Origin of the sequence: Dactylosporangium sp. NPDC000244 (genome assembly GCF_040300725.1) — a bacterium.
Taxonomy (GTDB): Bacteria; Actinomycetota; Actinomycetes; order Mycobacteriales; family Micromonosporaceae; genus Dactylosporangium.
The window spans coordinates 1-55,646 of sequence record NZ_JBEPEH010000061.1 but is presented as its reverse complement, the minus strand read 5'-3'; the positions used below and the strand labels follow the sequence as shown (position 1 = coordinate 55,646).

Annotated in this window: 57 protein-coding genes (1 of these 57 running past the window's edge); 32 read left to right on the top strand and 25 right to left on the bottom strand. The window is 73.7% G+C overall.

All coding sequences use genetic code 11. The annotated features are described in order from the left end of the window. The 3 genes in view from ABT369_RS52875 to ABT369_RS52865 are tightly spaced (at most 1 nt apart) and all read left to right on the top strand, a layout consistent with a single transcriptional unit that may run on beyond the window. Positions 1–2,059: the 3' portion of a xanthine dehydrogenase family protein molybdopterin-binding subunit gene (locus ABT369_RS52875; protein ID WP_350625427.1), read on the top strand. 116 nt of this gene lie to the left of the window's left edge; only the last 2,059 of its 2,175 coding nucleotides appear in the window; the start codon falls outside the window, past its left edge; the stop codon is at positions 2,057–2,059. After that, entirely contained in the window at positions 2,056–2,859 is an 804-nt protein-coding gene (locus ABT369_RS52870) for an FAD binding domain-containing protein (RefSeq protein WP_350625425.1), read from the top strand. The genes ABT369_RS52875 and ABT369_RS52870 overlap by 4 nt, the downstream gene beginning before the upstream one ends. A gap of 1 nt (position 2,860) precedes the next feature. Further along, positions 2,861–3,340 (top strand): (2Fe-2S)-binding protein, encoded by a 480-nt coding sequence (locus ABT369_RS52865; RefSeq protein ID WP_350625423.1) that lies wholly within the window; start codon positions 2,861–2,863, stop codon positions 3,338–3,340. Between the two features lie 42 nt (positions 3,341–3,382). Here the strand turns inward: ABT369_RS52865 and ABT369_RS52860 are convergent, their stop codons facing one another. The 8 genes from ABT369_RS52860 to ABT369_RS52825 form a co-directional block, all read right to left on the bottom strand. Then, positions 3,383–3,781 carry a ChaB family protein gene (locus tag ABT369_RS52860; RefSeq protein WP_350625421.1) on the bottom strand — a complete coding sequence of 133 codons (399 nt, stop codon included), beginning with the start codon at positions 3,779–3,781 and terminating at the stop codon, positions 3,383–3,385. 84 nt (positions 3,782–3,865) lie between these two features. After that, on the bottom strand, positions 3,866–4,615 hold the full coding sequence (locus ABT369_RS52855) for an AraC family transcriptional regulator (protein WP_350625419.1): 750 nt from the start codon (positions 4,613–4,615) through the stop codon (positions 3,866–3,868). A gap of 1 nt (position 4,616) precedes the next feature. Beyond that, the gene (locus ABT369_RS52850; RefSeq protein WP_350625417.1) at positions 4,617–4,919 is read right to left on the bottom strand and encodes a putative quinol monooxygenase; all 303 of its coding nucleotides are present in this window, start codon (positions 4,917–4,919) and stop codon (positions 4,617–4,619) included. 112 nt (positions 4,920–5,031) lie between these two features. After that, on the bottom strand, positions 5,032–5,439 hold the full coding sequence (locus ABT369_RS52845; protein ID WP_350625415.1) for a four-helix bundle copper-binding protein: 408 nt from the start codon (positions 5,437–5,439) through the stop codon (positions 5,032–5,034). An 85-nt stretch (positions 5,440–5,524) separates the two neighbouring features. Further along, positions 5,525–6,115, bottom strand: coding sequence for an Hsp20/alpha crystallin family protein (locus ABT369_RS52840; protein WP_350625413.1), 591 nt, complete (start codon positions 6,113–6,115; stop codon positions 5,525–5,527). Between the two features lie 87 nt (positions 6,116–6,202). Further along, the gene (locus ABT369_RS52835) at positions 6,203–6,616 is read right to left on the bottom strand and encodes a rhodanese-like domain-containing protein (RefSeq protein WP_350625411.1); all 414 of its coding nucleotides are present in this window, start codon (positions 6,614–6,616) and stop codon (positions 6,203–6,205) included. Between the two features lie 29 nt (positions 6,617–6,645). Next, positions 6,646–6,873, bottom strand: coding sequence for a hypothetical protein (locus ABT369_RS52830; RefSeq protein ID WP_350625409.1), 228 nt, complete (start codon positions 6,871–6,873; stop codon positions 6,646–6,648). Between the two features lie 110 nt (positions 6,874–6,983). After that, positions 6,984–8,507, bottom strand: coding sequence for a cellulose binding domain-containing protein (locus tag ABT369_RS52825; RefSeq protein ID WP_350625407.1), 1,524 nt, complete (start codon positions 8,505–8,507; stop codon positions 6,984–6,986). Between the two features lie 245 nt (positions 8,508–8,752). Here ABT369_RS52825 and ABT369_RS52820 point away from each other — a divergent pair, with 245 nt between their 5' ends. The 6 genes from ABT369_RS52820 to ABT369_RS52795 all read left to right on the top strand — a co-directional run bounded on the left by ABT369_RS52820 (position 8,753) and on the right by ABT369_RS52795 (position 16,343). Next, entirely contained in the window at positions 8,753–9,208 is a 456-nt protein-coding gene (locus tag ABT369_RS52820; RefSeq protein ID WP_350625405.1) for a hypothetical protein, read from the top strand. Between the two features lie 72 nt (positions 9,209–9,280). Further along, complete coding sequence (gene kdpF / locus ABT369_RS52815) at positions 9,281–9,370, top strand: K(+)-transporting ATPase subunit F (RefSeq protein WP_344617409.1); 90 nt, start codon at positions 9,281–9,283, stop codon at positions 9,368–9,370. Next, the gene (kdpA, locus tag ABT369_RS52810; protein ID WP_350625402.1) at positions 9,370–11,037 is read left to right on the top strand and encodes a potassium-transporting ATPase subunit KdpA; all 1,668 of its coding nucleotides are present in this window, start codon (positions 9,370–9,372) and stop codon (positions 11,035–11,037) included. The genes kdpF and kdpA overlap by 1 nt, the downstream gene beginning before the upstream one ends. After that, positions 11,034–13,046 carry a potassium-transporting ATPase subunit KdpB gene (gene kdpB / locus ABT369_RS52805; protein ID WP_350625401.1) on the top strand — a complete coding sequence of 671 codons (2,013 nt, stop codon included), beginning with the start codon at positions 11,034–11,036 and terminating at the stop codon, positions 13,044–13,046. Before kdpA ends, kdpB begins: the two co-directional genes overlap by 4 nt. Continuing rightward, positions 13,046–13,846 carry a potassium-transporting ATPase subunit C gene (locus tag ABT369_RS52800; protein WP_350625399.1) on the top strand — a complete coding sequence of 267 codons (801 nt, stop codon included), beginning with the start codon at positions 13,046–13,048 and terminating at the stop codon, positions 13,844–13,846. Before kdpB ends, ABT369_RS52800 begins: the two co-directional genes overlap by 1 nt. Before the next feature lies 1 nt (position 13,847). After that, positions 13,848–16,343 carry a sensor histidine kinase gene (locus ABT369_RS52795; protein WP_350625397.1) on the top strand — a complete coding sequence of 832 codons (2,496 nt, stop codon included), beginning with the start codon at positions 13,848–13,850 and terminating at the stop codon, positions 16,341–16,343. Between the two features lie 18 nt (positions 16,344–16,361). Here ABT369_RS52795 and ABT369_RS52790 read toward each other — a convergent pair whose 3' ends face one another. Then, positions 16,362–16,790 (bottom strand): DUF6069 family protein, encoded by a 429-nt coding sequence (locus tag ABT369_RS52790; protein WP_350625395.1) that lies wholly within the window; start codon positions 16,788–16,790, stop codon positions 16,362–16,364. 86 nt (positions 16,791–16,876) lie between these two features. Beyond that, the gene (locus tag ABT369_RS52785) at positions 16,877–17,485 is read right to left on the bottom strand and encodes a TetR/AcrR family transcriptional regulator (protein WP_350625393.1); all 609 of its coding nucleotides are present in this window, start codon (positions 17,483–17,485) and stop codon (positions 16,877–16,879) included. Positions 17,486–17,534: 49 nt separating this feature from the next. Between ABT369_RS52785 and ABT369_RS52780 the strand changes: the two genes are divergently transcribed. From ABT369_RS52780 to ABT369_RS52755, 6 genes are all read left to right on the top strand, one after another. Then, the gene (locus tag ABT369_RS52780) at positions 17,535–18,443 is read left to right on the top strand and encodes an NADP-dependent oxidoreductase (protein WP_350625391.1); all 909 of its coding nucleotides are present in this window, start codon (positions 17,535–17,537) and stop codon (positions 18,441–18,443) included. A gap of 66 nt (positions 18,444–18,509) precedes the next feature. Beyond that, on the top strand, positions 18,510–19,244 hold the full coding sequence (locus ABT369_RS52775) for a class I SAM-dependent methyltransferase (protein WP_350625389.1): 735 nt from the start codon (positions 18,510–18,512) through the stop codon (positions 19,242–19,244). 167 nt (positions 19,245–19,411) lie between these two features. Then, positions 19,412–23,518, top strand: a complete 4,107-nt coding sequence (locus ABT369_RS52770) for a SpoIIE family protein phosphatase (protein ID WP_350625387.1) — start codon at positions 19,412–19,414, stop codon at positions 23,516–23,518. Further along, positions 23,515–23,832: an STAS domain-containing protein gene (locus ABT369_RS52765; RefSeq protein ID WP_350625385.1), complete on the top strand. Its 318-nt coding sequence runs from the start codon at positions 23,515–23,517 to the stop codon at positions 23,830–23,832. Before ABT369_RS52770 ends, ABT369_RS52765 begins: the two co-directional genes overlap by 4 nt. After that, positions 23,829–25,031 carry a PP2C family protein-serine/threonine phosphatase gene (locus tag ABT369_RS52760; protein WP_350625383.1) on the top strand — a complete coding sequence of 401 codons (1,203 nt, stop codon included), beginning with the start codon at positions 23,829–23,831 and terminating at the stop codon, positions 25,029–25,031. The genes ABT369_RS52765 and ABT369_RS52760 overlap by 4 nt, the downstream gene beginning before the upstream one ends. Before the next feature lie 152 nt (positions 25,032–25,183). Next, positions 25,184–26,425, top strand: coding sequence for an SGNH/GDSL hydrolase family protein (locus ABT369_RS52755; RefSeq protein WP_350625381.1), 1,242 nt, complete (start codon positions 25,184–25,186; stop codon positions 26,423–26,425). Between the two features lie 36 nt (positions 26,426–26,461). Here the strand turns inward: ABT369_RS52755 and ABT369_RS52750 are convergent, their stop codons facing one another. The 3 genes from ABT369_RS52750 to ABT369_RS52740 are packed head-to-tail and all read right to left on the bottom strand — an operon-like array spanning position 26,462 to position 27,996. Continuing rightward, a complete protein-coding gene (locus ABT369_RS52750; protein WP_350625379.1) occupies positions 26,462–27,364 on the bottom strand; it encodes a PfkB family carbohydrate kinase in 903 nt (300 codons plus the stop codon). Continuing rightward, positions 27,361–27,564 carry a hypothetical protein gene (locus ABT369_RS52745; protein ID WP_350625377.1) on the bottom strand — a complete coding sequence of 68 codons (204 nt, stop codon included), beginning with the start codon at positions 27,562–27,564 and terminating at the stop codon, positions 27,361–27,363. The genes ABT369_RS52750 and ABT369_RS52745 overlap by 4 nt, the downstream gene beginning before the upstream one ends. Positions 27,565–27,621: 57 nt before the next feature. Continuing rightward, on the bottom strand, positions 27,622–27,996 hold the full coding sequence (locus ABT369_RS52740) for an STAS domain-containing protein (RefSeq protein ID WP_350625375.1): 375 nt from the start codon (positions 27,994–27,996) through the stop codon (positions 27,622–27,624). A 96-nt stretch (positions 27,997–28,092) separates the two neighbouring features. Between ABT369_RS52740 and ABT369_RS52735 the strand changes: the two genes are divergently transcribed. From ABT369_RS52735 to ABT369_RS52715, 5 genes are all read left to right on the top strand, one after another. Then, a complete protein-coding gene (locus tag ABT369_RS52735; RefSeq protein ID WP_350625373.1) occupies positions 28,093–29,337 on the top strand; it encodes a PP2C family protein-serine/threonine phosphatase in 1,245 nt (414 codons plus the stop codon). Between the two features lie 95 nt (positions 29,338–29,432). After that, positions 29,433–29,861 carry an ATP-binding protein gene (locus tag ABT369_RS52730; RefSeq protein ID WP_350625371.1) on the top strand — a complete coding sequence of 143 codons (429 nt, stop codon included), beginning with the start codon at positions 29,433–29,435 and terminating at the stop codon, positions 29,859–29,861. Between the two features lie 163 nt (positions 29,862–30,024). Then, on the top strand, positions 30,025–30,411 hold the full coding sequence (locus ABT369_RS52725) for a DUF3618 domain-containing protein (RefSeq protein ID WP_350625369.1): 387 nt from the start codon (positions 30,025–30,027) through the stop codon (positions 30,409–30,411). A gap of 10 nt (positions 30,412–30,421) precedes the next feature. Continuing rightward, entirely contained in the window at positions 30,422–30,775 is a 354-nt protein-coding gene (locus tag ABT369_RS52720; protein ID WP_350625367.1) for a hypothetical protein, read from the top strand. A 62-nt stretch (positions 30,776–30,837) separates the two neighbouring features. Beyond that, positions 30,838–31,143 carry an STAS domain-containing protein gene (locus ABT369_RS52715; protein ID WP_350625365.1) on the top strand — a complete coding sequence of 102 codons (306 nt, stop codon included), beginning with the start codon at positions 30,838–30,840 and terminating at the stop codon, positions 31,141–31,143. Positions 31,144–31,207: 64 nt separating this feature from the next. On the opposite strand, the gene ABT369_RS52710 is transcribed toward ABT369_RS52715, so the two are convergent. Beyond that, positions 31,208–32,524, bottom strand: a complete 1,317-nt coding sequence (locus ABT369_RS52710; RefSeq protein ID WP_350625363.1) for a radical SAM protein — start codon at positions 32,522–32,524, stop codon at positions 31,208–31,210. 68 nt (positions 32,525–32,592) lie between these two features. Further along, the gene (locus tag ABT369_RS52705; protein ID WP_350625361.1) at positions 32,593–33,609 is read right to left on the bottom strand and encodes a LacI family DNA-binding transcriptional regulator; all 1,017 of its coding nucleotides are present in this window, start codon (positions 33,607–33,609) and stop codon (positions 32,593–32,595) included. A 57-nt stretch (positions 33,610–33,666) separates the two neighbouring features. Between ABT369_RS52705 and ABT369_RS52700 the strand changes: the two genes are divergently transcribed. Further along, a complete protein-coding gene (locus ABT369_RS52700; RefSeq protein ID WP_350625359.1) occupies positions 33,667–34,116 on the top strand; it encodes a phytanoyl-CoA dioxygenase family protein in 450 nt (149 codons plus the stop codon). 15 nt (positions 34,117–34,131) lie between these two features. Here ABT369_RS52700 and ABT369_RS52695 read toward each other — a convergent pair whose 3' ends face one another. Next, positions 34,132–34,443: an STAS domain-containing protein gene (locus tag ABT369_RS52695; RefSeq protein ID WP_350625357.1), complete on the bottom strand. Its 312-nt coding sequence runs from the start codon at positions 34,441–34,443 to the stop codon at positions 34,132–34,134. Positions 34,444–34,791: 348 nt separating this feature from the next. On the opposite strand from ABT369_RS52695, the gene ABT369_RS52690 reads away from it, so the two are divergent. The 4 genes from ABT369_RS52690 to ctaD all read left to right on the top strand — a co-directional run bounded on the left by ABT369_RS52690 (position 34,792) and on the right by ctaD (position 39,035). Next, positions 34,792–35,346 carry a vitamin K epoxide reductase family protein gene (locus ABT369_RS52690; RefSeq protein WP_350625355.1) on the top strand — a complete coding sequence of 185 codons (555 nt, stop codon included), beginning with the start codon at positions 34,792–34,794 and terminating at the stop codon, positions 35,344–35,346. 64 nt (positions 35,347–35,410) lie between these two features. Next, positions 35,411–35,833, top strand: coding sequence for a cytochrome c oxidase subunit 4 (locus ABT369_RS52685; protein WP_350625353.1), 423 nt, complete (start codon positions 35,411–35,413; stop codon positions 35,831–35,833). Further along, entirely contained in the window at positions 35,830–37,374 is a 1,545-nt protein-coding gene (qcrB, locus tag ABT369_RS52680) for a cytochrome bc1 complex cytochrome b subunit (protein ID WP_502891940.1), read from the top strand. Before ABT369_RS52685 ends, qcrB begins: the two co-directional genes overlap by 4 nt. After that, entirely contained in the window at positions 37,371–39,035 is a 1,665-nt protein-coding gene (gene ctaD, locus ABT369_RS52675; RefSeq protein ID WP_350625351.1) for an aa3-type cytochrome oxidase subunit I, read from the top strand. Before qcrB ends, ctaD begins: the two co-directional genes overlap by 4 nt. 10 nt (positions 39,036–39,045) lie before the next feature. Here ctaD and ABT369_RS52670 read toward each other — a convergent pair whose 3' ends face one another. The 4 genes from ABT369_RS52670 to ABT369_RS52655 all read right to left on the bottom strand — a co-directional run bounded on the left by ABT369_RS52670 (position 39,046) and on the right by ABT369_RS52655 (position 42,314). After that, positions 39,046–40,494, bottom strand: a complete 1,449-nt coding sequence (locus ABT369_RS52670) for a GGDEF domain-containing protein (RefSeq protein WP_350625349.1) — start codon at positions 40,492–40,494, stop codon at positions 39,046–39,048. A 126-nt stretch (positions 40,495–40,620) separates the two neighbouring features. Beyond that, complete coding sequence (locus tag ABT369_RS52665) at positions 40,621–41,055, bottom strand: GNAT family N-acetyltransferase (protein WP_350625347.1); 435 nt, start codon at positions 41,053–41,055, stop codon at positions 40,621–40,623. Positions 41,056–41,059: 4 nt separating this feature from the next. Continuing rightward, positions 41,060–41,464 carry a VOC family protein gene (locus tag ABT369_RS52660; protein WP_350625345.1) on the bottom strand — a complete coding sequence of 135 codons (405 nt, stop codon included), beginning with the start codon at positions 41,462–41,464 and terminating at the stop codon, positions 41,060–41,062. A 10-nt stretch (positions 41,465–41,474) separates the two neighbouring features. Next, positions 41,475–42,314 (bottom strand): hypothetical protein, encoded by an 840-nt coding sequence (locus ABT369_RS52655; protein WP_350625343.1) that lies wholly within the window; start codon positions 42,312–42,314, stop codon positions 41,475–41,477. Between the two features lie 263 nt (positions 42,315–42,577). On the opposite strand from ABT369_RS52655, the gene ABT369_RS52650 reads away from it, so the two are divergent. After that, positions 42,578–42,718, top strand: coding sequence for a hypothetical protein (locus ABT369_RS52650; RefSeq protein WP_350625341.1), 141 nt, complete (start codon positions 42,578–42,580; stop codon positions 42,716–42,718). Further along, a complete protein-coding gene (locus ABT369_RS52645) occupies positions 42,715–43,854 on the top strand; it encodes a carboxylate-amine ligase (protein ID WP_350625339.1) in 1,140 nt (379 codons plus the stop codon). Before ABT369_RS52650 ends, ABT369_RS52645 begins: the two co-directional genes overlap by 4 nt. On the opposite strand, the gene ABT369_RS52640 is transcribed toward ABT369_RS52645, so the two are convergent. Continuing rightward, on the bottom strand, positions 43,844–45,439 hold the full coding sequence (locus tag ABT369_RS52640) for an MFS transporter (RefSeq protein WP_350625337.1): 1,596 nt from the start codon (positions 45,437–45,439) through the stop codon (positions 43,844–43,846). The two genes, ABT369_RS52645 and ABT369_RS52640, sit on opposite strands and share 11 nt — an antisense overlap. A gap of 45 nt (positions 45,440–45,484) precedes the next feature. Further along, positions 45,485–46,171: an MgtC/SapB family protein gene (locus ABT369_RS52635; protein ID WP_350625335.1), complete on the bottom strand. Its 687-nt coding sequence runs from the start codon at positions 46,169–46,171 to the stop codon at positions 45,485–45,487. Between the two features lie 116 nt (positions 46,172–46,287). On the opposite strand from ABT369_RS52635, the gene ABT369_RS52630 reads away from it, so the two are divergent. Together ABT369_RS52630 and ABT369_RS52625 are read left to right on the top strand one after the other, a co-directional pair. Next, positions 46,288–46,851 carry a dihydrofolate reductase family protein gene (locus ABT369_RS52630; RefSeq protein WP_350625333.1) on the top strand — a complete coding sequence of 188 codons (564 nt, stop codon included), beginning with the start codon at positions 46,288–46,290 and terminating at the stop codon, positions 46,849–46,851. Between the two features lie 134 nt (positions 46,852–46,985). Next, positions 46,986–48,014 (top strand): hypothetical protein, encoded by a 1,029-nt coding sequence (locus ABT369_RS52625; protein WP_350625331.1) that lies wholly within the window; start codon positions 46,986–46,988, stop codon positions 48,012–48,014. Here the strand turns inward: ABT369_RS52625 and ABT369_RS52620 are convergent. Further along, positions 48,008–50,065 carry a WD40 domain-containing protein gene (locus tag ABT369_RS52620; RefSeq protein ID WP_350625329.1) on the bottom strand — a complete coding sequence of 686 codons (2,058 nt, stop codon included), beginning with the start codon at positions 50,063–50,065 and terminating at the stop codon, positions 48,008–48,010. The genes ABT369_RS52625 and ABT369_RS52620 overlap by 7 nt on opposite strands. Before the next feature lie 91 nt (positions 50,066–50,156). Here ABT369_RS52620 and ABT369_RS52615 point away from each other — a divergent pair, with 91 nt between their 5' ends. Next, the gene (locus ABT369_RS52615; protein ID WP_350625327.1) at positions 50,157–50,642 is read left to right on the top strand and encodes a DUF3500 domain-containing protein; all 486 of its coding nucleotides are present in this window, start codon (positions 50,157–50,159) and stop codon (positions 50,640–50,642) included. On the opposite strand, the gene ABT369_RS52610 is transcribed toward ABT369_RS52615, so the two are convergent. After that, positions 50,615–51,895 (bottom strand): MFS transporter, encoded by a 1,281-nt coding sequence (locus tag ABT369_RS52610; RefSeq protein ID WP_350625325.1) that lies wholly within the window; start codon positions 51,893–51,895, stop codon positions 50,615–50,617. The two genes, ABT369_RS52615 and ABT369_RS52610, sit on opposite strands and share 28 nt — an antisense overlap. Positions 51,896–52,201: 306 nt before the next feature. Here ABT369_RS52610 and ABT369_RS52605 point away from each other — a divergent pair, with 306 nt between their 5' ends. Beyond that, complete coding sequence (locus ABT369_RS52605; protein WP_350625323.1) at positions 52,202–52,987, top strand: methyltransferase domain-containing protein; 786 nt, start codon at positions 52,202–52,204, stop codon at positions 52,985–52,987. 370 nt (positions 52,988–53,357) lie between these two features. Beyond that, positions 53,358–54,056, top strand: coding sequence for a DUF6193 family natural product biosynthesis protein (locus tag ABT369_RS52600; RefSeq protein ID WP_350625321.1), 699 nt, complete (start codon positions 53,358–53,360; stop codon positions 54,054–54,056). Positions 54,057–54,444: 388 nt separating this feature from the next. Here the strand turns inward: ABT369_RS52600 and ABT369_RS52595 are convergent, their stop codons facing one another. Continuing rightward, positions 54,445–55,194 carry an alpha/beta fold hydrolase gene (locus ABT369_RS52595; RefSeq protein WP_350625319.1) on the bottom strand — a complete coding sequence of 250 codons (750 nt, stop codon included), beginning with the start codon at positions 55,192–55,194 and terminating at the stop codon, positions 54,445–54,447. Positions 55,195–55,646 lie beyond the last annotated feature (452 nt).

Here is a 55,646-nt window from a genome sequence, read left to right as displayed (position 1 = left end):
CGTCGCGCACGGCGAGCTGCGCGGCGTCGACCTGAGCCGGGTGCGGGCCGTGCCCGGCGTCGTGGCCGCCTTCGCGCACGCCGACCTGCCCTACCTGCCGCCGACCCCGCCGATGCTGGACCCCGGCTCGATCGAGGGCCGCCCGTGGCCGCCGCTGGCCACCGGCCGGGTGCGGTTCTACGGGGAGCCGGTCGCCGTCGTGGTGGCCGGGGACCGGTACCTGGCCGAGGACGGGTGCGACGCCGCGGTCGTGCGCGTCGACCCGCTGCCGGTGCTGCTCGACCCCACCGAGGCGGCCGCCGGCGGTGTGGAGCTGTTCCCGGGGCTGAGCAACGTGGCCGCCGAGCGCGAGTTCGGCGCGCCCGCCGGTGACGACGTGTGGCGCGACGCCGCGATCGTGGTCGAGGCGCGGTACCGCCAGCAACGCCTCGCCCACACCTCCATCGAGCCCCGGGCGATCCTGGTCCGGCCCGAGGCGGACGACGGGCTGACGGTCTGGGTGTCGCACCAGGCCCCGCACCGGCTGCGCCGCGACCTCGCCGCGGCGTTCGGCCTCGAACCGGACCGGGTGCGGGTGATCGTGCCCGACGTCGGCGGCGCGTTCGGGGGCAAGAGCGAGACCTGGCCCGAGTACCTCGCGATCGTCGCCGCCGCGCGCCGCCTGCACCGGCCGGTGCGCTGGCTCGAGGACCGCCGCGAGGCGCTGGGCGGGCCGCCGCACGGGCGCGGGCAGCACCAGCGCGTCCGGCTCGCCGCCGACGCCGACGGGCGCATCCTCGCCTACGAGCTGCACATCGACGCCGACGTCGGCGGCTACCCGCACACCGGCGCGTTCGTGCCGCTGGCGACGTCGATGATGGCCACCGGCGCCTACCGCATCCCGAGCGTCCACGTGCGCACCCGGGCCGTGGTCACGAACGCCGCGCCGACCGCCCCGTACCGCGGCGCCGGCCGGCCCGAGGCCGCCTTCGCGATCGAGCGCACCGTCGAGCTGCTCGCGCGCCGGCTCGGCCTCGACGCGGCCGAGGTGCGGCGGCGCAACTTCATCCGCGACTTTCCGTACGAGACCCTGACCGGGTTCACGTACGACAGCGGCGACTACGCGGCCGCCCTCGAGGTGGCGCTGCGCGAGCTGGGGATCGAGCACTGGCGCGCCGAGCAGGCCCGCCGCCGCGCCGCCGGTGCGTGGCCGATCGGCATCGGGCTGTGCACCTACGTCGAGCGCTCGGGCGTGGGGGAGGAGTTCGGGGCCGTCGAGGCGCGCCCGGACGGGACGTTCGTCGCGCTCAGCGGCTGCTGCAGCACCGGCCAGGGCCACGAGACGTCGTTCCCGCAGGTGGTCGCGGACGTGCTGGGCGTCGACCCGGCGCTGGTCCGGCTCGTGGAGAAGGACACGGCGGTCGTACCGTCCGGCGTCGGCTCGTTCGCCAGCCGCTCGATGCAGACGGGCGGGGCCGCCCTGCACCGGGCCGCGACGAAGCTCGTGGCCACCGCCCGGCAGCGGGCCGCCGAGGTCCTGCACGTGCCGGTCGCCGGGGTCGCGTACCGGGCCGGCGCGTTCGTCGCGGACGGGCGCTCGGTGCCGCTGGCCGAGCTGGCCCCGCTGCGGGCCGAGGACACGTTCGACCCGCCGGAGGCGTTCCCGTTCGGCGCGTACGCGGCCGTGGTCGAGGTCGATCCCGAGCTAGGCGCCGTGCGGGTGCTCGACCTCGTCGCGGTCGACGACTACGGCGTCGTGGTGAACCCGCTCATCGTGGAGGGCCAGGCCCTCGGCTCGATCGTCCAGGGCCTCGGCCAGGCGCTCTACGAGGGCGTGCGCCACGACGCCGACGGCCGCCCGCTCACCCTGAGCCTGCTGGACTACCTCCTGCCGACCGCCTCCGAGCTGCCGCCGGTGCGCCTCGCCGAGACCCGCACCCCGAACCCGAACACCCCGCTGGGCGCCAAGGGCGCGGGGGAGGCCGGCTGCATCGGCGTGCCCCCGGCGGTCCTCAACGCCGTCGCCGACGCGCTCGGGCTCGACGACCCGCAGGACCCGCGGATGCCGGTGGCCCGGTGAAGCCGGCGCCGTTCGAGTACGTGGCCGCGCGCAGTGCCGCCGAGGTCCTCGACGCGCTGGCCGGCGGCGGGACCCGGGTGCTCGCCGGCGGACAGAGCCTGGTGCTGGAGATGAACGCCCGCGCCGCCCGGCCCGCCCGCCTCGTGGACATCAACCGGGTGCCCGGCTTCGACCGGCTCGAGGTCGTCGGCGAGGAACTGCGGATCGGGCCCCTCGTGCGGCACCGGGCGTTCGAGTCCGGCCGCGTCGGGGGTCCGCTCGGCTCGCTGCTGCACCGGGTGGCGCGGCACATCGCGCACCCGCCGATCCGGGCGCGCGGCACGATGCTCGGCAGCCTCGCGTACGCCCACCCGGCCGCCGAGTGGCCCGCGGTCGCCGTCGCGCTCGACGCCCGGATGGAGCTCGCGAGCGCCGAGGGAAACCGGATCGTCCCGGCCGCCGACTTCTGCACCGGGCCGTTCACGACCGTGCGGGCGGCCGGGGAGCTGCTGCTGGCGGTACACCTGCCGCTGCTGCCGCCCGCAACGGCCGTCGGATTCGTGGAGCACCGGCGCACCCAGGCGAGCTTCGCCACCCTCGCGGCCCTGGCGGCGGTGACGGTCGTCGGCGGCCGGGTCACCGCCGCCCGCATCGGCCTGGTGAACGCCGCCGACCGCCCGGTGCGCGCCGCGGCCGCCGAGCGGGCGCTGACCGGTGGGCCGTTCGACGACGCGGCGATCGCCGGCGCCGCCGCCACGCTGGAGCACCCCGCCGGCGTGCTGGTGCGGCGCGCGCTGGGCCAGGCCCGGGACGGAGACTGAGGTGCGCGTCGTCCTGACCGTCAACGGCTCGGCCTTCGAGCTGGACGTGCCGCCGCGGCGCACGCTCGCCGATGCGCTGCGCGAGGAGTGCGGGCTGACCGGCACCCACCTCGGCTGCGAGCACGGCGTCTGCGGGGCGTGCACCGTGCTCGTCGACGGCGAGGCGGTGCGCTCGTGCCTGATGTTCGCGGTGCAGTGCGACGGCCGTGCCGTGCGGACCGTCGAGGGCCTCGAGCGCGACGGCCTCGAGCACCCGCTCCAGGCCGCGTTCTCGGCCGAGCACGCGCTGCAGTGCGGGTTCTGCACGCCCGGGTTCCTGATGCTCGTGGCCGGTGCGCTGGAGTCGGACCCGGCGGTCCTCGACGATCCCCAGCGGCTGCGGGAGCTACTGACGTCGAACCTGTGCCGGTGCACCGGCTACGAGGGGATCAGGCGCGCGTGCGAGCGCGTGCGCGGGCTTCGGCCGCCGCTTCCCGGCTGAGCCGCGTCACTTGGCTGAGCCGCGTCACTTGGCTGAGCCGCGTCACTTGCTGCGCGCGGCACGGGTGGCGCGGTTGTTGGCCTTCTGGATGGCATCGACGAGCTCGGCCTTCGTCATCCGGCTGCGGCCGGTGATGTCGAGCCGGCGCGCCTGGTCCATCAGGTGCTGCTTGCTCGCGTTGGCGTCCACCCCGCCCGCGGTCTGCGCGCGGGTGTTGCGCCCGCCGGCGGCCTTGGCGTCGCTCGGGCCCCTGCGGCCCTTCGCCTCCCAGTGGTCGCCGGTCTTCTCGAACGAGTGCTTCACCGCGGCGAACGCGGTCCGGTGGGCGCGCTCGCCCTCGCCGTACTCCTCGACGGCGGCGTCGTGCGCCTTGACGTAGGTGTCCTGGGCCTTCTTCGGCGACCGCTTGAGCGTGCTCGGCATGTCCTTCCTGGCGGGCATCGCATCCTCCTTCGAACGTGGGTCTGCACGTCGCATGCCCGGCGGCGTGCCGATCAAACCCGCCGCACCGGGCACCGGCCCCGCTCAGCGGAAGCTCTCCCGGTACTGCGTGGGCGACTTGCCCGTCAGCTCCCGGAACGCCGCGTTGAACGCCGACAGGGAGGTGTACCCCACCGCGAACGCGATCTTCGTGACCGGGGTGTCGCCCGCGGCCAGCTCCTCGATCGCGCGCATGATCCGCATCCGGCGCAGCACCGCGCGCCAGGTGAGCCCGGTCTCGTCCTCGAAGCGGCGGGCGAGGGAGCGCGGGGCGAGCCCGATCTCGGCGGCGATGTCCTCGAAGCGGACCTGCTCGCCGAGCCGGTCCTCGGTCAGCCGCAGGGCCCGGCGCAGCTCCGGCGACCGCCCGGCCGGCACGACGACCGGGCTCGGGGTCTCCGCCAGACGCCAGGCGACGGCGGCCAGGGCGGCGAAGAGCTTCTCGCCGTACCGGGGCAGCGGTTCCGTGCTGTCGCCGAAGGAGCCGCACTCGGCGAGCAGGGCCCGGGCGAGCGGGCTGAGGTCGAAGACGGTCAGCGGCGCCGGCGCCGGCTCGGTGAACCCGGGCTCGAACAGCACCGACGCCGTGGTCACCGGCTGCGGGAGGCTGACCTGGATCGGCTCGCCGGCCGAGATGAGCGCGGCCCGGGCCGGCGGCAGCAGCCAGGCGCGGCCCCGCGCTTCCAGCCGGAGGGCACCGGCGGAGGCGCAGAGCAGGTAGTGCCGGTCGACGCACAGCTCGCGCGCGGGTTCGGGCGCGAAGGTGCGCACGAAGCTGTACGCCTGCCGGGTCATCTCAGGCCACCGTCTCCAGCAGTTCGGCATGGAAGCGCCGGCTCACCGGGGAGCCGGTCATCATGGGCCGCAGCACCTGGCCGGAGCGGATGAAGGCCTCGGAGGCGAGGTACGGCTTGAACGCCTCCTCATCTTGCCACTCGTGCACGACGGTGACGGTCGAGTCGTCCTCCCGGGAGGCATACACCCGGAACGCGAGGTTGCCCGGCATGGCGCGGATCTGGTCCCGCTCGGTCTCGAGCTGGGCGAGGGCCGCGGGCCGATCGGCGGCGGCGGTCTGGAAATCGAGAATCGCGATGAACATGCACCGATCCTCGCGTCTCCGGACCTGTCGCTGCCGCCGCCGGTCGGACACGTTCACGCTTCCATCGGACATCCGGGCGCGGTCCCCGGCGCCGGCCGGTGACCGCCCGGGGTCAGGCCATCGCCGTCAGCAGGCGGCGGCATGCCTCCTCGCACGCGCGGCAGGCCTCGGCGCAGATGCGGCAGTGCTCGTACTTCTTCGCGTGGGCCGAGCACTCGTCCCCGCAGCTGCGGCACGCCGTCACGCAGGCCTCCAGCAGCGCGCGATTGAGCTTCGCGTCGTAGTCGCCTTGCCGCAGCAGCACCCGGATGGTCGCGGCGCAGACGTCGGCGCAGTCGAGGTTGATGCGGACGCACTTGGAAAGCTCGGCGACCGTCCGCTCGCTCATGCAGGCGTCGGCGCAGGCGATGCAGGCCTGGGTGCACACGGCGATCGCGTCGATCGCCGCCGCGAGCTGGGCCCGGTCGACCTTGATGCGCTGCGGGTGGGTCTCCATCATCGGCATGGTGGTAGCGGTCATGGTTCCCTCCTTCGGAGTGGGTCGCGCCTTCGGTATTCACTCGGGCCGCCCGAGCGGCGGCCCGGACCTGGGGTCACCGCCGGGTTCAGCGGCGCGGGCGGGGCGAGCCGCTCTGGCCGGGCATGCCGGGGCCGGCCTGCTGGGTCTGGGACGACGACCGGCCGACCTGGCGGTCGCGGGAGCCGGTGCCGCGGTCGATCGCGATGCGCCGCGGGTGCGTGTCGCGCGTCTTGCCGACGGTGATCGTGAGCACGCCGTTGTCGCAGGTGGCCTCGACCCGATCGGCGTCGATGCCGCTCGGCAGCTCCACGACGTATTCGAACTCGCCGCTCTGGCGGCCCTGGCGGCGCATGACGCCGCCGCGGTCGTGCTGCTCGAAGCTGCCCGAGACGCGCAGCTCCTCGCCGCGAATCTCCAGGTCGATGTCCGAGGGGTCGACGTTGGGCAGGTCGACGTCGATGACGTAGGCGTCGTCGGTCTCCTCGATGTCGACCGGTGGCTGCCACGCCGTCGCCATGGCGAGCGGCGAGGTCAGGCCCGACTCGCCGAAGTACGACCGGATCAGCTGCCCGAAGCGGGCGTTGAGCTCGTCGACCTCGCGGGCGGGGTCCCAGCCCTGCCGCCGGGCGAGGCCGCCGCCGTGACGGTGGCGGGCGGAGAACGGTGCGAGTGACATGGCGGGTCGTTCCCTCCTGAGCGCCGGTTGTCGGGTCCATGCTCGACCGGCCCCGGGTGAGGATGTCTCGCCTGGGCGGGATGGGGGTCAGCGGCGCACGTCGGCCTCGCCGCGGTGCAGCGGCCGGCCCGCCGCCAGCCACGCCTCGACCCCGCCGGCCAGGTCCGTCGCCCGGTGCAGGCCCACCCGGCGCAGGCTCTGCGCGGCGAGGCTGGAGCTGTAGCCCTGCCGGCACACCACGACGATCTCGACGTCGTACCCGGTCGCCTCGGGAATCCGGGCGTCGGACGCGGGGTCGAGCCGCCATTCGAGCACGGTCCGGTCGATGACGATCGCGCCCGGCAGCTCGCCGGTCTCGGCCCGCTGCGTCTCGGTGCGGGTGTCGACGACCAGGGCACCGCGAAGGCGCGCGGCCTCCGTCTCCTCCGGGCTGTACCGCCGGATGCCGCGGCGGGCCTCGTCGAGCACCCGATCGACACCGGCGGCGCTGAGTAGCTGCATGCCCCGATTCTGCCCGACGGGCGCGGGCGCTAGAGCTCGATCCCCGCTCCGGTCAGGCGCCGCCCGCGGACCACCACGACCCGCGCGCCGACCTCGCGGCCCTCGCGGGCGAGCTGGACGCCGTGGACGTAGTACCAGGGTTCGTCGTCGTAGGTGATCGGGTCCTCGACCTCGACGATCTGGACGCGCAGGGTGAGGTCTCCGACGCCGTACAGGTAGTCGCGCTCGGCAAGGACCAGCACGAGCCGTTCTGACACGGCGATGATCATATGCTTGCCGCCGTGCAAGTAAATGCCACGAGCCACCCGAACGGGTCGCTCGTGGCAATTCCCACAGGTCCCACCGGCCCCGCAGCCCGAGGCGGGGGCTACCAGGTCAGCGGCAGGCCGTTGATGAAGGTGGTCAGCGTGTCGGCGATGATCCGGTCGTCGTGCAGCGAGGGGTGCCAGTCGCAGCCGAGATGGTCCAGGCCGAGCGCGTTGTCGTCGTAGTACAGGCTCTTCACGCGCTGGTCGCCCTGGCTGTTGCGGGTCTGGACGATCTGCTGGACCGAGGTGGCGAACGCGGTGGTCTGGTAGGACAGGTCGGGGTAGGTGAGCACGATGTACGTGTTCGGGCCGTACCGGTCGCGCAGCCGGCCGATGAACGCGAGGTAGGCGGTGCGGTAGTCGGCGGCCAGCGCGTCGATCGTGGTCCACCGCTCGCCGGCCGTCAGCGCGGTCGAGAAGTCGTTGATGCCGAGGCCGACGACGACCACCTGCGGCTTCCAGGTGCCCGGGTTCGGCCACGGGGCACTGTTGTAGAGCGCCTGCAGGTCGGTGTCGTAGTAGTCGCGGAAGCTCGTCGCGGTGTTCTGGCCGCCGTAGTTGCGGACCATGCCGAGGCCGGACCAGGCGATGGTCTGGTAGTCGGCGCCGAGGCCGCGGGCGCTCAGCGCGCCGAAGGCGGAGTCGGCGTTGGAGTTGCGGGTGACGCCGCCGTTGCTGTTGCAGTCGCGGGTCGTGGACATGTTGCCGTAGCCGGCGGTCCACGAGTCGCCGATGAACTCGATCTGGCGGCCGCGGGGCGCGGGCCGGCTCAGGATCGCCCCGCCGGGCGCGGCGACGAAGCCGGAGAACTCGCCGGCCGCCCACGGGCTCTCGGTGCGCTTCGCCAGGCGCACGGTGTGCTCGGCGTTGGGGAGGTTGGCGACCCAGTACGTGGTGCGGCCCGGGGTCACCAGTGTCGCGACGGTGGCGCCGTCGACCTGCACCACGTAGTCGTTGTTGGCGTCGTTGAGGCCGACGCCCACGCCGGTGCCGCGGAACCGGCCCTCGAAGTAGACGCCCGGCCAGGTGTACTGCATCACGGTGTCCACCGTCCGCACGCGGCCCGGGGTGGACACCTGCGCGAGGCCGCCGGGCGGGACGGAGGCCGAGGGCGACGCGGAGGCCGAGGGCGACGCCGGGGGTGACGACGACGGTGAGCCCGACGGCACGGGGCCGTTGCACGCCGTACCGTTGAACGTGAAGGCGGCCGGCACCGGGTTCGACCCGGTCCACGACCCGTTGAACCCGAACGAGGTGCTCGCGCCGCTGCCGAGGCTGCCGTTCCAGCCGGCGCTCGCCACGGTGACCTGCGCCCCGGACTGCGTGACCGTGCCGTTCCACAGCTGCTGGACGACCTGCCCGGCGGTGAACGCCCATCCGACCTTCCAGCTCGACACCGCGCTGCCCAGGTTGGTGACGCTCACGGTGGCGCCGAAGCCGCCGCTCCACTGGCTGGTCACGGCGTAGGTGACACGACATCCGGCGGCCGCCTCGGCGGGTGCGACCACGGTGAGCGTCGCGCCCACGGCGACGGCCCCGGCGGCGAGGGCCGCCATCCAATGCCGGTTTCTCGAGAACCGCATCAATCCACCTCCTGGTGTCACGCATCGACATACAGGGATGTCTGAGGTCCGTGCAACCGCTTCGACGCTCGCGTGCGGCCGAGCGCGCGGCCCCGGTGAAACATGCACGCGTCAAGAACGCGTTAAGAAACGCACCGGGCGCGTAGGGAAAGCATCAAGACATCTGGGCGGGGTACTCGCGCGGGTCTTCACTTGCAGCGAGCCGGACGGACAGCGCCGGACGCAGGTGCCGAAGCGGGTGCGAGATGAACGGGACATGGTGGCTGGTGCGGCCGCACGCCGCACCGACCGGCATCACCCTCGCCGCGGGCGCGGGCGCGGTCGTCGCCACGGCGCTGGTCGCCGCCGCGGCGACCGCGCCGGACGGGCCGGTGCCGCGGCTCGTCGCGATGGCCGCGGTCGTCGCCGCGGCCGGCGGGCTCGGCGGCAACCTGATCGCCGCGCCGGGGACGGCCGCGATCGCCTGGACGGTGCTCAACGGGTTCCTGGTGAACCGGCTGGGCGTGCTGACCTGGCACGGCTCCGCGGACGCGATCCGCCTGGCCGTGCTGGCCGGCGCGGCCCTGGCCGGCTGGCTGACGGCCCGCTCGCACCTCGCCGGGCAGCACCGCCGGGACGTCCTGCGGATGCGCACCTGGCTCAACGGCGGCGGATTCGCGTCGTCGATCCATGCCCACAAGGAGGCGAGCCCCAGTGGCTGATGTCTGGTTCGTGCTGCTGACGATCGCGGCGTTCGCGGTCCTCGGCCTGGCGGTGCGGGCGGTGGGGCGGCTGTGAACGCCGAGAACCTCGTCGGCCTCGTTCTCGCGGTCGCCCTGACCGCGTTCCTGATCGCCGCCCTGCTCTTCCCGGAGCGGTTCTGATGAGCCCAACCCTGGCGGGCGTGCTGTTCATCGCCTCGCTGATCGCCGTCCTGGCGCTGCTGTACCGCCCCTTCGGCGACTACATGTACCGCGCGATCACCTCGGCCCGGCACCTGCGCGCGGAGCGGGTGATGTACCGCGTCACCGGCGTCAACCCCGACGGCGAGCAGTCGTGGGGCGTGTACGCGCGCAGCGTGCTGGCCTTCTCCGCGGTGTCGATCCTCTTCCTGTACCTGTTCCAGCGCGTGCAGAACCATTTGTGGCTCAGCCTCGGCTTCGATCCCGTCAAGCCGGACCAGGCCTGGAACACCGCCGTGAGCTTCGTGACGAACACGAACTGGCAGTCGTACTCCGGCGAGTCCACGATGGGCCACCTCGTGCAGATGTCCGGGCTGGCGGTGCAGAACTTCGTCTCGGCGGCGGTGGGCGTGTCGGTCGCCGTGGCCCTGGTGCGCGGGTTCGCCCGCTCGAAGACGGATCAGCTCGGCAACTTCTGGGTCGACCTCGTCCGCGTCAGCGTGCGCATCCTGCTGCCGATCGCCGTCATCGGTGCCACGGTGTTCATCGCGGCGGGCATGGTGCAGAACCTGTCCGGCGGCACCGACGTGACCACCCTCGCCGGCGCGACACAGCACGTCACCGGGGGCCCGGTCGCCTCGCAGGAGGTCATCAAGGAGCTCGGCACCAACGGCGGCGGCTTCTACAACGCCAACAGCTCCCACCCGTTCGAGAACCCGACCGGCTGGACCAACTGGCTCCAGGTGCTGCTGATCCTGCTCATCCCGTTCAGCCTCCCGCGCGTCTTCGGCCGGATGGTCGGCGACCGGCGCCAGGGCCTGGCCATCGCGGGCATCATGGGCATCCTCGCGCTGGGCAGCGTCATCGCGCTCAACGCGCTGCAGATCCACCACGGCGGCACCGTGCCGACGGCGGTCGGGTCGGCGACGGAGGGCACCGAGACCCGCTTCGGCGTGCCGCAGTCGGCCACCTTCGCCGCGGCCACCACGCTCACCTCGACGGGCGCGGTGAACTCGTTCCACGACTCCTACACCGCGCTCGGCGGCATGATCACGATGCTGAACATGATGCTCGGCGAGGTCGCGCCCGGCGGGGTCGGGTCCGGGCTCTACGGCATGCTCATCCTGGCGGTCATCACGGTGTTCGTGGCCGGGCTCATGGTCGGGCGGACACCGGAGTACCTCGGCAAGAAGATCGGCGCGCGGGAGATCAAGTTCGCGTCGCTGTACCTGCTGACGACCCCGGCCCTGGTGCTCGTCGGCACCGCGATCGCCATGGGGTCGGCGTCGGCGCGAAGCTCCATGGCCAACCCGGGCCCGCACGGCCTCTCCGAGGTGCTGTACGCCTTCACGTCCGCGTCCAACAACAACGGCTCCGCGTTCGCCGGCATCAGCGCCAACACGACCTTCTACAACACCGCGCTCGGCCTGTGCATGCTGCTGGGCCGGTTCCTGCCCATCGTCCTCGTGCTCGGCCTGGCCGGCTCGCTCGCCCGCCAGCAGCCCGTGCCGGCGTCCGCGGGCACGCTGCGGACGTACCAACCCCTCTTCATCGGCATGGTCGTGGCCGTCACGGTCATCGTCGTGCTGCTCACCTACCTGCCGGCCGTCGCGCTCGGCCCCCTCGCGGAAGGACTCGGCGCATCATGATCGCCGCGGGTCTGCTGGATCCCAAGCAGCTGTGGAAGTCGGTCCCCGACGCGCTGCGCAAGATGAACCCGGGCACGCTGTGGCGCAACCCGGTGATGTTCATCGTGGAGGTCGGCTCGGTCTTCACCACCGTCCTCGCCGTCGCGCACCCCTCCGTCTTCGCGTGGGCGATCACGGTGTGGCTGTGGCTGACCGTGCTCTTCGCCAACCTGGCCGAGGCGGTCGCCGAGGGCCGCGGCAAGGCCCAGGCCGACACCCTGCGCCGGGCCAAGCAGGACACCATGGCGAACCTGGCCGACGGCACCACGGTCAAGGCGGGCGACCTCAAGCAGGGCGACGTCGTCGTGGTCGAGGCCGGGCAGATCATCCCCGGGGACGGCGACGTCATCGAGGGCATCGCCTCCGTCGACGAGTCCGCGATCACCGGCGAGTCCGCGCCCGTCATCCGCGAGTCCGGCGGCGACCGGTCCGCGGTCACCGGCGGCACCAAGGTGCTCTCCGACCGGATCGTCGTGAAGATCACCCAGAAGCCGGGGCAGTCGTTCATCGACCGCATGATCGGGCTCGTCGAGGGCGCGAACCGGCAGAAGACGCCGAACGAGATCGCCCTGAACATCCTGCTCGCCTCGCTGACCATCATCTTCCTGCTCGCGGTCGCCACCCTCCAGCCGCTCGCCATCTACTCGGGCGCGCCCGTGTCCGGCATCGTCCTCGTGGCCCTGCTGGTCTGCCTCATCCCGACCACGATCGGCGCGCTGCTGTCCGCGATCGGCATCGCCGGCATGGACCGGCTCGTGCAGCGCAACGTCCTGGCCATGTCGGGCCGCGCGGTGGAGGCGGCCGGGGACGTCAACACGCTGCTGCTGGACAAGACGGGCACGATCACGCTGGGCAACCGGCAGGCGGGCGGCCTGCTGCCCGTCGACGGCGTGACGGTGGACGAGCTGGCCGAGGCCGCGCAGCTGTCCTCCCTCGCCGACGAGACCCCCGAGGGGCGCAGCATCGTGGTGTACGCCAAGGAGCACCACGGCCTGCGCGAGCGGGACGTCACCGGCGCCGCGTGGGTGCCGTTCACCGCCCAGACCCGCATGTCGGGCGTGGACGTCGACGGCCGCGAGATCCGCAAGGGCGCCGCCATCGCGGTGATGAAGTGGGTCCGCGACCACGGCGGGCACCCGACGAACGAGGTCGGCTCCATCGTGGACGCCGTCTCCTCCTCCGGCGGCACCCCGCTCGTCGTCGCCTCCCGGCGCGCGGGCGAGCCGGCCCGGACCCTCGGCGTCGTCCACCTCAAGGACGTCGTGAAGCTGGGCATGCGGGAGCGGTTCGACGCGATGCGCCGGATGGGCATCCGCACCGTGATGATCACGGGTGACAACCCGCTGACGGCCAAGGCGATCGCGGCGGAGGCCGGCGTCGACGACTTCCTCGCCGAGGCCACCCCCGAGGACAAGATGGACCTGATCAAGCGGGAGCAGGAGGGCGGCAAGCTCGTCGCGATGACCGGCGACGGCACCAACGACGCCCCGGCCCTGGCGCAGGCCGACGTGGGGGTGGCGATGAACACCGGGACGTCGGCGGCGAAGGAGGCCGGCAACATGGTCGACCTCGACTCGGACCCGACGAAGCTCATCGAGATCGTGGAGATCGGCAAGCAGTTGCTCATCACGCGCGGCGCGCTGACGACGTTCTCCATCGCCAACGACATCGCCAAGTACTTCGCCATCATCCCGGCGATGTTCGCCGCCCTCTACCCGGGCCTGGACACGCTCAACGTGATGCGGCTGCACTCGCCGGCCTCGGCGATCCTGTCCGCGGTCATCTTCAACGCCCTCGTCATCGTCGCGCTGATCCCCCTGGCCCTGCGCGGTGTGCGCTACCGGCCCGGCTCGGCCGCCGCGATGCTGCGCCGCAACCTGCTCGTCTACGGCGCCGGCGGCGTGATCGTGCCGTTCATCGGCATCAAGCTCATCGACCTCATCATCATGACCGTCCCGGGGATCTCCTGATGCGCCTACCCGCCTGGCTCGCCCAGCACCTCGCCGCCCTGCGCGCCCTGGTCGTGCTGACCATCGTGCTCGGCCTGGCCTACCCGCTGCTCATGGTCGCCGTCGCCCACATCCCCGGCCTGTCCGGCCCCGCCGGCGGCTCACTCATCGAACACAACGGCAAACCCGTCGGCAGCGCCCTGGTCGGACAGTCCTTCACCGACGACAAGGGCAACCCGCTCAAGCAGTACTTCCAGTCCCGCCCCTCCGCCGCCGGCGACGGCTACGACCCCACGTCGACCTCGGCCAGCAACCTGGGGCCGGAGAACACGAAGCTCCTCGACGAGGTCTGCGGCCGCAGCAAGGCCGTCGGCGAGCTCGAGGGCGTGGACGGCGCCCGGCCCTACTGCACCCCCGACGGCCACGCCGCCGTCCTGGCCGTGTATCCCGGCCACGCCGTGAGCGTCTACCAGACGTGCCCGGCCACGCCGTTCGTGCGCTCGTACGAGGGCCGGCCCGTCGAGTGCGCCAAGCAGGGCGAGGACCTCGGCGGCGGCGTGCTGACCCCGATCCGCGGCGACGCGCCCGCGAACCCTGCGGTGCCGGCCGACGCGGTCACCGCCAGCGGCAGCGGCCTCGACCCGCACATCAGCGTCGCCTACGCCGACCTGCAGATCAAGCGGGTCGCCGCGGCCCGCAACCGGCCCGAGGCCGACGTGCGCAGGCTCGTCGCCGAGCACACCGACGGCCGTACGCTCGGATTCATCGGGGAACCGGCCGTGAACGTGCTCGAGCTCAACCTCGCTCTGGATCGGAGCTGACATGACGGCGCGCGGGATGCTGCGGGTGTACCTGGGCGCAGCCCCGGGCGTCGGCAAGACCTACAAGATGCTGGAGGAGGGGCGGCGGCGCCTCGCCCGCGGCACCGACGTCGTCGTCGGGCTCGTGGAGACCCACGGCCGCCCCTTCACCGAGGCGATGCTCGCCGGCCTCGAGGTCATGCCCCGCCGGCAGATGACCTACCGGGGCGCGGACTTCACCGAGCTCGATCTCGACGCGGTGCTGGCCCGCAACCCCGAGGTCGCGCTCGTCGACGAGATGGCCCACACCAACGTGCCGGGCAGCGAGAACGCCAAGCGCTGGCAGGACATCGAGCAGCTCCTGGCGGCCGGCATCGACGTGCTCACCACGGTCAACGTGCAGCACCTGGAGTCGCTCAACGACGTCGTCGAGTCGATCACCGGCGTGCCGCAGCGCGAGACGATGCCCGATGCCGTGGTCCGGCGGGCCGAGCAGATCGAGCTCGTCGACATGACCCCGGAGGCGCTGCGCCGCCGGATGGCCCACGGCAACATCTACCGGCCCGAGAAGATCGACGCCGCGCTCGGCAACTACTTCCGGGTCGGCAACCTCACCGCCCTGCGCGAGCTGGCCCTGCTGTGGCTGGCCGACAAGGTCGACGAGCAGCTCGACCGGTACCGCTCCCAGCACGGCATCGACAAGACGTGGGAGACCCGCGAGCGCGTCGTCGTCGCGCTCACCGGCGGCCCGGAGGGCGACACGCTCGTGCGCCGGGCCGCCCGCGTCGCCGCCCGCACCAAGGGCGCCGACCTGCTCGCCGTCCACGTCGTGCGCGGCGACGGCCTGGCCGGCGCGGACCCGGCCAACCTCACCCGGCAGCGGCTGCTCGTGGAGTCCCTCGGCGGGACCTACCACCAGGTCCTCGGCGCCGACGTCCCGAACGCGCTGCTCGACTTCGCCCGCGGCGTCAACGCCACCCAGCTCGTCCTCGGCGCCAGCCGCCGCGGCCGCGTCGCCCAGATCTTCTCGCCCGGCGTCGGCGTCACCACCACCGCCGAGTCCGGCGCCATCGACGTGCACCTCGTCACCCACGAGGAGGCGCGCCGCTTCGGGTTCCGCGCCCGCAGCCTCGGCGGGCTCGACCGGCCCCGGCGCCTCGCCGGGCTGCTGCTCGCCGCGGTCGGCCTGCCGCTGCTCACCGCCCTCCTCGAGGGCCTGCGCGAGGACATGTCCCTGCCCAGCGACATCCTCGCCTACCTCGTCCTGGCCGTCGGGGCCGCGCTCGTCGGCGGGCTGCTGCCGGCGCTGATCTGCGCGGTGGGCGGGTTCCTGCTGCTGAACTGGTACTTCACGCCGCCGCTGAACCGGCTCACGATCGCCGAGCACGAGAACGTCTTCGCGCTCGTGGCCTTCGTCGGGGTCGCCGTCGCCGTGGCCACCGTCGTCGACGGCGCCGCCCGCCGCGCCCGCGACGCCGCCCGCGCCTCGGCCGAGGCGCAGACCCTCGCGACCCTCGCCGGCAGCGTCCTGCACGGCGACAACCCGCTCGAGGCGCTGCTGGAGCGGGTGCGGGAGTCCTTCGGCCTCGCCTGCGTCACGCTGCTGGAGCGGGACTCGCAGCGCGCGCCGTGGCAGGTCGCCGCCTGGGTCGGGGACACGCCGTGCACCTCGCCGGCCGACGGCGAGACAGAGGTGCCGGTCGAGGAGAACGTGGCCCTGGTGCTGCGCGGGCACGCGCTGCCCGCGGCCGCCCGCCGCCTGGTCGAGGCGTTCGCCGCGCACGCCGCGATCGCGCTGCGCCAGCGCCGCCTCAGCGAGCAGGCGGCCGAGGCCGGCACCCTGGCCGAGGTGGACCGCCTGCGCACCGCCCTGCTCTCCGCCGTCAGCCACGACCTGCGCACCCCGCTCGCCGCGGCCAAGGTGGCGGTCGGCAGCCTGCGCAGCCCCGACGTCGACTTCTCGCCCGAGGACACCGCGGAGCTGCTGGCCACCGCGGAGGAGGCGCTGGACCGCCTCACCCGCCTGGTCGAGAACCTGCTCGACATGTCCCGCCTGCAGGCCGGCGCCCTCGCGCTGACGCTGGAGCCGGTCGACCTGGCCGACGCCCTGCCCCGCGCCGCCGACGACCTCGACGCCGCCGTCGCGATCAACGTGCCCGAGGAGCTGCCGGAGGTGATCGCCGACCCTTCCCTGCTGGAGCGCATTCTGGTCAACCTGCTCGCCAACGCCCTGCGCCACAGCCCGCCCGGCCGCCCGCCGTCACTCGGCGCGAGCGCCCACGCCGAGCGCATCGAGATCCGCGTCGTCGACCACGGGCCGGGCCTGTCCGAGTCCGACCACGAGCGCGTGTTCCAGCCGTTCCAGCGCCTCGGCGACCGCGACAACTCCACCGGCGTGGGCCTCGGCCTGGCCCTGTCCCGCGGCCTGGCCGAGGCCATGGGCGGCACCCTGGCCCCGGAGCCGACCCCCGGCGGCGGGCTGACCATGACCCTCACGCTGGCGGCGGTGCTGCGATGAGCCGGCCCGGGGCGGCGCTCAGGACTGCGGCGGGATCAGCCGCCGGTACGCGGGGACGGCGGCCGCCGCCACGCCGAGGTGCATGAGCATCAGGCAGAGGACTCCTGCGGTCGTGGTGCCCGGCTGTGACCTGGTCGCGAGCAGCACCACGTCCGGGATCCACGAGAGCACGAGCACGACGGGCACGAGGACGCGCAGCAGGCGGGTGGCGCTGCCCGACCGGGTCGCGACCAGGTGCCAGCCGACGGCGCCGGCGAGCGCGCCGACGAGGGTCAGCATGCCGTACACCTGCGGCTGGAGCGGCATGAACTCGTCCGGCGCGCCGAGCACGCCCCGGCCGATCAGCGCGATCACGGTGTTGACGACGAACCCGCCGACCGCGCCGATGCCGGCGGCGGCGAGGGTGGACTTCCACGAGGTGCCGAGACGGGCGGTGGTGCTGGTCATTGCGGGCCTCCACGGCTGTCGATTGGCGTTGCACGCAGCAAACGGCACGCACGTGAGAAGTCCAGCAGCCTGCCGATAAGAAGCGGCTAAGAAAGCCGTGCGGGCGGGGGCAGCGGGGCCGCGCCGGGCCGGGCCCGGAACGACTCGACCATCAGGGCCGCGAACCGCCGCGACGCCGCCGAGCGCAGTGTGGGCGACTCGGCGCGGATGCCCTCGTTGGCCATCAGCGCCACGATGACGTCCTCGAGCTCGAGGTCGGGCCGCAGGTGCCCGGACGCCTTGGCGTTCGCGATGAGCCGCAGCAGCAGTCGTACCGTCCGGTCGCGATCGGCCCGCAGACGCTCCTCGGCCCGTGGCAGTCGCGAGGTGAACGTGCGCGAGAGGCCGCGATCGAGGGCGTGCAGCCGCATCAGCTCCTCGACCACGTGACAGAACCCGAGCCACGGGTCGGCCTCGGCCAGCCCCCGCTCGACCACGGCCGAGCACAGCGCCATCGGCTCGGCGAACGCCGCGGCGAACAGCGCCTCCTTGGTCGGGAAGTGCCGGTACACCGTTGCCGCCCCGACCTCGGCCCGCCGCGCGATCTCGCGCATGGGCACGTCGAGCCCGTCGGCCGCGAACGCCGCGCGCGCGACGGCGAGGATGCGGGCACGGTTGTCGCGCGCGTCCGAGCGCTGTCTCACTTCCGTCGCCACCGCTCCCAGTTTAGCCAACCGGACGGGGTGTTCCGTTACGGTCCGGCGCATGAGAGCCGTCCAGTTCACGTCCTTCGGCCCGCCCGGGGTCGTCCACGTCGCCGAGGTTCCGCAGCCGCATGCCGGCCCCGGCGAGGTGCGCGTCGCCGTGCGCGCGTCGGGCCTCTCGACCGGCGAGACCCGCATCCGCTCGGGCGCTTTGCGCGACGCCGTCGCGACCCGGTTCCCGTTCCGCACCGGCTTCGACGCCGCCGGCGTGGTCGACGAGCTCGGCCCCGGCGTGACGGGCACGGCGCTCGGCGACGAGGTGTTCGGCTGGGTCGCGCCGGCCTCCCGCGGCGCCAACGCGGACCACGCCGTCCTCGTCGCCTGGGCCCCGAAGCCCCCGTCGTGGAGCTGGGCCGAGGCGGGCGCCGCCGCCGGGCCGGTGGAGACCTCGACGCGGGTCCTGGACCATCTCGGCCTCGCGCGGGGCCAGACGATCCTGGTGCACGGCGCGGCGGGCGGGGTGGGCTCGGTCGCGACCCAGCTGGCGACGGCCCGGGGCGCGACGGTCATCGGCACCGCCCGCGCGGCCAACCACGCCTTCCTGTCCTCCCTGGGCGCGATCCCGGCGGTGTACGGCCCGGGCCTGCCCGACCGCGTGCGAGCCCTGGCCCCCGGCGGCGTGGACGCGGTGCTCGACTGCGCGGGCGGCACCCTGCCGGACCTGATCGCGATCGCGGGCACCCCGTCGCGCGTCGTCACCATCGCCGACCTGACCGCCGCGACCCACGGCGTGCCGATGTCCCACCCGAACCCACTGGCGGCGCACGCCCTGCCGCTTGCCGTGGACCTGGCCGCGTCCGGGCGCCTGCGCATCCCGATCGCGGCGCGGTTCCCGCTGGCCGACGCGGCCGCGGCGCACGAGCTGAGCGAGTGCCCCCATGCGCCGGGGAGGATCGTCCTGATGCCCTGACACCCGTGGTTCCCGGCCTGATGCCGGGGCGGCGGCGAATCCATCGGTGTCGCTACCCTGGGTGGCGTGAGCGAGTGGACCAACGAGCGCGCGATCGAGCGGTGGGGCACCATGCCGCGGAAGCTGCTCGAGGACATGGCGCACGACGGCGACTACGCCAAGCGCCACCTCGTCAACCCGGTGCTGCTGCGGCTCCTCGGCGACGTCGCCGGGCGGCGCATCCTCGACGCGGGCTGCGGCGGCGGCTACCTCAGCCGCATGCTCGCCGCCCGCGGCGCGGAGGTCGTCGGGGTCGAGCCGGGGCGATCGCTGTTCGAGTTCGCCGCGGAGCGGGAAGCCACCGCGCCGCAGGGCATCCGCTACGTGCGGGCCGACCTGTGCGACCTGCCCGACCTGTGCGACTTGCCCGACCTATGCGACCGGTTCGACGCGGTGGTGTCGAGCATGGTCCTGCCGGTGATCCCGGACTGGACCGGCGCCATGCGCGCGTGCGTCGAGCACCTGCGGCCGGGCGGGCTGTTCGTGTTCACGGTGAACCATCCGTGCTTCGAGCAGCTGGCCCCGACGTGGCGTGCCCACGGTGAGTACCGCACGCGCCGCTACCTGGCCGAGTACGAGATCCCCGGGCCGAGCGGGGCCAACTTCCACCGGCCGCTGTCGGCGTACCTGAACCAGCTCGCGGCCCTCGGCTGCCGGCTGACCGAGGTCGCCGAGCCCGGCCTGCCGCCCGAGACCCCGGACGCCGTCGAGGCCTACATCCACCTGCCGAACTTCCTCATCGTGGCGGCCACGACCGCCTGAAGGACTGGCCGTCTGACGCCAACCACATCGGCGCACCCGAATGCCGGCGTCCCCCGGCCGCGGTGTGGTTGACCATCCCCGCGCCCCGAACCGAGCGGCCGCACGGTAGTTCTGGTAGGCCTTTGGGTAACGAAACGATCGTGGCGCGAGCGGAGCAGGGGGGCGGTATGTCCGAAGGGAGGCATCCCGACGGCGTGGACGTGTTTGCCGTGGATGCCGAGGTCGGCCGGGACCTCGCCGTGGTGGACTGGGCCGCGACCCCGCTCGGAGCGCCGGGCGGCTGGCCGCAGAGCCTGCGCACCGCGGTCAGCATCCTGCTGGCCTCGCGCTTTCCGATGTGGATGGCGTGGGGGCCGGAGCTCACATTCTTCTGCAATGCCGCATATCGCCGCGACACACTCGCCCGCAAGTACCCCTGGGCGCTCGGGCGCCCGGCCCGCGAGGTCTGGGCGGAGATCTGGGGCGAGATCGGGCCGCGCATCGAGTCCGTCCTGGCCACCGGGACCGCCACGTGGGACGAGGGGCTGCTGCTCTTCCTCGAGCGGTCCGGATACCGCGAGGAGTCCTACCACACCTTCTCGTACAGCCCGCTGCACAACGACGAGGGCGCGCTCACCGGCATGTTGTGCGTGGTGAACGAGGACACCGAGCGCGTCATCGGCGAGCGTCGCATGGCCACGCTGCGCGACCTCGGGTCCGACCCGAGCGTGGTGCGCACCGAGCGGGAGATGCTCGCCTTCGCCGCCGAGCAGCTCGAGCGCAACGGCCGAGACCTGCCCTTCACGCTGACCTACCTCTTCGACGACGACGGCGGCGCCGAGCTGGCCGCCGCGACCGGGCTCGCCCCGGGGCACCCGGCCGCGCCGCAGCGCATCGCCCCCGGGGACATCGCCCCCGGGGACACTGCCGGTCCGTGGTCGATCGCGGGCTCGCCGATGCCGATCGACCTGCGGGGCCTCGAGGGGCTGCCGACCGGGGACTGGGCCGAGCCGCCGACCCAGGCGCTGCTGTTGCCGCTGTTGCAGCAGGGCGCGACGCCATACGGCTTCCTCGTCGCCGGCCTGAACCGGTACCGCCTGCTGGACGAGGGGTACCGCGGGTTCCTCGAGCTCGCCGCCGGGCACGTGTCGACCGGCATCGCCAGCGCCCGCAGCTACCAGGCCCAGCAGCGGCGCGCCGAGGAGCTCGCCGAGCTCGACCGGGCCAAGACCGCGTTCTTCTCCAACATCAGCCACGAGTTCCGCACCCCGCTCAGCCTCATCATGGGCCCGCTGCAGGAGCTGCGCGACCACCTCCCGCCCGACGACCAGCGCTCCCGCGACGAGGTCGAGGTCATCCACCGCAACGGCCTGCGGCTGGGCAAGCTCGTCAACACGCTGCTGGACTTCTCCCGCATCGAGGCCGGCCGGATGCAGGCCCGCTACGAGCCCGTCGACCTGCCGCTGTTCACGGCCGAGCTGGCCAGCGTGTTCCGGGCCGCGGTCGAGCGGGCCGGGCTCGCGTTCGACGTCGACTGCCCGCCGCTGCCCCAGCCGGTCCACCTCGACCGCGGCCTGTGGGAGAAGATCGTCCTGAACCTGCTCAGCAACGCGCTGAAGTTCACGTTCGACGGCGGCATCCGCGTCGCGGTCGCGGCCCGGGACACCCACGCGGTGGTGACCGTCGCCGACACCGGCATCGGCGTGCCCGCCGCCGAGATGCCCCGGCTGTTCGAGCGTTTCCACCGCATCGCGACCGCCCGTGCCCGCTCCAACGAGGGCAGCGGCATCGGCCTGGCCCTGGTGCAGGAGCTGGTGACCCTGCACGGCGGCACCATCGAGGCCGAGAGCACCCCCGGCGCCGGGACCACGTTCACCATCCGGCTGCCGTTCGGCGCCGCGCACCTGCCGCCCGACCAGCTCGCGGCGGCGACGGGCAGCGACACCGTCACGGAGACGGCCGAGCCGTTCGTGCGCGAGGCCCTGCGCTGGCTCCCCGGCGCCGAGGAGGACCACCCGGCCGCCGGCCCGGTGGTGCCCGCGGTGCCCGGCGACGGACCCCGCGCCCGGGTGCTCGTCGCCGACGACAACGCCGACATGCGCGACTACCTGCGCCGGCTGCTCGACTCCGCGTACGAGGTGACGACCGTGGCGGACGGTACCGCCGCACTGGCCGCCGCCCGGGCCCAGCCGCCGGACCTGATCGTCTCCGACGTGATGATGCCGGGCGTGGACGGCCTGGCCCTCGTCGCCGCGCTGCGGGCCGACCCGCGCACCGCAGGCGTGCCGGTCATGCTGCTCTCGGCGCGCGCCGGGCAGGAGGCGGCCGTCGAGGGGCTCTCCGCCGGCGCCGACGACTACCTGGTCAAGCCGTTCGCGGCCCAGGAGCTGCTGGCCCGGGTCCGGGCCAACGTCGATCTCGCGCGGCTGCGCAACCACCACGCCCGGTGGCGGACCGCGCTCATCGACTCGCTGCAGGAGGGGTTCTTCGTCGCCGACGAGGACGGCGCGGTCGTCGAGGTCAACGCCGCCTTCGCCGACATCCTCGGCTACCCGGCCGACGGGGTGCCCTACCCGGCGCCGCACCCGTGGTGGCCCGACCCGCAGGCCGATCCGACCTCGCACGAGGAGGTCATGGAGCAGTACCGGCAGGTCGTCACGGGCCGGCACGGCAACATGGTCCTGCCGTTGCAGCACCGCGACGGGCACCGGCTCTGGGCCGCGGTCACGATCAACTCGGTGCACGACGACGCCGGCTCCACGATGCTCGTCGGCACCCTGCGCGACATCACCACCGAGCGCTCCGCCGCCCAGCGCGAGACCGCCCTGAACGCCATGAACGAGCGGCTCGCCGACGCCCGGACCGTCCCGGAGGTGCTGCAGGCCGCCGTCGGGCAGCTGCGCCGCCAGTGGCACGCCGCCGGGGTGACCGCCCGGGCCGGCGCCCTCACCGTGTTCGACGCGGCCGGCGAGGCCCAGGCGCCCGCGGTGCTCGACGGCCTGCTCGACCTCGGCCATTCGCGGATCCTCATCGAGATGGGGGCCGGCGGCCGCCCGGTCGGCGCGGGCACGAGCCTCGACTCGCCGCTCGGGGCGGTCGGCATCCGGATCGCGCTCGACCCGGCCCGCGGCTTCGGCACCGAGGACCAGACGCTGCTGTTGCTGCTGTGCGGGTCGGTGGCCCAGGCCCTGCACCGGGCCTACGCGTTCGACCAGGAGCGCGAGGTCGCGGTCACGCTGCAGCGCTCGATCCTCGGCCCGGTCGTGCTCCCGGACGGGTTCGCGGTGCGCTACCAGCCGGCGACCCGCCCGCTGGAGGTCGGCGGCGACTGGTACGACGCCGTCGACCTGCCCGACGGGCGCATCGGCATCATGGTCGGCGATTGCGTCGGCCGCGGGCTGGAGGCCGCGACGGTCATGGGCCAGCTGCGCAGCGCCGCCCGCGCCCTGCTGCTGCAGGCGACCGGGCCGGGCCAGGTGCTCACCGCGCTCGACCGGTTCGCGGCCCTGCTGCCGGGGGCCGTGTGCACGACGGCGTTCTGCGCCATCCTCGACCCCGAGGACGGCGGGCTGATCTACGCCAGCGCCGGCCATCCGCCCGCGATCCTCGCGCTGCCGGACGGGCAGAGCGAGCTGCTCACCGTGGCCCGGGGGCTGCCGATCGGCGTCCCGCGCGGCGAGGTCCGCAACGAAGCGAGCGTCACGGTGCCCCCGCGCGGGGTGCTGCTGGTGTACACCGACGGGCTGGTCGAACGCCGCCGGCGTCCGCTGACGGTCGGCATCGGCAACGCCGCCGACGCGGTGCAGTCGCACCAGGCCCTGCCCGTGGACGAGCTCGCCGACCGGGTCCTGGAGCAGATGATCGGCGACGAGGGGGCCAGCGACGACGTGGCCATGCTGCTGTACCGCCACCCGGCCCCCCTGGACTTGTCCTTCGCGGCCAGGAGCAGCGAGCTGGCCCCGACCCGGGCCGCGCTGCGCCGCTGGATGGGCCGGGCCGGGATCGGCACCTACATGGCCCAGCAGGTGCTCGTCGCGGCGGGCGAGGCGTGCGCCAACGCCATCGAGCACGGGCACCGCGAGGGGCAGGGCTGGGTGCGGCTGCTGGTCCGGGCGATGGGCAGCGACCTGCACCTGACCGTCACCGACAACGGCAGCTGGCGGCCCGAGCGCAGCGAGCCCGACCCGAACCGCGGCCACGGCATCAAGCTCATGCGGGCACTGATGCAGCACGTCGACCTCCAGACCGGAGCCACCGGTACCACCGTCGAGATGTCCACGAGGATCACGCCATGACCACTCCGCTGCACATCACCACTGGTCGTGCGGTCGACGGCGTCGCCCGGCTCAGCGCCGTCGGCGAGATCGACCTCACCAACGCGGCCGAGTTCGCGGCCCGGCTGCGCGACGCGCTCGGCGACGGGGCCGGGCGGCTCCTGGTCGACCTGACGCGGGTCGAGTACCTCGACAGCGCCGCCCTGGCGACCCTGTTCGCGCACGCCGAGCGGCTCGACATCCGGATCAGCCCGCTCAACGAGGCCCTGCTGACCTTCAGCGGCCTGGACCAGCTCGCGGCGGTCGAGGTCGTGGCGGGGGACGCCGGCGCATGACGGACCCGCACGACAGCCTGGAGCAGCTGCGGCGCCTGCAGCAGATCACGGACGCCGCGCTGTCCAAGCTCGGCGTCGAGGACCTCCTTCACGAGCTGCTCGTGCGCGCCCGCGACCTGCTGCACGCCGACACCGCGACCGTCATGCTGCTCGACGAGGACAGCGGCGACCTCGTCGCCACCGCCGCCAGCGGCCTCGAGCGCGAGGTCAACCTCGGCATCCGCGTGCCCCTCGGCCGCGGGTTCGCCGGCGTGGTCGCGGCGGGTGCCCAGCCGGTCGCGATCGACCGGGTCGACGCGACGACGGTGGTGAGTCCGGTACTGCTGGACGAGCACATCGCCGCGATGCTCGGCGTGCCGATGATCACCGCGGGGCGGGTCATCGGGGTGCTGTACGTTGGCGCCCGCACCCCGCGAGCGTTCACGCCCGGCGACATCGAGCTGCTCCAGCTCGTCGCCGACCGGATCGCCCCCGCCACCCAGGCCCGCCTGCACAGCCTCGACCGCGCGACCGCCTACGCCCTGCAGCGCAGCCTGCTGCCGAGCCGCCCGCCGGACATCCCCGGCCTCGAGGTCGCGGTCCGCTATGTGCCGGGCGCGCAGGTCGGCGTCGGCGGCGACTGGTACGACGTCTTCGAGCTGCCCTCGGGCGGCATCGGCGTGGCCGTCGGCGACGTGGCCGGCAACGGGCTGCGCGCCGCCGTGGTGATGGGCCGGATCCGCTCGGCCCTGCGCGCGTACGCCCTGGAGAGCGACGACCCCGCCGACGTCCTGACCCGCCTCGACCGCAAGATCCACCGCTTCGAGCCGGGCGCGATGGCCACGGCGATCTACGCGGTCATCGACCCGACGCTGGCCACGATGGCCCTGTCGGCCGCGGGCCACCCGCCGCCGATGCTGGCCGCGCCCGGCGCCGCCACGCAACTGCTCCCGGTCCGCGCGAACCTGCCGCTGGGCACCCACATCAGCCGGCCCCGGCACAACACCGAGTTCCCGCTGCCGCTCGGCGGCACGCTGCTGTTCTACACCGACGGCCTGGTCGAGCGGCGGGCCCGGCCGATCGGCGAGGGGCTGGACCGCCTGGCCGGGGCCGTCACCGCCACGGACCCCGACGAGCTGTGCACGAGCGTGATGGCCGCGATGCTCAACGACGAGCCGGCCGGCGACGACATCGCCCTGCTGGCCCTGCGCCGGATCTAGTTTCGCTGCCCGTTCGCGCCACCGGCGCGCGTGGCGGCGCGGCCGGGGCCGCTCGGTGTGGCAGGCTCGCCGGACGACGTTCTGTCAACCGTTGACAATTCATCGACGGTCGTCTTTGCTTGCCGTACCGAAGCATCGCCTGGGGAGGGACCATGCCTCGACGGCTTTCCGCTGCCCTGTGCGCGGCCGCCACCGCGCTCACCGCATCCGTCTTCGCCGCCGGCCCGGCCGCGGCCGCCACGCCCCTGCGGATCATGCCGCTCGGGGCCTCCATCACGTGGGGGACCGCCTCCACCGACGGCAACGGCTACCGCGGGGAGCTGCGCCGCCATCTCGCCGACGACGCCGGGATCGCGGTCGACTTCGTCGGCTCCCAGCAGTCCGGCAACGGCGCGGACCGCGACAACGAGGGCCATCCGGGCTATCGCATCGATCAGGTCGCCGCCGGTACCGACGCCTGGATCGCCGCCGCGAAACCCGATCTCGTGCTGATCAACGCCGGCACCAACGACATGATCCAGAACTTTGACGTGGCCAACGCGCCGGCCCGGCTCGGCGCGCTCATCGACCAGATCCGGCGCGACGCGCCCGCGGCGACCGTGGTCGTGTCGACCCTCGTGCCCAACCGGGACGCGGCCGTGAACGCGCGCGTGACCGCGTTCAACGCGAAGCTGCCGGCCCTGGCCCAGTCCAAGGGCGTGCGGCTCGCCGACTTCGCCGCCAACCTGACGCTCGCCGACATCGGCCCCGACGGCATCCACCCGACCGATGACGGCTACTCGAAGCTCGCCAATGTGTGGTACTCCACGCTGCAGCCCCTCCTCGGCGCCGGACGGGCCTGGCCGGTGTTCCGCACCGACTTCGGCAACACGGTGCAGCAGCTCACGTGGACCGACACGGTGCAGTCGTCGCTGAACGTCGGCGGCTACTGCTGCAGCCTGACGAGCATGGAGTCGGGCCGCCGGGCCGAGCTCGCCCACGGCGGGACGTACGCGCTGATGTACTCCGGCAACGACATGAGCGCGTCCGGCTCGTACTCGTACAACCGCCTCTACAACGTGCACGTCGCGCTCACGGCCGGCACGACGCTCACGTACTGGATCTACCCGCAGCAGGCCAACGGCACCTACGTGGCCCTGGACCTGTTCCTGACCGACGGGCGCAGCCTGCGCGACTCGGGGGCCGTGGACCAGTTCGGGGTCCGCGCGCACCCGCAGTTCCAGGGCCAGGGCGGCCACCTGGTGCCGAACCAGTGGAACCGGGTCACGGTGAACCTGACCCCGCTCGCGGGCGGCACCGTCGACCAGATCCGCATCGGCTACGACCGGCCCACGGGCACCGGCCTCTTCCGCGGCTACGTGGACGACATCGACATCACCCGACCCGCCGTGTGACGAGCCGGGCCGTGTGACGATCCGGGGCCGGAGCGCTCACCCGAGGCCCAGCAGCGCGGGCCGGCCGCTCGGGTGCCCGACGGTCGCGCCGGACGCGGCCACCGCGAACCGCGCCGCGTCCGGCACCGGGTCGCCGCGCAGCAGGGCCACGGTCAGGGCCGCGACGAGCGCGTCGCCGGCGCCCGTGGTGTCGACGAGCTTCTCGTCGCCGAGGGGCAGCGTGAGCGTCTCGACGTTCGGGCCCGGGCCGCGCCAGGCGAACACGTTGCCCTCGGCGAACGCGAGCGCGGCCACCCGCGGCCCGGCGCGCACCAGGTCGGCCGCCGCGGCCTCGAGCAGTTGCGGGGAGTCGGCGCCGGTGAGCAGCCAAGCCTCGTGCGCGTCGGCCCGCACGACGTCGGCGAGGGCGAGCAGCTCGTCGCGGGCGCGGGCCGGGGCGGCGCCGTCGAGCACCACGAGGGCGTCGGCGTTCGCGGCGCGCCGAGCCGCGGCGAGGACGGCCTCCTCGGGCTGCTGCAGTTGTACCAGTACCGCCTCGGCCGTCCCGAAGGCCCGATCGGCGCGCGTGACGTCGCCCGCGGACAGCAGCACCGGCTCGGGGAGATGCTCGAGGTAGCGCCACCGGTTCGGCTCCTGCAGCACCTCGACGATGAGCCCGGTCGCCGTCCCCGGCCGGCGCACCACGGCGGAGACGTCGATCCCGTCGGCCCTCGCCTGCTCCAGCAGCACGTCTCCGGCCGGATCGTCCCCGGCCACCGCGACGAGCGCGGGGCGCGCCCCGAGCTGCGCGAGCGCGACGGCCTGGTTGGCGCCCTTGCCGCCGAGCTGCTCCCGCCGCTCCCGCACGGCCCCGGAGGTGCCCGCCTCCGGCAGCCCGCCGTCCAGCACGAGCACCAGGTCCCGCGCGAGCTGCCCGACGACCGTGACGTTCGCGTTCATGCGACCACCCGCACGGTGTCGAGCCGCGTGTCGGCGCCGTCGGCCATCAGCTCCCCGGCCCGTGCCAGGTAGCCGTTCGACGAGGAACGGTCGTCCAGCCCCGGGGAGGCGATCGTGTACCCGTAGCGGTCGAGGCGGTGATATTCCTCGAGCGCCTCGAGCAGCGGTGCCTGGCTGTGGTCCATCCGATACTGTCGCACCGGGGCCGACTACCACCGTTGAGGCCGCGGGAAACACCGACCCGTGGTCCGGGCCGCTCAGGTCTGCGCGGCGGCCTCCTCGGCGGTGGCGAAGACCGGCAGGATCCACGTCAGGTTGGTGATCTCCAGGACGCTGGCGACCATGGGCTGCGCGGTCGCCAGCCGCAGCCAGCCGCCCGTCTCGTCCAGGGCCGAGCGGGTGCGGACCAGGAGGTTCAGCGCGCTGGAGTCGCACATCGGCACCTCGGCGAGGTCCACGACGATCCGGGAACCGCCCGCCTGGGTCAGCCCCTGCAGCGTCTCGGCGAGCGGGTGCAGCGTGTCGAACAGGAGCCGGCCGGTCACGCGGACGACGACGGGATCGCCGTCGAGCACCTGCACGGTCACGGCATCGGAGGGTTTGCCGCCGTCGCCCAGGAATGAGGATCGCACGATCGTGAGCTTATCCGCGCCGGACGGCGGGCGGACCGCGCGCGGGTGCGAGATGGTGGTGATGTCGTCGCGTGGAGCAAGCGAGGAGGTCGGCCGGTGAGCACCCCCGACGAACCGTGGCCCTGGCGGGCGGCGATCGTCGATCTGCTCGCGCGGACCAGGCTGGCCCAGCCCGACGAGCTGGCCGCCGAGGTCGCCGCGGCCGTGCTGCCGCTCGGGCTGGAGACCACGATCTACCTCGTCGACCAGGAGCAGCGCACGCTGCGCCCGGTGCCCGGGCCGGGCGCGGCGGACACTGAGCCGATCGAGCCGATCCCGGTCGATTCGACGGTCCCGGGCCGGGTGTTCATGACGGTGTCGAGCGAGCCGGTGCCGGCCGGCGACGGGCGGCCCGCCCGGCTGTGGATGCCCATGCTCGACGGCAACGAACGCCTCGGCGTGCTGGAGGTGGTCGTCCGCGGCGACCCCGGCACCGACCCCGGCGACGAGGCCTTTCTCGCCGGCTGCGACCTGTTCGGCCAGCTCGTCGGGCACCTGATCGCGACCAAGGTCCCGTACGGTGACGCTCTGCTCAAGGTCCGTCGCGCCCGGCGCATGTCGGAGGCCTCGGAGCTGCTCTGGCAGCTGCTGCCGCCCCTGACGTTCGTGTGCCACCGCGCGGTGGTCTCGGCGATCCTCGAGCCGTGCTACGAGGTCGGCGGCGACGGGTTCGACTACGCGGCGGACGGCACGTCGCTGTTCTTCGCGATCTTCGACACCGCCGGGCACGAGATGCGGGCCGGTCTCGGCACGGCCGCGGTGATGTCGGCGATCCGGGCGGCCCGGCGGGCGGGCGACGACCTGGACGCGCTGGCCCGGGCGGCCGACCGGGCGCTGGAGGCGTACCTTCCGGAGCTGCGCTTCACCACGGCGGTCCTCGCGCACCTGGACCTGGACAGCGGCCGGATGCGCTACGTCAACGCCGGGCACCCGCCGCCGCTGCTCGTGCGGGACGGCCGGCTCGTGCACGGGCTCACCGGCGGCCGCCGGCTGCCGCTGGGGCTGGGGCTGGACGACGCCGGGCGGGAGGTCGGCGAGGAGATGCTGCGGCGCGGCGACCGGATCCTGCTCTACACCGACGGCATCACCGAGGCGCGCGACCGCGACGGCACCGCGTTCGGCGTGGACCGGCTCGCCGGGCTCGTCCGGCGCGACGCGGGCCGGCTCCCCGCGCCCGAGACGCTGCGCCGGCTCTGCCACGCGGCGCTGTCGCACTACGACGGGCCCCCGTCCGACGACGCCACGCTGATGCTGGTCGAGTGGTCGTACGACGCGGCCCGGGCGATGTTGCCCCTCGCCTGACGCGAATCGGGCGCGCGGGACCGGGCCCGTGTGTGCCGCGTCGATATCGGGGTATCCCCCCAACGCGTGGCCCGAGCGATTCGCGGGGGAATCTGATGGACGACGAGGACGGCGGCGAGGCCGAGGGTCGCTCGGTGCGCTGGCGACCCCGCAACGGCCGCGACGTGTCCGTCGCCGCCGCCGCCCGCGAGTGGGTGCTCGGCGTCCTGCCCCGGCTGCTGGCCCGGCCCGCGACCGCCCGGCTGTGCGACAACGTCGAGCTGCTCGTCTCCGAGCTGACCGCCAACGCGCTGCTGCACGCCGACGGCGTCAGGTACATCGACGTGTACTGCACCGACCGCGTCCTCGGCATCTCGGTGCACGACGACGTCGCCGCCCCGGTGGTGGCCGTGCAGGCGCCCGCGGCCGACGCCGATCACGGCCGCGGGCTGCTGCTGGTCGAGGCGATCGCCGCGCGCTGGGGCGTGCGCGACCACCCCGACGACGGCAAGGACGTGTGGCTGGAGCTGGCCCTGGATCACTGAATCGGCCTATTCGGACGTTTGATTGCCGAATGGCAAGGGAATGTTGACGGCGATTTCGGGAGGGTGCCGCAATGGTTGATGACGCGCCGACGGCCGAGCTCGTCCGGCGGGCCGCGGAGCAGCGTGGACACCGTGAAGGCCCGGTGCGGGAAGGACGACGAGGATGAGCACCCAGAGCGAGGAGGCGGACCGGCTGCGGGCGGAGATCGCCGCGACCCGGGCCGAGCTCGCGGAGACGGCCGAGCGGCTCGCGGCGAAGGCCGACGTGAAGGGCCGGGCCAAGGAAGCGGCCGCCGAGGCGGTCGACGGGGCCAAGCAGCGGGTCGGCGCCGCGGCCAGCACTGTGGCCGACAAGGCCGGCAGCGCTGCGAGCGCCGTCGCGAACCGGGCCACCGGCGCGGCGACATCCGTGCGTGACACCGTTCGCGACACCGTCCGCGACACCGACTTCGCCGCCGAGGCGCGCCGCCCGCTGCCGTGGGCCGTGATCGCCGGGGCGGCCGCCGCCGTGATCGTCATCGTGTACGCAGTCCGCCGCCGGCGGGGATGAGGAGAGACAGATGCGTCTGCTGACCTTGGCCGCGGGTGCGGCCGTCGGCTATGTGCTCGGCGCGCGGGCCGGGCGGGAGAAGTACGAGCAGATCGTGGCCAGCACCGGCCGCCTGCGCGCCAACCCGACCCCCGGGCAGGCCGTGCAGACCGTGCAGGAGCTGTTCAGCGCGCCCGCCCCGGCGGCGGCCACGCCGGCGAAGGCGGTGCCCACGCCGGTTGAGGCGGTGCCCACGCCGGTTGAGGCGGTGCCCACGCCCACGCCCGCGAGCACCGCGGCGCCGAAGCCGCGCAAGCGCGCAGCCGCGAAGGCCGCGCCGAAGACCGCCCCGGTGGACCTGGACAGCCTCGACAGCACGGTGTGACCGGCGACGGCCGGGCGGCCTGACCTCGACGGCTCATACCGCATGGGCCGGGGGGAGGGGCTGTGGTTCCCGACGCTGTCACCATCGCCCCGTCCGGCGTCATCGATCTGCAGACGGCGCCGGCGCTCGACGAGCGGATCCGCGCCGCGCTCGCGGAGCTGCCCGCGCGTGGCCGGCTCGTCGTCGACCTGCGTGAGGTGCGGCTGCTGGACTCGGCGGGCATCCGTACGCTGCTGCACGCCCGCCGGGACGCCGACGTGGCCGGGAGCGAGTTCCGGATCACGGGGGCGCACGGCATCGTCCTGAGCGCCCTGGAGCTGACGGGGGTGGCCGAGCACCTCGCGGGGGGCTGCGGGGGCTCGGCGTGAACGACGAGGCCTACAGCGCCGGCCGCCTGCGCCGCACCCCGTGACGACCGGCCGGCGGTGAGCGCTAGGCGGCGTCGGGCGCGGCGGGCAGGCTGTCCATGAACGAGCTCACCGAGAAGACCGCGCGGCCGGGGCCGGCCGGGCCGTAGCCGGGCGGGCTCGTCAGGCCGTTGGCCTCCATGATCGCGCGGTAGGACTCCAGCAGCCGGACGTGGTACTCCAGCGGCGCCCCCTGCGGGTTGCCCTTGCCCAGCGGCGTGGTCGGCTCCGGGCACCAGGTGGTGAACCGCGGGGTGATGCCGCGGGACATGAAGTACTCCAGCCCCTCGGCGGTGGAGGCGATCGCCTCGTCGACGGTGGTGAATCCGGCCGGGGCGGCCATCTCCACGCCGGCCACGAAGTTCGGGATGACGTTGCGGGGGCCGAACACCTCGGCCGAGTCGAGGATGCGGCGGTGCCACTCCTCGCGGCCGACGTAGCGCTCCTTGCCCGGGCAGTAGAGCTCGAACAGCCGCTTGTCCCACACCTCGTAGTTGGGGTGGTAGATCTGGATGCCGTAGTCCTTGAACCGCTGCACGTCGGCGCGGGGCAGGGCCTGGGCGACCACCTTGCCGATCCAGCGGCCCGGGAAGCGCTCCTCGATCGCCTGGGCGTACTGCCCGTAGAAGTCCGCCTCGGCCTTGCCGCCCACGTGGGAGGTGATGCTGCCGCCGGTCAGCGTGTAGGCCTTCGACGCCCGCTCGGTGTCGTGCTTGTCGATGATGGCCAGCGCCTCGAGGATCTCGTCCACCGGCTTGACGCCCGTGTACGGCCGCCCGGCCGCCTTGTGCTGGCGCCAGTTGTGGTTGATGTCGCAGTACTGGCACTCCTCCTTGGCGCCGAAGTACTGGCACACCCGGAAGGCCGTCAGGTAGATGAGGTAGCCCCACTGGATGGTCGGCGCGACCTCCATGACGGACTTGCCGTTCGCGAGGGTGTGCCGGTAGTAGTCGGGCATCGGCGGGAGCCCGATGTCGGCGATGGGCCGGTCGTCCAGGTGCAGCCGGAGCCGGCCGTCCTCGTCGGTCTTCACACGGTACGGCGAGCTGGGGTTGATCCGCACGGAGACCACGGTGCGGCGCAGATCGTAGGGCCCGCCGGTGAGCACGATCTCCTCCGGCGGCCGGCGCAGCGCGGCGGTGCCGAGGTCGGGCAGGGTGCGGTGGTCGAAGGAGAAGATGAAGTACGACTTCGGCTTGACGTCCCCGCCCTCGTTGTCGGTGAGGGCCGAGTCGTCGAAGGCCATGCCGCCGCGCAGCAGATCCTCCTTGATGACCGCCTCCCTCGGCACGTGGGGAAAGCGACCCATCAAGTCCTCGACGAGCTCCGTACGCGACTGCATCACCAGAACATCCTCCCGGACGACCGGCGGATGTGCGGCACCCGCCACCGATGTGAGCACCGTCTCCCTCAGGCGGAGCTCTCCCGCGCGACGAAGCGGTGCGGGACGACCACGCAGCGTGCCGGACCGGCGGCCGTGCCGCGGCCGAGACGGTCGGCGAGGCACTCCAGCGCCGCCTCCGCGATGGCCGCCTTGTCCGGCGCGACCGTGGTCAGCGACGGCGTGCTGAACCGGCCGTCCTCGATGTCGTCGAACCCGGCCAGCGCCACGTCCCCCGGCACCCCCACCCCGCGCTCGCCGGCGGTGCGCAGCGCCCCGAGCGCGAGCTGGTCGGTGAAGCAGAACAGCGCGTCGAACTTGCGCCCCTCGTCCAGCAGCCCCGCCAGGGCCGCGGCACCGTCCGCGCGGTGCAGGCGCCGCACCGGGACCTCCAGCGCGGGATCGGGCCGGACGCCGGCCTCGGCGAGCGCGGCCCGGTAGCCGCGGTGCCGCTGCTCCGCGGTGCCGTTGGCCAGGTGCGGCTGCAGCCCGACGACGGCGATGCGGCGCCGGCCGGTCGCGAGCAGGTGGCGGGTCACGTCCGCGGCCGCCGCGACGTTGTCGATCGCGACGCGGTCGAAGCGGCCGCCGCCGTCCTGCTCGCCGAGCAGCACCACGGGCGCGCCGCCCGGGTGCGGGCGCAGGTCGGCGGGGCTGAGCGCCCACGGGCTGATGAGCAGCCCGTCGACGACCTGCCCGCCCGGCGCCCGCCCGCCGTCGAGCAGCCGCCGCTCGCGCTCCGGATCGCCGTCGGTCTGCTCGACCAGCACGGTCCACGACCGGCGCTCCGCGGCCCGGGTCACCAGGGCGGCCAGCTCGCCGAAGTAGGGCGAGGCGATCTCGGGCAGCACCAGCCCGACGAGCCCGGAGCGGCCGCCGCGCAGGCTGCGCGCGGCGGCGTTGGGCCGGTACTGCAGCTCGTCGATCGCCCGCTGGACGCGCTCGCGGGTGCCGGCGGCGACGAGCGGGAAGTCGTTCACGACGTTCGACACGGTCCGGATCGACACACCCGCCCGCTCGGCGACGTCCTTGAGGCTCGCTCCCACAAATCGATCGTACGGCACCACTTGCAACGTTGCATGCCACGTTGCAAGCTTGAGCGCATGCAGGCCTACGACGAGATCTACCGCGACGGCATCACGGCGTGCCGCGGGGCGTTTCCGGTCGAGTGGGCGGACCGGATGCGCGAGGACATGGACGCGGCCCTCGCCGAGGCGCTCGCCCGGCCCGGCGGCGCGGTCGGCCGCGGCCCGAACCGCCACTACGTGGAGATCCACCCCGAGCAGCTGCGCGGCTTCGCCGACCTGGCGTCGCACCCGTGGGTCACGGCGGTCTGCGAGGCCGTGCTCGGTCCGCGGTACCAGATCGTGGAGCTCGGCTTCGACGTGCCCGGGGCCGGCAACGACGAGCGGCACGCGATGGCGGTCATCCGCGACTACCACGCGGCCCTGCCCGCGGTGGTGCGCGACCACCTGACCTGCGCGGTGGTCGGCACGCTGGTGCCGATCGAGCAGAAGCACACCATCGAGGGCCTCGTCATGGGCGACGCCTGACGTCGGCGGCGCCCGTCAGGCGGCGATGCCGAGCAGCCCGACGATCTTCAGCACCTCGCGGGCCGGCTCGCTGAGGTTGCTTACCCGGAACCGCACGCCGACCGTGCGGGCCCGGTTGCGCGCGGCCAGCAGCACGCCGACCCCGGCCGCGTCGAGCATCGTCACCGCCCCGAGGTCCACCTCGACCCGCCGCAGCCCGTCGCGGCCGAGCACGGCCGCGATCGCGTCGAAGAGCCGGTTGCCCGTGTCGAGGTCGACCACGCCGATGACCGCGACGGTCGCCGTGTCGGCGCCGCCGTCGACCCGCACGGCGAACTCGTCGAGCAAGCGATGGACCTCCTCTCGTCGAGCTGACGACCCCTGGACCGTCTGGTACCCCGCCGGCGCGAAGTTTGATCGCCGCCACTGGGCTTCGCCGGTCCGGCCGACCCCGGAAGGTGGCTCGCCCATATCTGAGACTCGCCGCGCCGGACATCGGTTCCAACCGGATGCTGACCGGCCGCGGACCGGCACGGACGAGGGCCGCCCCGGTACCCGGCCACGGGACGGCCAAACGCCCGGGATGTGTGAGCCGCCCGCGCGGGGGAACCGGCAGAGGGTGACTCGGGTGCGCAGTGACCCCAGGCGCCGGTGGCGCCGCGTTCCGTCCCGGCGGTGGCGACGAGGAGCCGGTTCATGACCCGGCGTGCGGCCTCGATGCCCGAGTGGTGGCGGCTCGCCTTCGACGGCCCGTCGGCCTGGCCGGTGCGGATCATCGTCGCGGCGCTGGCGCTGATGGGCTTCGCGGTGTCGCTGCGGCTGGCCCTGTTCCAGTACGGCGTGACCGGCGAGGTCTGGGAGCCCTGGTTCGGCGACGGCAGCGTCCGCGTGCTCGACTCCGCGTTCTCCCGGTCCCTGCCGGTGCGCGACGCGGCCCTCGGCGCCGCCGCCTACCTGCTGGAGATGGTGCTGGAGCTCTCCGGGGGCACCCGCCGCTGGCGCCGCCGGCCGTGGCTGGTCCTCCTGCTCGGCCTGACCGCCGCCGCCATGGCGCTCACGGCGATCGGCCTGATCCTGGTGCAGGCCCTGGTCGTGGGCACCTTCTGCACGTTGTGCCTGCTCTCGGCCGCGATCTCGCTGACCGTGCCGTTCCTCGTCGCCGAGGAGGTGACGGCGGCCTGGCGGCAGATCCGCCGGGCCCACCGATACGGGTTGACGTGGAAGGTGGCGGTCCGCGGCGAAGGCGTTTGAACCCTGCCCGGCGGGATAGGTGGCGCTGCGGTGCCGGACGACCCGTCCGGGTGAAGGGGGCGCGGTGCGCACGGAGGCGAAGGTGTTCGGGATCATCGCCGCGCTGATGTTCGCCGCCGCGGCCGTGTACCTGTGGTGGACCGGGAGCGGCGCGGTCGCTCACACGGAGTGGGCCGGCGGCACCGCGCTGGTCGTGTCGGGCCTGATGAGCACGCTCTGCGCGGGCTACTTCGCGCTGGTCGCCCGCCGGATGCCGCCGCGGCCCGAGGACCGCCCGGACGCCGAGATCGCCGACGGGGCCGGGACGGTCGGGTACTTCGCCCCGCCCGGCTTCTGGCCCTTCGGCATCGCGATCGCGGTGGCCACCGGGGCCGTCGGGATCGCGCTGAGCCAGTGGTGGCTGCTGGGCACCGCCGTGATCGCCTCGCTGCTGGCCATCGCCGGCCTGGTGTACGAGTTCTACGCCGGCTCCCCGGAGTCGCGGTGAGCCGGCGTCCGCCCCGCGCCGAGCGGGCGGCCCGGGCGGCGGACGAGCGCTTCCAGGCGGCCACGCCACTGCGGCGGATGCTGAACAAGGTCTTCCCCGACAACTGGTCGTTCATGCTCGGCGAGCTGGCGCTGTACTCCTTCGTCATGCTCGTGCTGACCGGCATCATGCTCGCGCTGTTCTTCGACCCGTCGATGCGCGAGGTCCGCTACGACGGCTCCTACGCGCCGCTGCGCGGGATGCCGATGTCGGCCGCCTACGACTCCACCCTGCGGATCACCTTCGACACCCGCGGCGGGCTGTTCCTGCGGCAGATGCACCACTGGTCGGCGAACCTGTTCATGGCCGCGATCGTCGTGCACATGGGCCGGATCTTCCTCACCGGCGCCTTCCGCAAGCCGCGCGAGGCGAACTGGGTCATCGGCATCCTGATGTTCTGGCTCGGGTTCATCGAGGGGTTCGCCGGCTACTCCCTGCCCGACGACGGGCTGTCGGGCACGGGCCTGCGCATCGCCGGCACCATCATCGAGGCGCTGCCCATCGTCGGCACCTGGGCGTCCAGCGCCCTGTTCGGCGGCGAGTTCCCGGGCGAGCTGATCATCGGCCGGCTGTACATCGTGCACGTCCTGCTGGTGCCCGGGGTGCTCATCGCGCTCATCAGCGTGCACCTGGGCCTGATCGTCAAGCAGAAGCACACCCAGTGGCCCCGCCCCGGGCACACCGACGTCAACGTCGTCGGCGAGCGGATGGTGCCGGGCTTCGCCGGGCGCTCCACGGGGCTGGCGATCATCGTCTTCGCCGTGATCGCCGGGCTCGGCGGCCTCGTGCAGATCAACCCGCTGTGGCTGTTCGGCCCCTACGAGGCCGCCGTGGTCTCCGCGGGGAGCCAGCCCGACTGGTACGTCATGTTCCTCGACGGCGGCCTGCGGCTCATGCCCCCGTGGGAGATCCGCGCCTTCGGCTACACGCTGTCCCCGGTCTTCTGGCCCGGCGTCGTGCTCCCGGGCCTGCTGACCGTCCTCGCGATCGGCTACCCGTTCGGCCACGCCCGGCGGCATCCCGGCGAGGGCTATCAGAACCTGCTGCAGCGGCCCCGCGACGCGCCCACCCGCACCGCGGTCGCCGCCATGGCCGTGACGTTCTTCCTGGTGCTCACCGTGTCGGCCGCCAACGACATCATCGCCGACAAGTTCCACATCAGCCTCAACGCGATGATCTGGGCGGGCCGCATCGGCGCGGTGCTGCTGCCGCCGCTGGCGTTCTACGTCGCCCGCCGGGTGTGCCTGGGCTTCCAGCAGCAGGACCGCCAGCGGCTCGCGCACGGGCTGGAGACCGGCGTGGTCGTCCGCATGCCCGACGGGGAGTACCGCGAGATCGAGCAGCCGCTCGCCCCTGCTGACGCCCTGCCGCTGCCGTACGCCGGATGGGCTGTGCCGAAGCGCATGCAGCGCGTGGGCGCGGGCCAGCCGGCGCTGACGGGGACCGCCGAAGCCGGCGCGAAGAAGACCGCCGATGCCGGAGCCGAAGGAGACCGCCGATGACCGATCGCGCGGTGCTGCCGATCGATCCGGTGCACACGCCCAACCTGCCCGGTCCCCGCCGCCGCACCCTGCCCGGCTCCCGGGTCGTGGACCTGCTGGCGACCACGGACGCCAAGCGCATCGGCGTCATGTACTTCGTGACGTCGTTCGGCTTCTTCCTGCTGGGCGGCGTGCTGGCGCTGCTCATGCGGGCCGAGCTCGCGCGCCCGGGGCTGCAGTTCCTGTCGACCGAGCAGTACAACCAGCTGTTCACGATGCACGGCACGATCATGCTGCTGCTGTTCGCCACGCCGCTGGTCTTCGGCTTCGGCAACTTCCTGGTGCCGCTGCAGATCGGCGCCGCCGACGTGTCCTTCCCGCGGCTCAACGCGCTCGCGTACTGGCTGTACCTCACCGGCGGCCTCATCACCATCGCCGGGTTCGCGAGCCCCGGCGGGGCGGCCGACTTCGGCTGGTTCGCCTACGCGCCGCTGAACAGCGAGCCGAGCTCGCCCGGCGTCGGCAGCGACCTGTGGACGATGGGCCTGGTGGTGGCCGGCGTCGGCACGGTCATCGGCGCCGTCAACATGATCACCACCGTGGTCACGCTGCGGGCGCCCGGCATGACCATGTTCCGGATGCCCATCCTGACCTGGAACATCTTCATCACCGCGATCATGGTGCTGATGGCGTTCCCGGTGCTCACCGCGGCCCTGCTCGTGCTCGAGGCCGACCGCAAGCTCGGCGCGCACGTCTTCGACCCGGCGGTCGGCGGGGCGTTGCTGTGGCAGCACCTGTTCTGGTTCTTCGGCCATCCCGAGGTGTACATCGTCGCCCTGCCGTTCTTCGGCATCGTCACCGAGATCCTGCCGGTCTTCGCGCGCCGGCCGGTCTTCGGCTACAAGGGCCTGGTCGGGGCCACGATCGCCATCGCCATCCTGTCGATGGGGGTCTGGGCGCATCACATGTTCGTCACCGGGCAGGTGCTCCTGCCGTTCTTCTCTTTCCTGTCGTACCTCATCGCCGTCCCCACCGGCGTGAAGTTCTTCAACTGGATCGGCACCATGTGGCGCGGCCAGCTGACGTTCCAGACCCCGATGATGTGGTCGCTGGGCTTCCTCGTGACGTTCCTCTTCGGCGGGCTGTCCGGGGTGCTGCTGGCCTCGCCGCCGGTCGACTTCCACGTCAGCGACACGTACTTCGTCGTCGCCCACATGCACTACGTGTTGTTCGGCACGATCGTCTTCGCCGCGTTCGGCGGGCTCTACTTCTGGTTTCCGAAGATCACCGGCCGGATGCTCAACGAGCGGCTCGGCAAGGCGCACTTCTGGCTGACGTTCGTCGGCTTCCACACCACGTTCCTCGTCCAGCACTGGCTCGGCACGCGCGGGATGCCCCGCCGGTACGCGGACTACCTGCCCTCGGACGGCTTCACGACGTACAACACCATCTCCAGCATCGGCGCGCTCATCCTCGGGGTGTCGATCCTGCCGCTGCTCTACAACCTGTGGTCCTCGTACCGCTTCGGGCGCGTCGTCGAGGGCAACGACCCGTGGGGATACACCAACTCCCTCGAGTGGGCCACCAGCTGCCCGCCGCCGCGGCACAACTTCACCCGCCTGCCGCGCATCCGCTCCAACCGCCCGGTCTTCGACGAGGTGTACGGCCCGCAGGAGCCCTGATCCCGCGCGGTCAGCCCGCCCGGCCCGCCGCGAGCGCGACCCGGTCCCGCCCGGCCCGCTTGGCCGCGTAGAGGGCCGCGTCGGCCCGGGCGACGAGCTCGTCGGAGCCCTCGCCGTCGGCCAGCATCGCGATGCCCGCCGAGAACGTCTGGCCCAGCGGCGTCGCCTCGCGCATGCGGTCGAGCACGCGCCCGGCCTCGTCCGCCGAGGCGCCGGGCAGCAGCACGACGAACTCCTCGCCGCCGTAGCGGGCGAGCAGGTCGGCCGAGCGCAGGTGGTGCTGCCAGGCGGCCGCCGCCTCCTTGAGCAGCCGGTCGCCGGCGGGATGGCCGTAGCTGTCGTTGAACCGCTTGAAGTGGTCGAGGTCGACGAGCGCGACCGCGAGCGGCGTCCCGGTCCGGCGCGCGCGCTCGACAGCCCGCGGCACCTCGGCGTTCCAGGCCCGCCGGTTCGCCAGCCCCGTGAGGTCGTCGGTGACGGCGAGCTCGCGGACCTTCTGCGACTGCATGTCGAGCTGGGTGAGCAGTTGGGACATGCGGGTCACGACGAGCAGGAACAGCGCCGCGCAGCCGAGCGCTATGGCCACGGCATCGCTCACGTCTCCGGTCAGCGCCTCGGCGAGCAGCAGCGCGGGGCCGACGAGCGAGGTCGAGGCCAGCACGGCGAGCATGCGCCGGCTGGGTCGCACCGGCCGCGGCGGAGCGGGGCGGGCGATGGTGCGCACGTCCGGGTGCAGCGCCGTGGCGCCGAACGCGAGGAACCCGACCAGGTACACGTCTGCGAGCAGCTTGTGCGCCATCGGACCCGGCTCCAGGGCGAGCTGGTTGACCACGACCCACGCGGTGTCCCCGGCGAGGAAGGCGATCAGGGCGGTGCCGAGCAGCCGGAACGACGTGTTGTGCGCCGCGCCGTCGAGCAGCAGCCGCACCGTCATGGCGAGCAGCACGATGTCGCCGACCGGGTAGGCGACGCTGACGACGTGCCCGAGCAGCCCGATGTCGGGGTCGGACGCCGCCGGCTTCACCATGAAGATCCACGCGAGCAGGCTGATGCCGGTGGTCAGCGTCCCGGCGTCCACGACGGTGGACCAGTTGCGCAGCGGGCTGCGGCGCCGGATGAGCAGGAACATGCCGGCCGCGGCGAACGGGTACAGCGACAGGTAGGCCGCGTCGGCCCACGAGGGGAAGCCCGGTTCCGCCATGGTCCTGGTCAGGATCGCCTCCACGCCGATGCCACTGGCGTTGCCGGCCACCCCTGCGGCGACGAGCCACCACGCGGCCGGGGCGGCGGGCCGGTGCCGCCGGACGCCGACGACGATCGCCGCGGCGCCGAGCCAGCCGCACGCGACCTGCCATACCGTCTGGGCCAGGCTGCCGTCGGGCACCATCGGGAACCCCGCCAGGATCAGCCCGGCGAGGGCGAGGTAGGCCGAGGCCAGCCGACTGCGTACCGCTTGCACGGCCATACCTTCGGCACGCGGCCCGCGATGCTGCGTTGCGCCCCCGGTGCGAGGCCGGCGCGATGCGGGGCCAGCCACGGGGCGACGACCTGCCGGACGCCGTCCGGGGTGAGATGCAGGGCTCGCCTACGTGAGGTAGAGGTCGACGTACTCCGCGTCGTCGCCGTCGAGCGTGTAGCGGTCGAACTCGACGAAACCGTGCCGCCGCGCGAACTCCAGGCCGTCGCGGTTGGCGGCGAGGACGACGGTCTCGATGCGCTCCGCCCCCAGCGCGCGGGCGTCGGCGAGCTGCGCGTCGAGGTACTGCGTGCCGAGGCCCTGCCGCCGGTACCGTGGCAGAATCCGGACGATCACCGTCGCCGTCCGGGAATCCGGGCCGGGCGGCCGGATGGTGGCGTTGCCGACCAGCGTCCCGCCGTCGTGGGCGAGGGTCAGGCGGTTGCGCTCCGAGCGCTCCCGGACCTCGTCCAGCGACAGCTGGTGGGCCGGGATGACGAGGTTGTGGACTTCGCGCCACAGCGGGACGGTGTCCGGCCGCACGGGATCGATGCGCAGCGCCATGGCGTCAGGCGAAGTCGGCGGCCGACATGCCTTCGGGGTGGCCGGGCGGCCATTGGACGAGCTCGATGCGGTACCCGTCGGGATCGGTGGCCCACGACGTGAACATCCCCGCTCCCAGGTCCGCCGGCGGCTCGGCCGCGATGCCGCGCGCGGACAGATCGGCGACCGTCGCGGCGAGGTCGTCGACCTGCACGACGAGGTGGTTGACGGCGCTGGTGTCGGTGACCGGCCGCGCCGGGTCGTGGACGAGCTCGAGGCTGACGAACGGGTCGCCCGGCAGTTGCAGCATCGTGAGGCTCCCGAACCCCGTCTCCGGGACGACGCCGACCTGGTCGTAGCCGAGCGCCGTGTAGAAGGCGAGCGAGCGTCCGAGGTCCGTCACCCGCAGGCCGAGGTGCAGCATCCGCATTTGCAGGAGCCTAGCCCCGACCCAACCACGCGACGGTCGCCTTGTCGTCGGGGAGGAACGCGTCGTAGTAGTCGAGCCAGTCCCCGACCCCGAAAGCGGCCCGCGCGGCACCGGTCACCGCGCCCGGGGAGATCTGCGTGCGGCCGCGCAGGCTCCGGGCCTCCTCCGGCGTCGCCTCGCGCAAGACGTTGCCGAAGTGGTCCACGAGGACCGGAGGCGTCGACGAGCCCCAGAACTTGTAGACCGGCCACGGCACGTCGGCCCGGACGGCGCGACGCTCGACGATCGGCCATTCGCCGTCCGCCAGGCAGTCGTCGAACGTGTTGGCCAGCAGCAGGATGTCGGCGCCGGCCACTGCGTCGAGGCCGAGCGCGTCGAAGACCACGACGAGCGCGTAGTCACCGGCGAGCGCGACGAGCTGGCCGTAGACCGAACGCGCGTCGTCGATCGGGATCCGGAACACATCGCCCTCGGCCGCGACGATCCTCGTGCGTCTGCCGGGCTTGGGGCGGGCCGGCGGCGGCCCGACGAGCCCGACGTCGAGGTCGACCTCGCGGCGCACGGAGGCCGGGTCACCGGGCGCGCCGTAGCGCAGGATCGCCCGGGCCGGCCGGTTCGGCAACGCCCGCAGCACCGGCTCGGCCGCGGTGTAGAGCCGGTCCGCGTCGGGGCCGTCGAGGTAGACGGCGACCTCGCCGCCGCCGAACTCGTTGCCCGACAGCTCGCCGGCGTCCAGGCCGGCCAGCGCGGCGGTGAGCCGCTCCTGCAGCTCGTAGACGGCGGCCCGCTCCTCGGCTGCCCCGAACGGGCCGCCCGTCAACGCGTAGCGGACGGTGACAGCGTCGGTCACTGCCGCATCACCTCCGCCGCACATGGTACGGCCATGGGCGAGCGCTCGGCCCGGCGTCGTTTCGACGCGGGCACTGCGTCCGTATGGATGAGACCGCCTCCGTGACGCCCTGCGAGGACGGCCCGCTGCTGCCGGCGTCGCTCGCCTCGACGTGGGGGATGCCGCGCGGGCGACCGGCGAGGGCGGCCGACACCGGCCCGCTGGGTGATCATCTGCCCGCGCAAACTTCGGTTAAGCATGAGATTTCGGGGAAGTCGCAGCTCATGACCTCCACGACCGACCGCGACGCCCTGCCCGCGGACCGGCCGGCCCGGGTCGCCGACATCGGCACCGGCGGCGGGGCGGCCGCCGTCGCGGTCGCCAAGCGACTCCCCGCGACGCGCCCGGCGGGGGCGAGCCGATGACGCTGACCGCCCTGAGCCCGGCCCAGGTCGCCCGGAGCGCGGCCGGGCTCACCCTGACCGTCGGCGTCGAGGAGGAGTTCCTCCTGCTCGACCCGGACTCGTGGCAGAACGCGCCGCTGGCCGCCGCCGCCCGCGACGCCCTGCCGGCCGACCTGCGCGAGCGCAGCCGGGTCGAGTTCCGGCGCAGCATGCTGGAGATGGTGAGCCCGGTCTGCACGCGACTGCGGCAGCTGTACCGCGCGCTGCGGCAGAACCGAGCCGCCGCCGCGGCCGCCGCCGAGTCCGTCGGCGCGCGGCTCGTCGCGGTCGGCGCGACCCCGGTCGGCGAGCCCGACCTTGAGGTCGCCGACACCCCCCGCTACCGCGCGATCGCCCGCCACTACGGCCCCATCGCCCACGACCCGGCCCTGTGCGGCTTCCACGTCCACGTCGGCGTGCCCGACCGTGACCTCGCCATCCAGGTGTGCACCGCGATCCGGCCCTGGCTGCCGGCGCTGCAGGCCCTCACCGCGAACTCCCCGTTCACCGCGGGCGCCGACACCGGCCACGCGAGCTGGCGCGGGATCGCCCTGGAGCGCTGGCCGAGCATCGGCCCGCCGCCGTACCTGGACTCGTCCGCCGACTACGAGCGCGTCGTCGGGGAACTGGTCGCGACCGGCGTGTTGCTCGACGCGTCGATGGTGCTGTGGTGGGCGCGGCCGTCGTCGCGCTACCCGACGGTGGAGATCCGCGTGGCCGACGTCGGCCCGACCGCCGCCGAGACCGTCGTCGTGGCCGGGCTCGCCCGCGCCGTGGTCGCCACCGCCATCGCCGGCATCGCCGCGGACCGGGAGCCCGTGGTGCCACCGGAGCACCTGCTGCGCGCCGCGCACTGGAACGCCGCCCGCGCGGGCCTCGGCGGGACCCTGCTCGACCTGCGCACCCACGCGCCCCGCCCGGCCTGGGACCTGATCGACGACCTCGTGGCGACCGTCGGCGACGCCCTGGACCGCCACGGCGACCGGCCCGACGTCGAGGCGGGCCTGGCCCACCTGCGCGAGCACGGCACCGGCGCCGACCGCCAGCGCCGCGCCGCCGCCGAGCACGGCCTGCCCGGCGCGCTCGCCGCGCTCGCGGAGGAGACGGTCAGCGGCTGACGTCGGCCGGCAGCAGGTGCACCACGGTGGGCGGGCGCTCCGACAGCGCCTGCACCCGCAGGTCGATCTCCTCGTCCGACCCGGTGAGCCGGCCGGTGTGCTGGCGCAGATGCTCGTCCCAGGTCGGCACCACGTAGACCTCGACCATCTCGCCGGCCACCTCCCCGGCGCGGAACAGGCCCCACTGCACGGCGCCGGTGCGCATCCGGGTGCGCCGCAGCGCGTCGGCCGAGGCCAGGAACTCCGGCTCGTTGCCGGGGGCGACGATGTACGTCACCTCGACCACGATCGGCCCGGCAAAGCGCTCCGGCTCGACGGTCAGCTGCGGCTGCGGCCACGGGCGGGCCGGTTCCCGGTTGAGATGCCGCGTCTCGATGAGCGGCCAGAACCGCACGGTCGCCGCGCCCGCCGCGGTGACGGCGGCCGCGGCCAGCAGCGCGGGCACCAGCCCGAAGCGCACGGCGAGCAGCCCCCAGGCGAGCGCGCCCACCGCCTGCCCGCCGAAGAACGCGCCCTGGTAGGCCCCGAGCCCGCGCGCCCGCACCCAGTGCGGCAGGAACAGCTGCAGCCCGGCGTTGATGTTGGACAGCACCGCCATCCACGCGAGCCCGGCGGGCACGAGCGCGAGCACGGCCACCGCCGGCACCCGCACCACGGACACCACGGCCAGCGCGACCGCGTAGACGAGACTGCCGCCCCAGAGCATCGCGTTGTCCGACAGCGCCGCCCGCAGCCGCGGCAGCACCGCCGCCCCGAGCACCGCGCCGGTGCCGAGCGCGGCCAGCAGCAGGCCGTAGCCGCCCGCGCCCATGTGCAGCCGCTGGCTGGCCACCAGCGGCAGCAGGGCCCACAGCGCGACGGCGGGGAGGATGAACAGCTCGACGCGCAAGAGGAACCGGCGCAGGGCGGGGGAATGGCGCACGTACCGGCCGCCGGCGCGCAGGGCGGCGAGGAACGGCTCCGGCAGCGCGTCATCCGGTGTCGGGTGCCGCCGCCACAGGAACAGTACGACGGCGAAGCCCAGGAACGTGGCGGCGTTGATGCCGAACACGGCGGCGACGCCGGTGTGGGCGATGAGGACCCCGGCCACGGCCGGCCCGACGGCCCGGGCCAGGTTCACGCTGATCGAGCCGAGCGCGGCGGCCGAGGGCAGCTGGGCGCGCGGCACCAGCTCCGGAATCATCGCCTGGTACGTCGGGTTGGTCATCGCGGTGCCGCAGCCGAGCGCGAAGGTGAGCGCCAGCAGCAGCGCCGGCGTCATCTGCCCGGCGATCGTCAGCCCGGTGAGCAGCACGCCGACCGCGAGCATGAACAGCTGCACCCAGATCAGCAGCCGGCGGCGGTCCAGCGAGTCGGCGAGCACCCCGGCGGGCAGCGCCAGCAGCACCACCGGCAGCGTGCCCGCGGTCTGCACGAGCGCGACGAGCACGGCCGCGCCCGGCTGGTCGACCAGCAGCCACTGCGCCCCGACCATCTGCATCCAGGTGCCGACCTGGCTGCCGAGCACGGCGAGCCACAGCACGCGGAACACGCCGATGCGCAGCGGGCTCCACGTCGAGGCGGGGACATTCGCGACGGTCGTCACCTCCCGCCGCTACCCGTGACCCGGGCCCGGAAACAACCGCCCGAGCTAGGTGGACAGGTCGTCGGGGGTGATGGCCAGGATGCCGTCGAGCCCGGCCAGGGCGGCGGTCAAGGGGGCCAGGTCCCGGTTGCCGGTCAGCGTCAGCAGGACCGCGACGACCGCGGGCTCCTCGTCACCGCGGGGCTGCTCGACGTGCAGCTCGGCGACCGTGAACCCGCGCTGCGTGCAGGCGGCGAGGGCGTTGCGCAGGACGCCGTGGCCGTCCAGGTAGGTGAGGCGCAGGCGCCAGGGGGCGTACTTCGAGCGCGGCAGGAGCGCCGCCAGCGGTGTGAAGGCGAGCAGGACCAGCAGGTGGCCGGCGGTCACGGCGATGGCCAGGACCCACAGGCCGGCGCCGGCGGCCATGCCGACCGCGGCGGTGAGCCAGATGACGGCGGCGGTGGTGAGACCCCGCACGGCGTCGCGGCGGACGAAGATGAGGCCGCCGCCGATGAAGCCGATGCCGGACACGATCTGGGCGGCGATGCGGGACGGGTCGAGGACCACGTGACCGCCGACGACGTCCGCGAAGCCGTACTTCGAGACCTGCATGATGAGGGCCGCGGCGAACCCGACGAGGGTGTGGGTGCGCAGCCCGGCGCTCTTCTGGCGGATCTCCCGCTCGAGGCCGACGATCGCCGACAGCAGGAGCGCGAGCCCGAGCTCGCCGAGTTGCATCCACCCCTGCGCCATCGAACAACCCTAGCCCCGGGGCGGGTGGCGCGCCGGAAACGGAGCAACCGTCCGGCACCTGAAGGAAGCCGTGCGGGAACCGATGAGTTCGCACGGCGCGGCTCGTCTCGACGGGCATGAGTGACGACACCGAGCGGCAGACGGCCGCGGGCAAGGTTCTCTGGCACTTCACGATGTCCCTCGACGGGTTCGTGGCCGGGCCGGACCACGACATGTCCTGGATGAGCGGCGACATGTCCTTCCGGCCGGGGCTGGTCGAGGAGTACGTCGAGACCACCGGCGCCGTGCTGGGCGGCCGGAGCGGGTGGGACGCGACCATCGACGAGGTGCGGCCGTACGGCGGCGCCTGGAAGGGCGCCCTGTTCGTGCTCACCCACCACCCCGAGGACGCGCGGCCCGCCGCCGACGTCACGTTCCTCAGCTGCGACGTCGCCGAGGCGGTGCGCATCGGGCTGGAGGCGGCCGGCGGCAAGAACCTGGAGGTCTTCTCCCCGACGATCGGGCGGCAGCTGCTCGAGCGCGGGCTCATCGACGAGATCGACATCCACATCGCGCCGGTGCTGCTCGGGCAGGGCATCCGGCTCTTCGACAATCCCGGCGGCCGGCCCGTGCGGCTGTCCGGAGTCGACGGGTCACGCACTGTCGTCAACGTCCGGTACCGCCCCGAGCGCCCGAGCTGATGCCCCCGTGGTGCGGGGCCTGTCCGACACCCGGGCGGGGCATTGCGGCCACGCGATTGATTGACACCACGCTCCGTGATGGCGACTCTGGGCGGACCAAGCCGTCCGTCACGTGCGCGAGGAGTCACCACAGGATGCCGTACCGTCACCGCCTGTGGATCGCCGCCGTGCTGACCCTCGCCGTGGCGGTCGCGGCCGGTCTGGGCTGGGCCACCCCGAGGGTCGCGGCCGAGATCCCCGCGGCCGCCGCGCTCGTCAACGGCGTCGCGGTCGTCGACGAGGCGACCGGCCGCCCGGTGCTCGGCCTGAGCCCGCTCACCGACGGCACCGTGATCGACCTGACCCGGCTGGCCGGCCACCGCCTCGCGCTGCGCGCGGACGACCACGCGGACGTCGCGGTGCCGACCGCGCCGGGTGAGTACACCGTGACGGACGACGGGGAGGCGATCCACTACTCGGTCACCACCGCGCCGGCCGCCCGCGCCCCGATCAGTGTGCTGTTCGTGGGCAACAGCCTGCTGGGCAGCTACACGAAGGCCACCGGCGAGAACACGCCCGCCCTGGTGCGCCGGCTCGCGGCCGCCGCCGGCCGGCCGATCGACGTCACCGAGGTCCTGCACTCCGGTTACACGCTGCGACAGACCTGGAACGACGGGCTGGTCGCGAGCGCGATCGGCGCAACGCAACGCTACGACTACGTTGTGCTGCAGGAGTACAGCACGCTGGTCGCCACGGACCCGGGGGCGGCGACGGACACGCTGCTGCACACGTACGCCCCGGCGCTGCGGCGCGTGCTGAAGCCCGGCGGCCGCGTGGTCCTGTTCAAGAACTGGGCGCTGGCCGACCCGGCCCCGTTCCCGTCCCGCGCCGCGGCGAAGGCCGCGATCGACGAGCACTACGCCGGCCTCTCCGCCGCGCTGGACCTGCCGAACCTGCTCGCCCCGATCGGCGACGAGTTCGAGACCGTCATCGCCGAGCGGGGCGCGTCCTACCTGATCGTCCCGGACGGCAAGCACCCGACCGACGCCGCGCGGTACCTGGACGCGGTGACGATCTTCGGCATCGTGTTCCAGGAGTCGCCCCGGGACCTGGCCGACCTGTACCTGCCGGCCGCGGAGGCGGCGCCGCTGCGCTCGGTGGCCGCCGCCGCGATCGGCTACTGAGACCGCCTCGTCCGCTGGGCGGGGTGGAAGGCGAACACGTAGGACTCGCCGCCGCCGGTCGCGCTCAGGGCGGTACCGTCGCCGGACCAACGGCAGCCGTTGAGCAGCCGGGCGTCGACCCGCGCCGACGCGCTCAGCTCGCCGGTGCGCACCTCCCACACGTGCAGGACGCCGCCGTGCCCGCCCGCCGCGATCCACTCGCCGTCCGGCGCGATCGCCACGGCGGCCGGCCAGTCGGTCAGCCCGAACAGCACCGTGCGCGGCTTGCCGGTGCGGGCGTCCCAGGTCCGCACGGTGCGGTCCCAGCCCGCGGTGGCCAGCCACGTCCCGTCGGGCGCCAGGGCGACGGCGGCCACGGCGTGCGCGTGGGCCCGGATGACCCGCCGGTTGCGGCCGGTAGCGACGTCGACGATCCGCAGCCGCCCGTCGGAACAGGCCAGCGCGAGCCATCGGCCGTCGGCGCCGAAGGCGAGGCCGTGCACCTGCTTGCAGTTGATGCGCACCTGGCACAGCACCTTGCCGGTCGCGACGTGCCAGACGACCACGACGGCATCGGCGATCGCGGCGAGCAGGCGCCCGTCCCGCGACACCGCCCGGGGCCGGGACGCGCGGCCCTCCGCGTCCGGCATCGTGCGCGGCGGGTCCCCGCCCGTGTCCCAGATCCGCACGGCGCCGTTCTCGCTGCCGGCGTACCAGGACCCGTCGGGCGCCGCGACCAGGGCCCGCACCGGCTCCGCCGCCTCCAGCGTGTGCACGGACTTGCCGGTGTCGACGTCGCGGACCTGCGTGCCCACCCAGACCCGGTCGGCCCCCGCGACCAGGCCCGCGATCCGCTCGGGCGCCTCGTCGCCGCCGGCCTCGGCGAGCAGGTCGGCCACGGCCCAGATCCGCACCGCCGGGTCCTGCACGGCGACCACGGCGAGCCAGTCGCCGGCGGGCCCGATGCGCACGCGGCTGAGCCCGAACCCGGGCACGCGCACCACCGCCCGGCAGCGGCCCGTGCGGCTGTCCCAGAGCCGCAGCGTCCGGTCGTGCGAGGTGCTGGCAAGCCAGCTGCCGTCGGGGGCGACCGCGACGTCGCTGACGGCGCCGGTGTGGCCGTGCAGCACCGCGCGCGGCTCGGCTCCGCCGACGTTCCACATCACGACCGTTCCCTCGCTCGTACCGGCGGCCAGCCACCCGCCGCCGGGCGCGACCGCGATGCGGCTCACGGTCGCGGCGGGCCCGCGCAGCAGCGCACGCGTGGCCCCGGAGCCGGTGTCGCGCAGCTCGACGCGCAGCCCGTTGTCGCGGTACGCCGCGGCGATCCAGCTCCCGTCGGGGGCGATCGCGGCGGCGTTGAGCGGCCACGGGTACCGCTGCGGCGCCAGCTCCCGGCCGGCCTGCAGGTCCCAGCGGTACACGCCGTCCCAGCGCGCGGCGGCGAGCCAGTCCCCGCCGGGCGCGACGGCCATCGACTGCGGCCAGTGGAACACCTCGGGCAGCTCGCCGCGGACCCGCCCGGAGTCCACGTCGACGAGCCGCACGACGCGGTCCTCGCCGACCCCGGCGAGCCACGTCCCGTCGGGCGCGACGGCGAGGCGGCTCAGGCCGGTCGGAGCGGCGGGCAGGGGCCGCCGGAGCCCGGTGGCGACGTCCCACACCTCCAGCGGCCGCCGGTTCCCGCCGACGGCGAGCCACGACCCGTCCGGCGCGAGCGCGACTCCGGTGATGGGCCCACCGGAGGCGATGACCCGGCGCGGGGCGGGCGACTCGGGCCGCCGGACCGTCTGGACGAGCCGGGCGCCGCCGCGCTCGTGCGCCGCGGCGAAGTCGTCGGCCGCCTCCCGCAGCTCCGGTACGGCCCGAGCCTGCCCGATCAGCGTGTCGGTGACCGAGTGCGCCGGCTCGAGCGGCTGCAGCAGGTGCGCGTGGCGGGCGAGCACCCCGCGCAGCGCCGCCGCCTCGGCCCAGTCGGAGCCCGCGAGCGCGGCCTCCGCGGCCGCCGGCCCGTCGCGCCGCACCAGCCCGTCGATCCACGCGAAGTCCACCCTGCGTTGACGGCGTTCCATGACGTTCCAGACGATCAAGGCCCGCGCGTGGTTGCCTGCTCAGGACCGTCGCGCAGGACACGGCGGCGATGCGGGGCTAAAGTGGCGATTTGTGCGTGGTTCGTTGCTCGTGCTCGGCCTGACCCTGGCGGTCGCGGCCGCCTGCGCCCCGGCGGGTGGCACCGGGGCGGACGCGCCGACCCCGACTCCGGCCGCGAACGTGAGCGCCTGCGCCGCGCCGATGCCGGGCACCAGCGTGGCGCCCGAGGACGTGCTCGACGCCACGAAGGCCCTGATGGGCACCCTCGACGAGGACCAGCGGCCGGCGCTGGCCAGCCCGGGGCTGTCGCTGGACTCGCTCAGCGCCGTGCAGCGCGCCGCCGTATTGGGCGTGCTCAAGGCGGGGCTGAGCGACCGCGACTACCGGCAGCTGGCCGGCGCCGGCATCGACGGGTATCGCATCCGCGTCCTCGGCACCCCCACCGCCGGCGGTGCCTGGACGGTGCAGGTCGGCGGCGTCGGCAGCGTGCTCGACTTCACGGTCAGCAACGGTGTCGTCACCACGTCGTGTTACGGCGCGGCCGGCTGGAGCTCCTGATCGGCCCGCGCCGCCTGGGCGTGTGGTGACGTCCGCTCGTCGTATCGGGTGAAACCGGGCATGAAGACCGTGCACAGGGCGACGGCGCCGGTGCAGAGCAGCCCGCCGGCCGCGATCGCGCCCCGCAGCCCGACCGCGCCCGCCATGAGCCCGGCGCGCATCTGACCGGCGGTCGGGCCGATCGAGTACGACAGCAGCTCGATCCCGGCCAGCCGCCCGCGCAGGTGGTCGGGGATGGTCTGGTTCCAGATCGTCGAGCGGAACAGCCCGCTGACCATGTCCGCCCCGCCCGCCACGATGAGCAGCGCGATCGCGATCCCGATGTTCGAGGCGAGCCCGAAACCGGCGACGGCCAGCCCCCACACCGCGGCCGCGATGAGCACCATGAGCCCGTGCCGGTGCACCCGCGAGGCCCACCCGCTCGTGAGCGAGACCAGCATCGCGCCGATGGGGATGCAGGCGTACAGCAACCCGAGCGCCCAGCGCGCGTGGAGCTCGTCGGCGATGAACGGGTACAGCGCGACCGGCATCGCCAGGAACATCGCCGCGATGTCGACGAAGTAGGTGCCCAGCAGCTCCGGGCGGGACCACGCGTACCGCGCCCCGCGCGCGATCCCGCGCAGGCTGGGGCGCTCGGCCTGGGCCGAGGGCGGCACCGGGCGCAGCGCCCACAGCAGCCCGATCGAGAGCAGGAACGTGAGCACGTCCACGGCGTAGGCCAGCCGGACGCCGGCCAGCGCGACCAGCACCCCGCCGACCGCCGGCCCGGCCACGGCGCCGATCTGCCAGCGCACGCTGGAGATCGCGTTCGCCGCGGTCTGCTCGTCGCGGGGCACCAGCCGCGGCGTCATCGCGTCGAGCGAGGGCCGCTGGAGCCCGTCGAGCGCGGCGACGGAGCCGGCGACGACGTACAACGGCCACACCGCCGGGCGCGGCATCATCGCGTTGACCAGCAGCCCCGCGGTGCACAGGGCCATCGCGAACTCGCAGATCAGCACCACTTTGCGCCGATCGGCCGCGTCGGCGATCGCCCCGCCCCAGAGACCGCTGAGCACCATCGGCACCAGCTCCACGATGCCGACCGCCCCGACCGCGACGTACGAGCCGGTCAGCTGCTTGAGCTGGAACGGCACCGCCACGATGGTGATGAAGCTGCCGAACATCGTGATCGCCCCGCTGGCCATGAGCAGCCGGAAGTCGCGGCGCCGCAGAGGCCGGAGGTCCATGCGCAGATGCCGAAGCCGTTTCAACACGGCGGGCAGCGTAACGACCGTCCGCCGCTTCGGCACCTGGTTTACCCTTTCGTGCCCGACGACCGCTGTCGTGGCGTGTGTCAGGGCCGCGCCTTGTCGGCGTGGTGCCGCTCGGTCGCCTCGTCAGCGTGGTGCCGCTGGGCCACGTCGTCTTTAGTGTGCTGTCGCTGGGCCACGTCTTTAGTGTGCTGTCGCTGGGTCGCGTCTTCAGCGTGCTGTCGCTGGGTCGCGTCTTCAGTGTGGTGTCGCTGGGTCGCGGCGGGCCTCGGGGCGCCTGTGTCCGCTGCCGGGCATAGGCTTTTCGGCATGGCTGACCCTGCGGCGAAGTGGACCGGCCGCGCGACGGCGTTCGCGGACAGCTACGCACACCTGTGCGCGCACACCGCCGGCCCCCTGCTCGAGGCCGCGGGCGCGGCTCCAGGCCGGACGCTGCTGGACGCGGGCACCGGCAGCGGCACGGTAGCCGCCCTGGCGATCGCCCGAGGCGCGAAGGTCACCGCGGCCGACGCCGAGCCGAGCATGGTAGCGCTGGCCACCGAGTCCGTACCCGAGGCGGACGTGCGCCTCGGCCGCCTGCCCGACCTGCCGTTCTCCGACGCCACCTTCGACGCCGTGGTCGCCAATTTCGTCGTCAACCACGTCCCCGACCCGGCCGCCGCCGTCGCCGACCTGGCCCGGGTCACCAAACCGGGCGGCCGCGTGGCGATCACCGTCTGGCCCCGCCCGGCCCCGCCCCTGCAGCAGCTGTGGAACGACGTCCTGGCCGCACTCGACATCGAGCCCGCCCCGTCGATCGTCCCCGAGCCCCTGAACTTCCCCCGCACTCCCGCCGGCGTCGCGGCCCTGCTGTCGAAGGCAGGCCTGCGCAAGATGTCCAGCGAAACCATCGAGTGGAGCCACCACACCGACCTGGAGTCGTGGTGGATCGGCCCCGCCAACGGCATGGGCGCCCTGGGCGAGGCCCTGGCCGGCCGCGACGAGCAGACCCGGACGAGGGCCCGCCACGAGTACGAGCGGCTGGCGGCCCCCTTCCTGAACAACGGCGACCTGATCCTGCCGACCGCCGCGCTGCTGGCCTGGGGCGAGCGGTAGCCCGGCCCAACGCCAACGTCTCGAAGCGGCCGCACGGTACCCGCCGCCAGCTGCGACCGCGGCAAGAGCGAATGCCATCCGGACCTCGTGCCCGCGCGCGGCCTTGCGGATCGGTCGCCTGAACGAGATCCGGACGCCGTGGCGGGGGAGCGGACTCTACTGAACCGCACGTCGGTCACGACCTGTTGGATATTGCGATGGTCTCGGCTTAGCACTCTGACGCGCGGCCGTGCTCTGTCGCGAGCGGGCCGTTGCGATGGTCGGCTGTCGCGATGGTCTCGCGCCCAGGGCGTCGACGCGTTGGCGTGATCTGTCGCGGCTCGGGGCGGTGCGATGGTTGTGCGTGTCCGGCGCCGGATACGGTCGCGGCATGAGCGAGTTCTATCCGGACGTCGTGGCCGCGGGCGGTCTCGCGGAGCTGCTGCGTGAGCACGGCCTGGACGCCGTCGCGGACGAGCGCAACCCGCTGCACCGCGCGACGGTCGTGACGCCTGTCGGGCATCGCAACGGCCTCGAGGTCAGCGCCTTCCAGCACGAGCGCAAGTTCTCCGTCGTCGGCGGGGAGGCACACCAGCACCTGCCGCTCGTCTCCGGCTACACCCACGACCTGCGCGAGGTAGCCGTGGTCGCCGAGGCCTGGCGCGATGGTCTACCGCTGTCCGGCATCTGCGAGCGCGCCCCCTTCATGGAGCCCACCGGCCGTTTCGAGGTGCCGGACGGCGACCCGGTGGCCCTGGCCGAGTCCGAGTGGCAGGCGGTGCGCACCGAGATGGCCGGCGCCGGCCTGCCCCGCCTCCGCCTGATCACCGAGGCGGCCTACGCGGCACCCGCACTGCGGCGCCTGTACCCATACACCAGTCACTGGGTCCTGAAGTTCTCATCCACCACCCGCCCTTTCCTGCGCGACGTGGGCCTGAGCCTGTGGGCCGAGGCCGAGGACGCCTTCGTGGTCCGTTCCCGCTACCTGGGCGACGTGATCGGCGAGAGCACGACCGCGGAGGACGCCGTGGCGATCGCCGTCCGCCAGCTCCCGCCCGACCTGGGCCTGGTCACCGCCGGCACCGAGTAGACCGGCCCTCGCCCACCCAGCCCACGGACTCGCCCACGATCGACGGCTCCGACCACCGCGCCCCGGCACCGCGGTGTGCGCGGTGCTCGCCGGAGCCGCGGGCCGACGTCGGCGTGCGGCGGCATCGTGGTGCGCGCCGGGCGTCCGGACCGCGAGCAGGTAGGCATGCTGGTCAGGTCGTCATCCCGCCGCCCGGCAGTCCTGTCGGTGTGCGTCGGTGCGCCTCGGCGCGGTGGTGTGCGTGGTGCCAGTCGGTTACGCGGGGCGGTGTGCATGGTGCTGGGCGGCCACGCGTGGTGGTGTGCGTTCTTGCTGGGCGGCCACGCGCGGTGGTGTGCGTTCTTGCCGGGCGGGCGCGCGTGGTGGTGGAGCGGTGGCCGGGTGGAGTTCACCTGAGGAACTCGTGCACCATCGGGGCGATCCAGTCGGCGCGCTGCGGCACCGTCGTGTGGGTCGTGCCGGGCAGGATCGCCAGGCGGCAGGTGGGCAGGCCGGTCAGGTCGCCCGCGACGCCGCCGCCGAGCAGGCGAAACAGCTCCACCGCGTGCTCGGGCTGGATGATGTCCGAGTCGGCGAGGACGACCATCGTCGGGGCTGCCAGCGCGCGGATCTGCTCCGGTGTCCACTGCGGCAGGTCGGCGTCGAGGACCTTCATCTTCGTCACCAGGTTGGCCCAGCCGGCCGGCTCCGGAGCGGTGTGCACGTATTCCTCGTGGAACTCCGACCCGTGCAGGTGCTCCGGCTGCAGGTCCGCGATGCCGTCGAGCAGCCCCGGGTGTATCCCGCCGTTGTGGAAGCTCATGGACGCCAGCACCAGCCGGCCGACGCGATCGGGGTGGTCGGTCCCGAGGCGCAGGGCTACGGCGCCGCCCATGCTCCAGCCGAGCACGTCGGCCCGCTCCACCCCGAGGCGGTCGAGCAGTTCGACGATGTCGGCGGCGAAGTGCTCGACGGTCAGCGGCCGATCGATGTCGGGGGTGCGGCCGTGGGCCTGCAGCTCGACCGCGATCACGCGGCGGGACTTGGCCAGCAGCGGCAGCAGCGAGCCGAACGAGGTGCCGATGCCGGAGAGCGCGCCGTGCACGAGCACGAGCGGGCGGGTGTCGAGGGGGCCGTGGTCTTCGAAGTACATCTCCATGCCCACACCATCGCCGAGCGCGCTTACGGTCTCCTTCACATCCGCTTTCGGCAGGGTCCGGTTGAGGCCGCCTCTAGCCAGCGGGGAGCGGCTGCCGGCATGCGCGTGGCCGGGATGCTGGGAGGACGTCGAGTCGCGGGCCGATCGCACGGTCACACGTGAGCGGCGAATCGTCCGCCGGTCGGCGCACGGCTACGGAGCGCAAGTCGCGTCGCGGCAGTCGTCCTGCCAAAGCCCAGACGATCATCAAGCCGTGTGACCAGGGAGTATCCGTGCCTGTAGAACGGCCGACAGACACGATTTGGATGTCGGGCGAGGAGCGGGTAACGTACGTCCTCGGCAGGGACACGGACGAAGACCGCGGGTCACGAAAGTGAGCCGCAGCGGACGTTCTGCCGACAGCCTACGACACTCGGCCGGGTATCCGGAAGAGTTGTTGTGCGCTCGTGGAA

Bases quoted from the DNA above. Each gene is read 5' to 3' on its own strand.
- ABT369_RS52595 (WP_350625319.1), bottom strand. From the start codon at position 55,194: ATGGAGATGTACTTCGAAGACCACGGCCCCCTCGACACCCGCCCGCTC.
- ABT369_RS52750 (WP_350625379.1), bottom strand. From the start codon at position 27,364: ATGAACGCGAACGTCACGGTCGTCGGGCAGCTCGCGCGGGACCTGGTG.
- kdpA (WP_350625402.1), top strand. From the start codon at position 9,370: ATGAGCCCAACCCTGGCGGGCGTGCTGTTCATCGCCTCGCTGATCGCC.
- ABT369_RS52630 (WP_350625333.1), top strand. From the start codon at position 46,288: ATGAGTGACGACACCGAGCGGCAGACGGCCGCGGGCAAGGTTCTCTGG.
- ABT369_RS52770 (WP_350625387.1), top strand. From the start codon at position 19,412: ATGTCCGAAGGGAGGCATCCCGACGGCGTGGACGTGTTTGCCGTGGAT.
- ABT369_RS52790 (WP_350625395.1), bottom strand. From the start codon at position 16,790: ATGACCAGCACCACCGCCCGTCTCGGCACCTCGTGGAAGTCCACCCTC.
- ABT369_RS52835 (WP_350625411.1), bottom strand. From the start codon at position 6,616: ATGCAGCTACTCAGCGCCGCCGGTGTCGATCGGGTGCTCGACGAGGCC.
- ABT369_RS52625 (WP_350625331.1), top strand. From the start codon at position 46,986: ATGCCGTACCGTCACCGCCTGTGGATCGCCGCCGTGCTGACCCTCGCC.
- ABT369_RS52665 (WP_350625347.1), bottom strand. From the start codon at position 41,055: ATGGCGCTGCGCATCGATCCCGTGCGGCCGGACACCGTCCCGCTGTGG.
- ABT369_RS52780 (WP_350625391.1), top strand. From the start codon at position 17,535: ATGAGAGCCGTCCAGTTCACGTCCTTCGGCCCGCCCGGGGTCGTCCAC.
- ABT369_RS52800 (WP_350625399.1), top strand. From the start codon at position 13,046: ATGCGCCTACCCGCCTGGCTCGCCCAGCACCTCGCCGCCCTGCGCGCC.
- ABT369_RS52620 (WP_350625329.1), bottom strand. From the start codon at position 50,065: ATGGAACGCCGTCAACGCAGGGTGGACTTCGCGTGGATCGACGGGCTG.
- ABT369_RS52850 (WP_350625417.1), bottom strand. From the start codon at position 4,919: ATGTTCATCGCGATTCTCGATTTCCAGACCGCCGCCGCCGATCGGCCC.
- ABT369_RS52765 (WP_350625385.1), top strand. From the start codon at position 23,515: ATGACCACTCCGCTGCACATCACCACTGGTCGTGCGGTCGACGGCGTC.
- ABT369_RS52645 (WP_350625339.1), top strand. From the start codon at position 42,715: ATGACGCTGACCGCCCTGAGCCCGGCCCAGGTCGCCCGGAGCGCGGCC.
- ABT369_RS52845 (WP_350625415.1), bottom strand. From the start codon at position 5,439: ATGACCGCTACCACCATGCCGATGATGGAGACCCACCCGCAGCGCATC.
- ABT369_RS52795 (WP_350625397.1), top strand. From the start codon at position 13,848: ATGACGGCGCGCGGGATGCTGCGGGTGTACCTGGGCGCAGCCCCGGGC.
- ABT369_RS52605 (WP_350625323.1), top strand. From the start codon at position 52,202: ATGGCTGACCCTGCGGCGAAGTGGACCGGCCGCGCGACGGCGTTCGCG.
- ABT369_RS52840 (WP_350625413.1), bottom strand. From the start codon at position 6,115: ATGTCACTCGCACCGTTCTCCGCCCGCCACCGTCACGGCGGCGGCCTC.
- ABT369_RS52720 (WP_350625367.1), top strand. From the start codon at position 30,422: ATGCGTCTGCTGACCTTGGCCGCGGGTGCGGCCGTCGGCTATGTGCTC.
- ABT369_RS52710 (WP_350625363.1), bottom strand. From the start codon at position 32,524: ATGCAGTCGCGTACGGAGCTCGTCGAGGACTTGATGGGTCGCTTTCCC.
- ABT369_RS52860 (WP_350625421.1), bottom strand. From the start codon at position 3,781: ATGCCCGCCAGGAAGGACATGCCGAGCACGCTCAAGCGGTCGCCGAAG.
- ABT369_RS52600 (WP_350625321.1), top strand. From the start codon at position 53,358: ATGAGCGAGTTCTATCCGGACGTCGTGGCCGCGGGCGGTCTCGCGGAG.
- kdpB (WP_350625401.1), top strand. From the start codon at position 11,034: ATGATCGCCGCGGGTCTGCTGGATCCCAAGCAGCTGTGGAAGTCGGTC.
- ABT369_RS52635 (WP_350625335.1), bottom strand. From the start codon at position 46,171: ATGGCGCAGGGGTGGATGCAACTCGGCGAGCTCGGGCTCGCGCTCCTG.
- ABT369_RS52650 (WP_350625341.1), top strand. From the start codon at position 42,578: ATGACCTCCACGACCGACCGCGACGCCCTGCCCGCGGACCGGCCGGCC.
- ctaD (WP_350625351.1), top strand. From the start codon at position 37,371: ATGACCGATCGCGCGGTGCTGCCGATCGATCCGGTGCACACGCCCAAC.
- ABT369_RS52725 (WP_350625369.1), top strand. From the start codon at position 30,025: ATGAGCACCCAGAGCGAGGAGGCGGACCGGCTGCGGGCGGAGATCGCC.
- ABT369_RS52730 (WP_350625371.1), top strand. From the start codon at position 29,433: ATGGACGACGAGGACGGCGGCGAGGCCGAGGGTCGCTCGGTGCGCTGG.
- ABT369_RS52660 (WP_350625345.1), bottom strand. From the start codon at position 41,464: ATGCGGATGCTGCACCTCGGCCTGCGGGTGACGGACCTCGGACGCTCG.
- ABT369_RS52825 (WP_350625407.1), bottom strand. From the start codon at position 8,507: ATGCGGTTCTCGAGAAACCGGCATTGGATGGCGGCCCTCGCCGCCGGG.
- ABT369_RS52690 (WP_350625355.1), top strand. From the start codon at position 34,792: ATGACCCGGCGTGCGGCCTCGATGCCCGAGTGGTGGCGGCTCGCCTTC.
- ABT369_RS52855 (WP_350625419.1), bottom strand. From the start codon at position 4,615: ATGACCCGGCAGGCGTACAGCTTCGTGCGCACCTTCGCGCCCGAACCC.
- ABT369_RS52820 (WP_350625405.1), top strand. From the start codon at position 8,753: ATGAACGGGACATGGTGGCTGGTGCGGCCGCACGCCGCACCGACCGGC.
- ABT369_RS52760 (WP_350625383.1), top strand. From the start codon at position 23,829: ATGACGGACCCGCACGACAGCCTGGAGCAGCTGCGGCGCCTGCAGCAG.
- ABT369_RS52755 (WP_350625381.1), top strand. From the start codon at position 25,184: ATGCCTCGACGGCTTTCCGCTGCCCTGTGCGCGGCCGCCACCGCGCTC.
- ABT369_RS52700 (WP_350625359.1), top strand. From the start codon at position 33,667: ATGCAGGCCTACGACGAGATCTACCGCGACGGCATCACGGCGTGCCGC.